This is a genomic window from Rhizobium sp. P40RR-XXII (assembly GCF_012641405.1).
Lineage (GTDB): Bacteria > Pseudomonadota > Alphaproteobacteria > Rhizobiales > Rhizobiaceae > Rhizobium.
Genome location: NZ_JABAII010000001.1, coordinates 112,647 through 169,809 on the forward strand (window position 1 = coordinate 112,647; position 57,163 = coordinate 169,809).

Annotated in this window: 53 protein-coding genes and 1 pseudogene (2 of these 54 only partly in view); 32 read left to right on the forward strand and 22 right to left on the reverse strand. The window is 60.7% G+C overall.

What is annotated here, in order from left to right; translation table 11 throughout:
* The 4 genes from HGP16_RS00565 to xylA all read left to right on the forward strand — a co-directional run.
* Positions 1-251: the 3' end of a DHA2 family efflux MFS transporter permease subunit gene (locus HGP16_RS00565; protein WP_168838091.1), read on the forward strand. 1,351 nt of this gene lie to the left of the window's left edge; 251 of the gene's 1,602 nt are visible here — the last part of the coding sequence; its start codon lies beyond the left edge, outside the window; its stop codon occupies positions 249-251.
* A 151-nt stretch (positions 252-402) separates the two neighbouring features.
* The gene (locus HGP16_RS00570) at positions 403-1,428 is read left to right on the forward strand and encodes a LacI family DNA-binding transcriptional regulator (RefSeq protein WP_168838092.1); all 1,026 of its coding nucleotides are present in this window, start codon (positions 403-405) and stop codon (positions 1,426-1,428) included.
* A 37-nt stretch (positions 1,429-1,465) separates the two neighbouring features.
* Positions 1,466-2,923 carry a xylulokinase gene (gene xylB / locus HGP16_RS00575; RefSeq protein ID WP_168838093.1) on the forward strand — a complete coding sequence of 486 codons (1,458 nt, stop codon included), beginning with the start codon at positions 1,466-1,468 and terminating at the stop codon, positions 2,921-2,923.
* Positions 2,924-3,161: 238 nt separating this feature from the next.
* A complete protein-coding gene (gene xylA / locus HGP16_RS00580) occupies positions 3,162-4,472 on the forward strand; it encodes a xylose isomerase (protein WP_168838094.1) in 1,311 nt (436 codons plus the stop codon).
* Between the two features lie 39 nt (positions 4,473-4,511).
* On the opposite strand, the gene HGP16_RS00585 is transcribed toward xylA, so the two are convergent.
* Positions 4,512-4,868: a VOC family protein gene (locus tag HGP16_RS00585; RefSeq protein ID WP_168838095.1), complete on the reverse strand. Its 357-nt coding sequence runs from the start codon at positions 4,866-4,868 to the stop codon at positions 4,512-4,514.
* Positions 4,869-4,880: 12 nt separating this feature from the next.
* Entirely contained in the window at positions 4,881-5,906 is a 1,026-nt protein-coding gene (locus HGP16_RS00590; protein ID WP_168838096.1) for a LacI family DNA-binding transcriptional regulator, read from the reverse strand.
* Between the two features lie 166 nt (positions 5,907-6,072).
* On the opposite strand from HGP16_RS00590, the gene HGP16_RS00595 reads away from it, so the two are divergent.
* The 5 genes from HGP16_RS00595 (at position 6,073) to HGP16_RS00615 (ending at position 12,404) form a co-directional block, all read left to right on the forward strand.
* On the forward strand, positions 6,073-7,596 hold the full coding sequence (locus tag HGP16_RS00595; RefSeq protein ID WP_168838097.1) for a sugar ABC transporter ATP-binding protein: 1,524 nt from the start codon (positions 6,073-6,075) through the stop codon (positions 7,594-7,596).
* 60 nt (positions 7,597-7,656) lie between these two features.
* Positions 7,657-8,667, forward strand: a complete 1,011-nt coding sequence (locus tag HGP16_RS00600; RefSeq protein WP_168838098.1) for an ABC transporter permease — start codon at positions 7,657-7,659, stop codon at positions 8,665-8,667.
* Positions 8,668-8,736: 69 nt separating this feature from the next.
* Positions 8,737-9,684 carry a substrate-binding domain-containing protein gene (locus HGP16_RS00605; protein WP_168838099.1) on the forward strand — a complete coding sequence of 316 codons (948 nt, stop codon included), beginning with the start codon at positions 8,737-8,739 and terminating at the stop codon, positions 9,682-9,684.
* Positions 9,685-9,943: 259 nt separating this feature from the next.
* Entirely contained in the window at positions 9,944-10,996 is a 1,053-nt protein-coding gene (locus HGP16_RS00610; RefSeq protein ID WP_112343252.1) for a sugar phosphate isomerase/epimerase family protein, read from the forward strand.
* A 220-nt stretch (positions 10,997-11,216) separates the two neighbouring features.
* Complete coding sequence (locus HGP16_RS00615) at positions 11,217-12,404, forward strand: Gfo/Idh/MocA family protein (RefSeq protein ID WP_168838100.1); 1,188 nt, start codon at positions 11,217-11,219, stop codon at positions 12,402-12,404.
* A gap of 60 nt (positions 12,405-12,464) precedes the next feature.
* Here the strand turns inward: HGP16_RS00615 and HGP16_RS00620 are convergent, their stop codons facing one another.
* Entirely contained in the window at positions 12,465-12,869 is a 405-nt protein-coding gene (locus HGP16_RS00620; protein WP_168838101.1) for a DoxX family protein, read from the reverse strand.
* Positions 12,870-13,118: 249 nt separating this feature from the next.
* Between HGP16_RS00620 and HGP16_RS00625 the strand changes: the two genes are divergently transcribed.
* The 3 genes and pseudogenes from HGP16_RS00625 to HGP16_RS00635 all read left to right on the forward strand — a co-directional run bounded on the left by HGP16_RS00625 (position 13,119) and on the right by HGP16_RS00635 (position 17,432).
* On the forward strand, positions 13,119-14,492 hold the full coding sequence (locus tag HGP16_RS00625; RefSeq protein ID WP_168838102.1) for a GH1 family beta-glucosidase: 1,374 nt from the start codon (positions 13,119-13,121) through the stop codon (positions 14,490-14,492).
* A 69-nt stretch (positions 14,493-14,561) separates the two neighbouring features.
* Positions 14,562-15,109: pseudogene (locus HGP16_RS00630) on the forward strand (NADPH-dependent FMN reductase).
* Positions 15,110-15,218: 109 nt separating this feature from the next.
* On the forward strand, positions 15,219-17,432 hold the full coding sequence (locus HGP16_RS00635) for a putative bifunctional diguanylate cyclase/phosphodiesterase (RefSeq protein WP_168838103.1): 2,214 nt from the start codon (positions 15,219-15,221) through the stop codon (positions 17,430-17,432).
* Positions 17,433-17,437: 5 nt separating this feature from the next.
* Here the strand turns inward: HGP16_RS00635 and HGP16_RS00640 are convergent, their stop codons facing one another.
* The 3 genes from HGP16_RS00640 to HGP16_RS00650 all read right to left on the reverse strand — a co-directional run bounded on the left by HGP16_RS00640 (position 17,438) and on the right by HGP16_RS00650 (position 19,907).
* The gene (locus tag HGP16_RS00640) at positions 17,438-18,370 is read right to left on the reverse strand and encodes a rhodanese-related sulfurtransferase (RefSeq protein WP_409526802.1); all 933 of its coding nucleotides are present in this window, start codon (positions 18,368-18,370) and stop codon (positions 17,438-17,440) included.
* Positions 18,371-18,532: 162 nt separating this feature from the next.
* Positions 18,533-19,444, reverse strand: a complete 912-nt coding sequence (locus HGP16_RS00645) for a CHAD domain-containing protein (protein ID WP_168838105.1) — start codon at positions 19,442-19,444, stop codon at positions 18,533-18,535.
* Entirely contained in the window at positions 19,422-19,907 is a 486-nt protein-coding gene (locus tag HGP16_RS00650) for a CYTH domain-containing protein (RefSeq protein WP_168838106.1), read from the reverse strand. Before HGP16_RS00650 ends, HGP16_RS00645 begins: the two co-directional genes overlap by 23 nt.
* Before the next feature lie 158 nt (positions 19,908-20,065).
* Here HGP16_RS00650 and HGP16_RS00655 point away from each other — a divergent pair, with 158 nt between their 5' ends.
* From HGP16_RS00655 to HGP16_RS00665, 3 genes are all read left to right on the forward strand, one after another.
* Positions 20,066-20,704, forward strand: a complete 639-nt coding sequence (locus HGP16_RS00655) for a 2-dehydro-3-deoxy-phosphogluconate aldolase (protein WP_168838107.1) — start codon at positions 20,066-20,068, stop codon at positions 20,702-20,704.
* A gap of 129 nt (positions 20,705-20,833) precedes the next feature.
* On the forward strand, positions 20,834-21,547 hold the full coding sequence (locus HGP16_RS00660) for a tellurite resistance TerB family protein (protein ID WP_168838108.1): 714 nt from the start codon (positions 20,834-20,836) through the stop codon (positions 21,545-21,547).
* Between the two features lie 81 nt (positions 21,548-21,628).
* Entirely contained in the window at positions 21,629-21,844 is a 216-nt protein-coding gene (locus tag HGP16_RS00665) for a hypothetical protein (protein ID WP_205926345.1), read from the forward strand.
* Between the two features lie 42 nt (positions 21,845-21,886).
* Here HGP16_RS00665 and HGP16_RS00670 read toward each other — a convergent pair whose 3' ends face one another.
* The 3 genes from HGP16_RS00670 to HGP16_RS00680 form a co-directional block, all read right to left on the reverse strand.
* On the reverse strand, positions 21,887-22,993 hold the full coding sequence (locus HGP16_RS00670) for a nickel/cobalt transporter (RefSeq protein ID WP_168838110.1): 1,107 nt from the start codon (positions 22,991-22,993) through the stop codon (positions 21,887-21,889).
* Complete coding sequence (locus HGP16_RS00675) at positions 22,987-23,646, reverse strand: DUF1007 family protein (protein WP_168838111.1); 660 nt, start codon at positions 23,644-23,646, stop codon at positions 22,987-22,989. The genes HGP16_RS00670 and HGP16_RS00675 overlap by 7 nt, the downstream gene beginning before the upstream one ends.
* 91 nt (positions 23,647-23,737) lie before the next feature.
* Positions 23,738-24,631 carry a LysR family transcriptional regulator gene (locus tag HGP16_RS00680; RefSeq protein WP_168838112.1) on the reverse strand — a complete coding sequence of 298 codons (894 nt, stop codon included), beginning with the start codon at positions 24,629-24,631 and terminating at the stop codon, positions 23,738-23,740.
* A gap of 529 nt (positions 24,632-25,160) precedes the next feature.
* On the opposite strand from HGP16_RS00680, the gene odc2 reads away from it, so the two are divergent.
* Positions 25,161-26,294, forward strand: a complete 1,134-nt coding sequence (gene odc2 / locus HGP16_RS00685; RefSeq protein ID WP_168838113.1) for an ornithine/lysine decarboxylase — start codon at positions 25,161-25,163, stop codon at positions 26,292-26,294.
* A 112-nt stretch (positions 26,295-26,406) separates the two neighbouring features.
* A complete protein-coding gene (locus HGP16_RS00690; RefSeq protein ID WP_168838114.1) occupies positions 26,407-26,997 on the forward strand; it encodes a GNAT family N-acetyltransferase in 591 nt (196 codons plus the stop codon).
* Between the two features lie 57 nt (positions 26,998-27,054).
* On the opposite strand, the gene HGP16_RS00695 is transcribed toward HGP16_RS00690, so the two are convergent.
* The 8 genes from HGP16_RS00695 to HGP16_RS00730 all read right to left on the reverse strand — a co-directional run bounded on the left by HGP16_RS00695 (position 27,055) and on the right by HGP16_RS00730 (position 35,023).
* A complete protein-coding gene (locus HGP16_RS00695; protein ID WP_168838115.1) occupies positions 27,055-28,413 on the reverse strand; it encodes a cytochrome-c peroxidase in 1,359 nt (452 codons plus the stop codon).
* 19 nt (positions 28,414-28,432) lie between these two features.
* A complete protein-coding gene (locus HGP16_RS00700) occupies positions 28,433-30,061 on the reverse strand; it encodes a phospholipase C (protein WP_168838116.1) in 1,629 nt (542 codons plus the stop codon).
* A gap of 321 nt (positions 30,062-30,382) precedes the next feature.
* Positions 30,383-31,198: a serine O-acetyltransferase gene (cysE, locus tag HGP16_RS00705; RefSeq protein ID WP_168838117.1), complete on the reverse strand. Its 816-nt coding sequence runs from the start codon at positions 31,196-31,198 to the stop codon at positions 30,383-30,385.
* Between the two features lie 119 nt (positions 31,199-31,317).
* On the reverse strand, positions 31,318-32,307 hold the full coding sequence (locus HGP16_RS00710) for a WD40 repeat domain-containing protein (RefSeq protein ID WP_168838118.1): 990 nt from the start codon (positions 32,305-32,307) through the stop codon (positions 31,318-31,320).
* Positions 32,307-33,404 (reverse strand): CobW family GTP-binding protein, encoded by a 1,098-nt coding sequence (locus HGP16_RS00715; RefSeq protein WP_168838119.1) that lies wholly within the window; start codon positions 33,402-33,404, stop codon positions 32,307-32,309. The genes HGP16_RS00710 and HGP16_RS00715 overlap by 1 nt, the downstream gene beginning before the upstream one ends.
* 103 nt (positions 33,405-33,507) lie before the next feature.
* On the reverse strand, positions 33,508-33,903 hold the full coding sequence (locus HGP16_RS00720; RefSeq protein WP_168838120.1) for a type II toxin-antitoxin system VapC family toxin: 396 nt from the start codon (positions 33,901-33,903) through the stop codon (positions 33,508-33,510).
* Positions 33,900-34,160: a type II toxin-antitoxin system Phd/YefM family antitoxin gene (locus tag HGP16_RS00725; protein WP_168838121.1), complete on the reverse strand. Its 261-nt coding sequence runs from the start codon at positions 34,158-34,160 to the stop codon at positions 33,900-33,902. Before HGP16_RS00725 ends, HGP16_RS00720 begins: the two co-directional genes overlap by 4 nt.
* A gap of 71 nt (positions 34,161-34,231) precedes the next feature.
* Positions 34,232-35,023: a creatininase family protein gene (locus HGP16_RS00730; protein ID WP_168838122.1), complete on the reverse strand. Its 792-nt coding sequence runs from the start codon at positions 35,021-35,023 to the stop codon at positions 34,232-34,234.
* Between the two features lie 86 nt (positions 35,024-35,109).
* On the opposite strand from HGP16_RS00730, the gene HGP16_RS00735 reads away from it, so the two are divergent.
* From HGP16_RS00735 to HGP16_RS00745, 3 genes are all read left to right on the forward strand, one after another.
* A complete protein-coding gene (locus HGP16_RS00735) occupies positions 35,110-35,625 on the forward strand; it encodes a MarR family winged helix-turn-helix transcriptional regulator (RefSeq protein WP_168838123.1) in 516 nt (171 codons plus the stop codon).
* A gap of 119 nt (positions 35,626-35,744) precedes the next feature.
* Complete coding sequence (locus tag HGP16_RS00740; RefSeq protein ID WP_168838124.1) at positions 35,745-36,764, forward strand: LacI family DNA-binding transcriptional regulator; 1,020 nt, start codon at positions 35,745-35,747, stop codon at positions 36,762-36,764.
* Positions 36,765-36,805: 41 nt separating this feature from the next.
* On the forward strand, positions 36,806-37,789 hold the full coding sequence (locus HGP16_RS00745; RefSeq protein ID WP_168838125.1) for a 2-hydroxyacid dehydrogenase: 984 nt from the start codon (positions 36,806-36,808) through the stop codon (positions 37,787-37,789).
* Here HGP16_RS00745 and HGP16_RS00750 read toward each other — a convergent pair whose 3' ends face one another.
* Positions 37,790-38,578 (reverse strand): gamma-glutamyl-gamma-aminobutyrate hydrolase family protein, encoded by a 789-nt coding sequence (locus HGP16_RS00750; protein ID WP_168838126.1) that lies wholly within the window; start codon positions 38,576-38,578, stop codon positions 37,790-37,792.
* Positions 38,579-38,876: 298 nt separating this feature from the next.
* On the opposite strand from HGP16_RS00750, the gene HGP16_RS00755 reads away from it, so the two are divergent.
* From HGP16_RS00755 to HGP16_RS00785, 7 genes are all read left to right on the forward strand, one after another.
* Positions 38,877-39,983 (forward strand): TRAP transporter substrate-binding protein, encoded by a 1,107-nt coding sequence (locus tag HGP16_RS00755; RefSeq protein ID WP_168838127.1) that lies wholly within the window; start codon positions 38,877-38,879, stop codon positions 39,981-39,983.
* A gap of 230 nt (positions 39,984-40,213) precedes the next feature.
* Complete coding sequence (locus HGP16_RS00760) at positions 40,214-42,517, forward strand: putative bifunctional diguanylate cyclase/phosphodiesterase (RefSeq protein WP_168838128.1); 2,304 nt, start codon at positions 40,214-40,216, stop codon at positions 42,515-42,517.
* A gap of 357 nt (positions 42,518-42,874) precedes the next feature.
* Positions 42,875-43,630 (forward strand): N-acyl amino acid synthase FeeM domain-containing protein, encoded by a 756-nt coding sequence (locus HGP16_RS00765; protein ID WP_168838129.1) that lies wholly within the window; start codon positions 42,875-42,877, stop codon positions 43,628-43,630.
* Between the two features lie 275 nt (positions 43,631-43,905).
* Positions 43,906-44,130, forward strand: coding sequence for an aa3-type cytochrome c oxidase subunit IV (locus HGP16_RS00770; protein ID WP_149634285.1), 225 nt, complete (start codon positions 43,906-43,908; stop codon positions 44,128-44,130).
* A 110-nt stretch (positions 44,131-44,240) separates the two neighbouring features.
* Entirely contained in the window at positions 44,241-45,404 is a 1,164-nt protein-coding gene (locus HGP16_RS00775) for a Re/Si-specific NAD(P)(+) transhydrogenase subunit alpha (protein ID WP_168838130.1), read from the forward strand.
* 1 nt (position 45,405) lies between these two features.
* Positions 45,406-45,804 carry an NAD(P) transhydrogenase subunit alpha gene (locus HGP16_RS00780; protein ID WP_168838131.1) on the forward strand — a complete coding sequence of 133 codons (399 nt, stop codon included), beginning with the start codon at positions 45,406-45,408 and terminating at the stop codon, positions 45,802-45,804.
* A 10-nt stretch (positions 45,805-45,814) separates the two neighbouring features.
* Entirely contained in the window at positions 45,815-47,209 is a 1,395-nt protein-coding gene (locus HGP16_RS00785) for an NAD(P)(+) transhydrogenase (Re/Si-specific) subunit beta (protein WP_168838580.1), read from the forward strand.
* Positions 47,210-47,351: 142 nt separating this feature from the next.
* On the opposite strand, the gene HGP16_RS00790 is transcribed toward HGP16_RS00785, so the two are convergent.
* The 4 genes from HGP16_RS00790 to rpsU all read right to left on the reverse strand — a co-directional run bounded on the left by HGP16_RS00790 (position 47,352) and on the right by rpsU (position 51,677).
* Entirely contained in the window at positions 47,352-49,007 is a 1,656-nt protein-coding gene (locus tag HGP16_RS00790) for a sensor histidine kinase (RefSeq protein ID WP_168838132.1), read from the reverse strand.
* A 253-nt stretch (positions 49,008-49,260) separates the two neighbouring features.
* Complete coding sequence (locus HGP16_RS00795) at positions 49,261-50,331, reverse strand: FAD-binding oxidoreductase (RefSeq protein WP_168838133.1); 1,071 nt, start codon at positions 50,329-50,331, stop codon at positions 49,261-49,263.
* 116 nt (positions 50,332-50,447) lie between these two features.
* Entirely contained in the window at positions 50,448-51,323 is an 876-nt protein-coding gene (locus HGP16_RS00800; protein WP_168838134.1) for a tetratricopeptide repeat protein, read from the reverse strand.
* Positions 51,324-51,464: 141 nt separating this feature from the next.
* Positions 51,465-51,677, reverse strand: a complete 213-nt coding sequence (rpsU, locus tag HGP16_RS00805) for a 30S ribosomal protein S21 (protein WP_004117638.1) — start codon at positions 51,675-51,677, stop codon at positions 51,465-51,467.
* A gap of 351 nt (positions 51,678-52,028) precedes the next feature.
* Between rpsU and HGP16_RS00810 the strand changes: the two genes are divergently transcribed.
* The 5 genes from HGP16_RS00810 to HGP16_RS00830 form a co-directional block, all read left to right on the forward strand.
* Positions 52,029-52,307, forward strand: a complete 279-nt coding sequence (locus HGP16_RS00810; RefSeq protein ID WP_168838135.1) for a hypothetical protein — start codon at positions 52,029-52,031, stop codon at positions 52,305-52,307.
* A gap of 162 nt (positions 52,308-52,469) precedes the next feature.
* The gene (locus tag HGP16_RS00815; RefSeq protein WP_168838136.1) at positions 52,470-53,723 is read left to right on the forward strand and encodes a sarcosine oxidase subunit beta family protein; all 1,254 of its coding nucleotides are present in this window, start codon (positions 52,470-52,472) and stop codon (positions 53,721-53,723) included.
* Complete coding sequence (locus tag HGP16_RS00820; RefSeq protein ID WP_246703258.1) at positions 53,723-54,142, forward strand: hypothetical protein; 420 nt, start codon at positions 53,723-53,725, stop codon at positions 54,140-54,142. The genes HGP16_RS00815 and HGP16_RS00820 overlap by 1 nt, the downstream gene beginning before the upstream one ends.
* 15 nt (positions 54,143-54,157) lie before the next feature.
* The gene (locus tag HGP16_RS00825; protein ID WP_168838137.1) at positions 54,158-54,523 is read left to right on the forward strand and encodes a sarcosine oxidase subunit delta; all 366 of its coding nucleotides are present in this window, start codon (positions 54,158-54,160) and stop codon (positions 54,521-54,523) included.
* Positions 54,520-57,163: the 5' portion of a sarcosine oxidase subunit alpha gene (locus HGP16_RS00830; protein WP_168838138.1), read on the forward strand. The gene runs 353 nt beyond the window's last position; only the first 2,644 of its 2,997 coding nucleotides appear in the window; it begins with the start codon at positions 54,520-54,522; its stop codon lies beyond the right edge, outside the window. Before HGP16_RS00825 ends, HGP16_RS00830 begins: the two co-directional genes overlap by 4 nt.

Consider the following 57,163-nt stretch of genomic DNA (forward strand, 5'->3'; position numbering starts at 1 on the left):
ACCATATTCATTGGGGCAGCCACGCCGCCGTCACCCAATTGAACAACATGGCCGCCAATTTCAACGCATCCGGCCTCGACGGCGAGCAGGCCGCATTGAAGCAGATGGTGAACATGGCGACGCGGCAGGCGATCGTGATGTCCTTCGGGGATATTTTCCTGATGCTGACCATACTGTTCCTGGCGATGATCCTCGGCGTTCTCATGTTGAGCAAACCGAGTCCGACAGGTGGCGGTGGCGGCGGTCATTGATCCAGCCCTTAAAGAATGCTCCCAAGGCACATGGCCCCTCCTCGTGAGGGGCCTTTTTTATGTATGGCCATCAGCGGAAAATCGAGCGGCCGAAAATTTTTGATTTACGTACATCAGAAATGGCGGTAAAGGATTCCGGTAGGAGGAGCCGATGAGACCGACCGTGCATGATATCGCCGCCGCCGCGGGCGTCAGCCTGGCCACCGTGGACCGCGTCTTGAACCAGCGGCCGGGCGTGCGGCTGGTGACGCGGGAGAAGGTGGAGACCGCTATTCGAGAGATCGGCTATATCCGCGACGTCGCGGCCGCCAATCTGGCCAAGGGCCGCATCTATCCTCTCGTTTTTATCGTGCCGACAGGCGACAACTCCTTTATGCACGGGCTGCGTTCAGAGGTGCATCATGCGACCATACGGGCGAGCATAGAGCGCACGGATATCCGCATCGCCGAGGTGCCGCCTTTCGATGTGCCGGCGCTGGTGGCGGCGCTTGACGCTTTTCAGGGACAGGATATCGCCGGTGTCGCCTTGGTGGCGACCGATGCGCCCGAGGTGCGGGCTGCGGTCGGCCGGCTGGTCGCGGAGCGCATCCCCGTCGTTACGCTTGTTTCCGATTTGACCGATTCCGCCCGGCATCACTATGCCGGCATAGACAACATCGCCGCCGGCCGCACAGCCGCCCGGCTGCTCGGGCGATTCCTTGGCGATCGCAAGGGTGAAATTACCGTTCTCGCCGGTTCCATGCTGGTGCGCGACCATCGCGAGCGTCTGCAGGGTTTCTCGGCTGTCATGGCCGAGGAGTTTCCCAAGCTGCGGCTGCTGCCCGTATTGGAAGGGCGTGACGATCCGGAACTCGCCGGATCGCTCGTTTCCAGGGCATTGTCCGAAAGCAGGGACATTGTCGGCATCTACAATCTCGGTGCCGGCAACAGGGGCCTGATTGCGGCCCTGAAAGCCGTCAGGCCCGAGCGCGAACTGACCGTCGTCGTGCATGAGCTGACGCAGCACACGCGCGCAGCGCTGGTGGACGGCACGATCGATGCCGTTCTCAACCAGGATGCCGGCCATGAGGTGCGCAGCGCCATCCGCGTCATGAAGGCGACCGCCGACGGCCAGGCCGTCATCGCCGATCAGGAGCGCATCCGCCTCGATATTTTCTTGAAGGACAATCTGCCCTGAGCATTCGAACGCGGCAGAGCATAGGGAGTTACATCTGATGTATTTGGGTCTCGATCTCGGAACGTCCGGCGTCAAAGCGATGCTGATCGACGGCAATCAGAAGATCATCGGCTCGGCCAATGGCGGGCTTGACGTCTCACGCCCGCATCCCGGCTGGTCGGAGCAGGATCCGGCCCACTGGATTCGGGCGACGGAGGAAGCCGTTGCCGGCCTGAAGGCGGCGCATCCGAAAGAGCTGGCGGCCGTGCGCGGCATCGGCCTTTCCGGCCAGATGCACGGCGCGACGCTGCTCGATGCCGACGACAAGGTGCTGCGCCCCTGCATTCTCTGGAACGATACCCGCAGCTATCATGAGGCTGCCGCGCTCGATGCTGACCCGCGTTTCCGGGCATTGACCGGCAATATCGTCTTTCCGGGCTTTACCGCCCCGAAGCTTGCCTGGGTTGCCAAGCATGAGCCGGAGATTTTCGCGAGGGTTCGTTGGGTGCTGCTGCCGAAGGACTATCTGCGTCTTTGGCTGACCGGCGAGCACATGTCGGAAATGTCTGACTCTGCCGGCACGTCCTGGCTCGATACCGGCAAGCGCAAATGGTCTTCCGAGCTTTTGGCGGCGACCAATCTCGACGAGAAGCAGATGCCGACGCTGGTCGAAGGCACCGACGTTGCCGGCAAGCTGCGCGGCGAGCTGGCCTCGAAATGGGGCATTGCCGGCGATGCCGTCGTCGCCGGCGGGGCAGGGGACAATGCGGCCTCAGCCTGCGGCATGGGCACGGTGAGCCATGGCGCCGCCTTCGTTTCGCTCGGGACCTCGGGCGTTCTCTTTGCCGCCAACGGCTCCTATCTGCCGAAGCCGGAAAGCGCCGTGCATGCCTTCTGTCACGCGCTGCCCAACACCTGGCACCAGATGGGCGTCATCCTCTCGGCAACCGATGCGCTCAACTGGCATTCGCATGTGACGGGCAAGTCCGCCGCCGACCTCACCAACGAGCTTGGCGAGACACTGAAGGCACCGACCAGCGTCACTTTCCTTCCCTATCTCTCGGGCGAACGCACGCCGCATAACGACGCGACGATCCGCGGTGCCTTCATCGGCCTCGGCCATGAAAGCGGCCGCGCCGCGCTGACGCAAGCCGTGCTCGAAGGCGTGTCCTTCGCCATTCGCGACAATCTGGAAGCGCTGCGCTCGGCCGGCACCGACATCGCACGCGTGACCGCCATCGGCGGCGGCTCGCGCTCCCGCTACTGGCTGGCCTCGATTGCCACCGCGCTCGGCGTGCCTGTCGACCTGCCGGCCGACGGCGATTTCGGCGCGGCCTTCGGTGCCGCGCGTCTGGGCCTGATCGCTGCCACAGGTGCTGATCCGGTCGCTGTCTGCACACCGCCGCAGACGGCGGGTACGATCGATCCCGTGGTGTCGCTGACGGATGCCTATGCGGATGCCTACAAGCGCTACCGGGCGGTTTATCCGGCGATCAAGCCGCTGTCGGCGCATTGAAGTACTGTGCGTCAGGCCCCTCATCCGCCCTTCTGAGCTTGTCGAAGGGCGGGCCCCTTCTCCCCGTTTTTTAACGGGGAGAAGGGGAAAGCGGCAGCCACTGCCCACCCCTAACGATTTGCTCGGCGAGGATACAGAGGTCGTCCCCTCTCCCCGCAAGCGGGGAGAGGGCTAGGGTGAGGGGCAACGCGACACGGCATGAATAACAATACCGAATACCAACCCAAGGAGATGAGATATGAGCACCGGATTTTTTGGTGATATCAGCAAGGTAAAATACGAAGGTCCCGACAGCACCAACCCGCTGGCCTTCCGTTATTACAACAAGGACGAAGTTGTTGCCGGCAAGCGCATGGAAGAGCATCTGCGTTTCGCCGTTGCCTACTGGCACACCTTCACCTGGCCGGGCGGCGATCCCTTCGGCGGCCAGACTTTCCTGCGTCCCTGGTTCCATGAAACCATGGAAGCCGCCAAGCTGAAGGCGGACGTCGCCTTCGAATTCTTTACCCTGCTCGGCGCTCCCTACTACTGCTTCCACGATGCCGACGTGCGCCCGGAAGGCAAGAATTTCGCCGAAAACACCAAGAACCTCAACGAGATCGTCGACTACTTCGCCCAGAAGCAGGCCGAGACGGGCGTGAAGCTGCTTTGGGGCACGGCGAACCTCTTCTCCAACCGCCGCTTCATGTCGGGCGCTGCGACCAATCCAGATCCTGATGTCTTCGCCTTCTCGGCTGCGACCGTGAAGACCTGCATGGACGCCACGCACAAGCTCGGCGGTGAAAACTACGTGCTCTGGGGCGGCCGCGAAGGCTACGAGACGCTGCTCAACACCGACCTGAAGCGTGAGCTGGACCAGATGGGGCGCTTCCTCAACCTCGTCGTCGAGTACAAGCACAAGATCGGCTACAAGGGCACGATCCTGATCGAGCCGAAGCCGCAGGAGCCGACCAAGCACCAGTATGACTACGACGTCGCCACGGTCTACGGCTTCCTCAAGAAATACGGCCTGGAAAACGAAGTGAAGCTCAATATCGAGCAAGGCCATGCGATCCTCGCCGGCCATTCCTTCGAGCACGAGCTGGCGCTTGCCAACGCGCTCGGCGTCTTCGGTTCGATCGACATGAACCGCAACGACTACCAGTCCGGCTGGGATACCGACCAGTTCCCGAACAATGTTCCGGAAATGACGCTGGCCTATTACCAGGTTTTGGCAGGTGGCGGCTTCAAGACGGGTGGCACGAACTTCGACGCCAAGCTGCGCCGTCAGTCGCTCGACCCGGCAGACCTGTTGATTGGCCACATCGGCGGCATGGATTGCTGCGCCCGTGGCCTCAAGGCTGCCGCCAAGATGATCGAGGACAAGGCGCTCTCCAAGCCGCTCGCCGATCGCTATGCCGGCTGGGACTCTGCCGAGGGCCAGAAGCTGCTGCGCGGCGAATATTCGCTCGACCAGATCGCCCAGTGGGTCGAGACCAAGGACGTCAATCCGCAGCCGAAATCAGGCAAGCAGGAACTCCTGGAAAACATCGTCAATCGTTACGTTTGATCGATATGTTCGGGAGGCGGTGGTTCATCGCCTCCCGAGCTACCGCCGGAAGGCGCGGCTGGAAATGGAGATGGAGTTTCCCGAGGGGTCCTTGACATTGGCGTAGAGATAGCCGTCGGCCTGACGCAGCGGACCGAACTCAAGTCCCTGTTCGGCGCATTTCGCGCGGAAAGCTTCGACGTGTTCAACGTCGAAAACCAGTTTCACCAGCACCTGACCCATTTTCTGGGCCTTTCCTGCCGGATGGATCATCAGATTGGCGCCGCCATCGGGTGCCTGCAGTTCGATAATCCGGTCGCCGTCCTCTCGGTGCGGCTTGAATCCGAAATGTTTCTCGTAAAAGCTGACCGTCGCTTCCACGTCGCGGACATAGAGGACGAGACGACCAAGCGGCATGGCCACGTGCTCCTATCGCCGGCTGCGCGCCGGCGCCGCAACCGAGTTTCGCACCACGAGGTCCGGCCGCAGCAGGATTTCCGTTTCGGCAGGCTCGCCATCTGACAGCAGTTCGAGCAGCAGTGCCATGGCATGCTTGCCGATCAAAGTTCGCGGCTGCCGGATCGTCGTCAGCGACGGTGTCATGAAGACGGCCTGCGGCACATCGTCGAAGCCGGTCACGGAAAAATCCTCGGGAATGTCGTAGCCGCGCGCCTTCAGGCCGATCATCACGCCGATCGCGGTCTGATCGTTGACGCACATGAAGGCTGTCGGCAGGGTGTCACGCATGAAGAGCTGCTCGATGGCGAGCCGTCCGCTCTCGATGGTGCCGTCGCCTTCGAGCACGATGCGCAGATCGTGTCCGATGCCGGCGGCGTCCAGCCCGGCTTCATATCCCATTCGCCGGCGGCTGTAGGCGAGGCGGGTACGGGAATCTCCGACGAAGGCGATCTTGCGATGACCCTCGGCAATCAAGAGATCAATGGCCTTGCGCGCGCCAGCGACATCGTCGACGCCGACATAGGGAATGCCGCCGTTGAAGACCGGCTCGAAGACGCCGACGCTCGGCGGCAGCCGGGCCGTCATCGTCTGGTGGCCGAAGGGCAGGATGCCGGTGAAGAGGATCAATCCCGCCGCCTGGTTGGAATTCAGGAACTTCAGATATTCGAGCCCGCGCTGCGCATCGTTCTGCGTGTGGCCGATGAGGATCCCATAGCCGTGCGAGCGCGCCTCATTCTCCAGGCCGATAAGGATATTGGAGAAATTGGGGTCGCCGATATCGGGCGCCACCACGAGAATCATGTTCGATCGGCCGAGCCGGAGGCTGCGCGCCATGGCATTGGTGGTATAACCGGTGATGGCAATCGCCTGATTGACTTTCAGCCGCGTCGAATTGGCGACTTTCTCCGGCATATGGATGGCCCGCGAAACCGTTGCTATCGAAACATTGGCAATTCGGGCGACGTCTTCGATAGTTGCGGGCGTGGAATTCGACACTGCGCTCTGCCTTGGGTCTCGTCTGGGGCTGGAGACTACACAGACTTCGGTGGAGGTCAAAGGTGACCGCGAAAAATTATGCGATATCCCATGATGTAAACCTTTACACAGATTATGTAAAGGTTTACACAGCATAGAAAGCGGGTGGGACCGCAGGGAGGATTCAATGAGTTCGGAAGCCGTCGACGGTACGGTCGTGCTGTCTGCGAGGGGGATATCGAAATCCTTCAGTGGCGTGCAGGTGCTGTTCAGCGTCAACTTCGATCTGAAGGCCGGCGAGATCCATGCGCTCATGGGCGAAAACGGCGCCGGCAAGTCGACGCTCGTCAAGGTTCTGTCCGGTTTCGAGCAGCCGACGTCGGGCGAAATCCTGCTCGATGGCAAGCCGGTGAAGCTGCCGCCGAACGGTGCCGCCGAGGCGCTCGGCATCGTCATCATCCACCAGGAATTCAATCTCGCGGAACATCTGACCGTCACTGAGAGCCTGTTTCTCGGTCGCGAAGTCACGCGGTTGGGTGTGCTCGACCGCAAGCATATGCGTGCCGAGACGCGGCGTGTGCTCGATCTCCTCGGCTCGCATGTCGACGAGAACGCCATAATCAGCTCGCTCTCAATCGCCGACAAGCAGATGGTGGAGATCGCCAAGGCGATCAGCCGCGATGCGCGCATCGTCTTCATGGACGAGCCGACCGCTGTTCTTTCGCGCGAGGAGACCACTTTCCTGTTCAAGCAGGTGCGTAAGCTGCGGGATCAGGGAACGAGTTTCGTCTTCGTCTCCCACAAGCTCGATGAGGTCATGGAGTTGACGGATCGGGTCACTGTGCTGCGCGACGGCCAATGGGTGAAGACATCGCCGACCTCGCTGCTCGACGGCGAATCGATCGCCCAGCTGATGGTCGGGCGCGAACTCTCCAGCCTCTATCCCGCCAAGAACGAGCCGGATGTCGACGAGAAGGTAGTGCTCAGCGTCAGCTCGCTTTCGACGGGCTACGTGCATGATGCGAGCTTCGAGCTGCGCAAGGGCGAGATTCTCGGTTTTTCCGGCATGATCGGCTCGGGCCGCACCGAACTGATGGAAGCGATCGTCGGCCTGCGCTCGCGCGCCTCCGGCGATGTCGTCGCAAACGGCCAAGCGGTGCCGGCGCATGACGTGCATGCCGCCATCGACGCCGGGCTTGCCTATATGACCAAGGACCGCAAGTCGAAGGGCCTGCTTCTGAATTCGGGCATGGTCGTCAATTTGACCCTCCAGTCGCTCGACCGGCACGGCAAGTTCGGTTATCTGAGCGCCTCCAGCGAGGCGGATGCGCTGGCGCGGGCGCGTCGGCTCTTCGACATCCGGGTTCGGGACGGGAATATCGTTGCCGGCCGCATGTCCGGCGGCAACCAGCAGAAGCTGCTGCTGGCAAAGGTCATGGAGACCGAGCCGCAGATCATCATCATCGACGAGCCGACCCGCGGCATCGATGTCGGCACGAAGCAGCAGATCTATCATTTCATTTCAGCGCTGGCGCGTGATGGTCATTCGATCATCGTGATCTCCTCGGAAATGCCCGAGGTGATCGGGCTGTGCACGCGGATCGCGGTCATGCGCGAGGGGCGGATCGTCGGTGTGCTCGAAGGGGAAGAGATCTCCGAGCAGGAAATCATGCGTTATGCGGCGGGCCTGAAGAGAAAGACCGCTGCCTGAACGGGCGGCACAGGACAGGGCGAATTCCCAGCAGTCATGGGACGGAGGTTGGTTTTGGTTATGAGCGTAGGCGAAGACAGCAGCGGGAAAACCGGTCGGCGGGGCCGTTCCTGGCGGGATGTCGATCTCAGGGCCGTTGCACCGTTTGCAGCGCTGGTGCTGCTTCTGATCGTGGGCGCATTGGTCAATCCGAACTTCATCGGCATCACCAATCTCACCAATGTCGCGACGAGATGCGCCTATATTGCGATCATTGCAGTCGGTGCCACTTTCGTCATCTCGGCGGGTGATCTCGATTTGTCCGTCGGCGCGATGGTTGCCTTCGTCGCAAGCCTAATGATCCTCCTGATGAATTCGGGTGTTATCGCCGATCCCGCGCTGATGCTGGCGGCCGCCGTGCTGTTCTCGATCGTCGCGGGTACCTTGTGCGGCCTGGCTAATGGCCTGATCACGACCATGGGCAAAATCGAACCGTTCATTGCGACCCTCGGCACGATGGGCGTCTACCGCGGCTTGACGACCTGGCTGTCGCAGGGCGGCGCAATCACCTTGCGGCCGGCGAATCTGCAGGCACTCTACAAGCCCGCCTATTATGGCTCTGTACTCGGCGTGCCGGTACCGATCGTGATTATCCTTGTCGTCACCGGCATTGCGGCCTTCATTCTTTACCGTACCCGCTATGGGCGGCACGTCATCGCCGTCGGCTCCAATCGCGACGTCGCGCGCTACTCCGGCGTGGCGGTCAATCGCGTCCGCACCATCGCCTTTGTCATTCAGGGCCTGTGCGTTGCGATCGCCGTGCTTCTCTATGTGCCGCGGCTGGGTTCGACCTCGGCAACGACGGGCAGCTTGTGGGAGCTGCAGGCAATCACCGCCGTCGTCGTTGGCGGCACGGCGCTGAAGGGCGGAGCGGGCAGGGTATGGGGCACGATCTGCGGCGCCTTCATCCTTGAGCTGGTCGGCAACATCATGCTGCTTTCCAATTTTATCAGCGAGTATCTGCTGAGTGCCATCCAGGGCGCGATCATCATCATCGCCATGCTGGTTCAGCGCTCGCTTGCTCGCAAATAGCGAATAACCGGGTCAGAGGGCGCCCGGTCCTTAATGGCAAGGCCCTGTCTCTATCTGGGAGGAAGAAACATGCGAAAAAGACTATTGGGCATGGCTGTCGTGATGGCGGCTCTGGCCGGCACGGTCCATGCCGCGGACAAGAAGGTGACGATCGGCGTTTCCATTCCGGCCGCCGACCACGGCTGGACCTCGGGCGTGGTGTTCCACGCCGAGCGCGTTGCCAAGCTCTTGATGGCGGAGCATCCGGGGCTCAACGTGATCGTCAAGACTTCGCCTGACGCTGCGAGCCAGGCCAATGCGGTGCAGGACCTCGAGACACAGGGCATCGATGCTCTTGTGATCCTGCCTTCGGATCCGGATCCGCTCGTCAACGCCATCAAGGAAGTCAAGGACAAGGGCAAGTTCGTGGCGCTCGTCGATCGTGCGCCGAGCAACAACGACAATTCCGTCCGTGACCTCTATGTCGCCGGCAACAATCCGGCGCTTGGCCAGACCGCAGGCGAATATATCAAGGCCAATACGCCGGATGCCCAGGTTGTCATCATCCGCGGTCTGCCGATCCCGATCGACCAGCAGCGCCAGGATGGCTTCGACAAGGGCATCGCGGGCTCGAACGTCAAGGTTCTCGACCGCCAATACGGCAACTGGAACCGTGACGACGCCTTCAAGGTCATGCAGGATTACCTGACCAAGTTTCCGAAGATCGATGTCGTCTGGTGCCAGGATGACGACATGGCCGTCGGCGTTCTGCAGGCGATCGACCAGGCCAAGCGCACCGACATCAAATATGTCGTCGCCGGCGCCGGTTCGAAGGACATGATCAAGAAGGTCATGGACGGCGACAAGCTGATCCCCGTCGACGTGCTATATCCGCCGGCAATGGTCGGAACCGCCATGGAGCTGACCGCCGCCAATTTCTACGATCAGGTTCCAGTTCGTGGCAATTACATCCTGGATGCGACGCTCGTGACCAAGGACAACGCCAAGGACTTCTACTTCCCTGATTCACCGTTCTGATCGGTTGATCCGGACAGATGCGCCCGCCGGTTCCGGCGGGCGTTTTTTATGCAGCCGCCACCTCGCTTCGCATTGCCTAGCGATTTTTTGCTGCACGTACCTCTTGCCGTCAGCGGCCGGCCGTGATTAGGTCACGGGGCATTCGACTTTCAGCCCGACGACCCTATAGTTTTTTGAGGTTACGGCATCCAGCCGCCTCGAATGCTGGTTTGAAAGGCATCGGAAACGTTTACAGAACGCGATTAGGGAGGAATTACTGATGAAGACGATCAAGGGGCCAGGCTTGTTTCTTGGCCAGTTCGCCGGTGACGCGGCACCGTTCAACTCCTGGGATTCGATCACGAAATGGGCTGCCGATGCCGGCTATATCGGCGTGCAGGTTCCGACCTGGGCAAGCCAGCTCATCGACCTGAAGAAGGCGGCCTCCTCGAAGGATTATTGCGACGAATTCGCCGGTGTCGCCCGCGCCAACGGTGTCGAGGTCACCGAGCTTTCCACCCATCTTCAGGGCCAGCTCGTCGCCGTGCATCCCGCCTATGACGAAGCCTTCGACGGCTTTGCGGCGCCGGAAGTGCGCGGCAATCCGAAGGCGCGCCAAGAATGGGCCGTCGAGCAAGTGAAGATGGCGCTGACGGCGTCCAAGCATCTCGGCATCAAGGCGCATGCGACCTTTTCCGGCGCGCTCGCCTGGCCCTTTATCTATCCCTGGCCGCAGCGCCCGGCCGGCCTCGTCGAAACCGCCTTCGAAGAGCTTGCCCGCCGCTGGACGCCGATCCTCAACCATGCCGACGAAAACGGCGTCGACGTCTGCTATGAAATTCATCCCGGCGAAGACCTGCATGACGGCATCACCTTCGAGATGTTCCTGGAGCGCGTGAAGAACCATCCGCGCGCCAACATGCTCTACGATCCCTCGCACTACGTCCTGCAGTGCCTCGACTATCTCGAGAACATCGACATCTACAAGGACCGCATCAAGATGTTCCACGTCAAGGATGCGGAGTTCAATCCGACCGGACGTCAGGGTGTCTATGGCGGCTACCAGGGCTGGGTCGAGCGTGCCGGCCGCTTCCGTTCGCTCGGCGACGGCCAGGTCGATTTCGGCGCCGTCTTCTCGAAGATGACCGCCAACAATTTCGACGGCTGGGCCGTGGTCGAATGGGAATGCGCGCTGAAGCACCCCGAAGACGGCGCCCGCGAAGGCTCCGAGTTCGTCAAGGCTCACATCATTCGCGTCACGGAAAAGGCCTTCGACGACTTCGCCGGCAGCGGCACGGACCAGGCGGCGAACCGGCGCATGCTGGGGCTTTGATCAAGCCCCTTCGCCCCGCAGATGCGGGGAGAAGGTGGACTCAAACGATTGAGCGGAGCGAAATCGTTTGAGGACGGATGAGGGGCCTTCTCGCTATTTTCACCAATTCGGAGCTTGCAGAAGGCTCGGCCCCTCACCCTAGCCCTCTCCCCGCAGGCGGGAGAGAGGACGATTGCGGCAGGCAATCGCGTTCAAACAATTCCATTCTCAGGAGGACAAAATGGCAATCGAAGGATCATCGGAACAGACGCGGGAGCCGCGCATTCGGCTTGGCATGGTGGGCGGCGGTGCCGGCGCCTTCATCGGGGCGGTGCATCGCATCGCTGCACGCATTGACGACCAGTTCGATCTTGTCGCCGGCGCGCTCTCGTCTTCGCCGGAAAAGGCCGTGGCTTCCGGCCGCGATCTCGGTCTCGATCCCTCGCGCACCTATTCCAGCTATCGCGACATGGCGATCCGCGAAGCCAAGCTGAAGAACGGCATTGAAGCCGTTTCGATCGTCACGCCGAACCATGTCCACTATGACGCGGCCAAGGAATTCCTGCGTCGCGGCATCCATGTCATCTGCGACAAGCCGCTGACCTCCAATCTCGCCGACGCCAAGAAGCTGAAGAAAGTGGCCGACGAGAGCGGCGCGCTCTTCATCCTCACGCATAACTACACCGGCTATCCGATGATCCGCCAGGCGCGAGAGATGATCGAAAATGGCGAACTCGGCGATATCCGCATCGTGCAGACGGAATATCCGCAGGACTGGCTGACGGAGAATATCGAGCAGTCCGGCCAGAAGCAGGCCGCATGGCGCACCGATCCCTCGCAGTCCGGCGCCGGCGGCTCCACCGGCGATATCGGCACGCATGCCTATAACCTCGCTTCCTTTGTGACGGGCTTGGAACTCGATAGCCTTGCCGCCGATCTCGACAGCTTCGTTGAGGGACGTCGCCTCGACGATAACGGTCATGTGCTGCTGCGCTTCAAGGCGAAGGGCAAGGAAAGGCCGGCCAAGGGCATGCTCTGGTGCAGCCAAGTGGCGCCCGGCCATGAGAATGGCCTGAAGCTCCGCGTCTATGGCACCAAGGGCGGCATCGAGTGGACGCAGGCCGATCCGAACTATCTGTGGTACACGCCGTTCGGCGATCAGAAGCGGCTGATTACCCGCAACGGTGCCGGCTCGGGGGCTGCCGCGGCGCGTATTTCGCGCATCCCATCCGGTCATCCGGAAGGCTACCTGGAAGCATTCGCCACGATCTATACCGAGGCTGCGCGCGCCATCAATGCCCGCAAGAAGGGCGTGGCGATCGATCCCGCCGTGGTCTATCCGACCGTCGATGATGGCGTGAAGGGCGTGGCTTTCGTCGAGGCCTGCGTCGCTTCCTCGAAGCGCAATGGCGCCTGGGTCAAACTATAAGGCTGGTCTCATTTCGTTCGAGGCGGCGAGCGCCGCCTCGAACCTTTAAACCACTGCTAATCAGGCAGCGGCATCCTGCTTGCGCTTCGTCAGCGCATCGACGCTCAGGGGTCCACCACCGGCACCGACGAGAAACAGGAAGATGAAGCAGAAGAGGATGGCGGAGACGCCGCCGTTCTGCGCGGGATAAAAGCTCTGCGGCGCATGGCGCAGGAAATAGGCGAACGCCATCAGGCCTGACAGGACGAAGGAGGCGAGCCGCGTCTGGAAGCCGATCAAAACGAGGAAGCCGAGGGTCAACTCAAGCAGGCCGGCGATCCACGGGAGCGATCCGACATCAGGCACCTTCTCGGCCGCCGGGAAATGCAGCACTTTCTGCGTTCCGTAGCTGAACAGCACAAGCGAGGCGACGATGCGCAGGAGGCTCAGCAGATAGGGGTGGAGGATGTGGAGCGCAGGGAGCATTTCTATCCTTTCGTTGTCAAGTTTGAATGCCACCATCAATTGATCCGCATCGAAAACACAAGTCACGACTGTTGACATTGATGTTATCGCGCCGCGGGGAAGCCGCCCGACAAAGCCGTTAACAAAGCCGTTAGCCGGCTGCGGTTCCAGGCATCTGCAACGTTGCAGCTTCTCAAATCGGCACTGTACTTTGCCAACCGCGTTGGCTAAACCGCAGCCAACGAAGCCACAACAGACGGGATTTTCATCATGATCGATCCGAAGCTTCTTGCCGATCGCTTCCCCGGCGATTTCACGTTCGGTGTTGCCACCGCCGCCTTCCAGATCGAAGGCGCCACCAAGGCCGATGGCCGCAAACCGTCCATATGGGATGCCTTCGCCAACATGCCCGGCCGGGTCTATCAGCGCGATAATGGCGATGTCGCCTGCGATCACTATAATCGGCTGGAGCAGGACCTCGATCTCATCAAGGAGATGGGCGTCGAGGCCTATCGCTTCTCGATCGCCTGGCCGCGCATCATTCCCGAAGGCACCGGCCCCGTGAACGAAGCCGGCCTCGATTTCTACGACCGCCTGGTCGATGGCTGCAAGGCGCGAGCGATCAAGACCTTCGCCACCCTCTATCACTGGGATCTGCCGCTGGCGCTCGCCGGCGACGGCGGCTGGACGGCGCGATCGACGGCACATGCCTTCCAGCGCTATACCAAGACTGTCATGAGCCGCCTCGGTGACCGTCTGGATTCCGTTGCCACTTTCAACGAGCCCTGGTGCATCGTCTGGCTGAGCCATCTCTATGGCGTCCATGCGCCCGGCGAGCGCAACATGCAGGCGGCGCTTTATGCCATGCACTATATGAACCTCGCCCATGGTCTCGGCGTCGAGGCGATCCGCTCCGTCGCGCCGAAGGTGCCTGTCGGCATCGTGCTCAACGCTGCCTCGATCCTGCCGGGCTCGGAACGCCCGGAAGATCTGGCCGCCGTCGAGCGCGCCCATCAGTTCCATAACGGCGCTTTCTTCGATCCGATCTTCAAGGGCGAATATCCGAAGGAATTCGTCGAAGCTCTGGGCGATCGCATGCCTGTCATCGAGGACGGGGATCTGAAGACCATCAATCAGAAGCTCGATTGGTGGGGCCTGAACTACTATATGCCGAGCCGCGTCCTTGATGACGCGTCGAAAAGCGGCGATTTCCCATGGACGAAGGACGCTCCGCCGGCAAGCGACGTGAAGACCGATATCGGCTGGGAAATCTATGCACCGGGCCTGAAGCACGTCGTCGAGGATCTCAACAAGCGCTACGAGCTGCCGGAATGCTACATCACCGAGAACGGCGCCTGCTACAATATGGGTGTCGTCAATGGCGAGGTCGATGACCAGCCGCGTCTTGATTACTACGTCGATCATCTCGACGTCGTCGCCGATCTCATCAAGGACGGCTACCCGATGCGCGGCTATTTCGCCTGGAGCCTGATGGACAATTTCGAATGGGCGGAAGGCTATCGCATGCGCTTCGGCCTCGTGCATGTCGATTACGAAACGCAGGTGCGTACGATCAAGAAGAGCGGCAAGTGGTACAAGGAACTTGCCGCGCAATTTCCGAAGGGTAATCACAAGGCGGATTGATCGATCTGCGTCTTTGCGGCGGGATTTCAGGTTGTCGCCAGAATCGGTGGGGCCTGATAGACATCAAGCATGATCCAGCGAGCGATTTCCCTTTACGCGCTTTGCGGCAGCCAGCGGCAGGCCTCGGCCAGTCGCAGGCTGCTGGAGGGGTTGCAGCTTGCCTGCCCTGACGGCGTCACCATTACCATCAGCGATCTGATCGGCGCTTTGCCGATCTTCAATCCCGACAATGAGGGCGAGAGGACGCCGCCCGTGGTCGAGAAATTTGCGGACGAAATCCGCAAAGCCGACGGGTTGATCGTGTCCTGCCTGAATACGCCCACGGCATACCCGGCGGCTTCAAGAATGCGCTGGACTGGCTGGTGTCACGGGACGAAGTGCCGTTCAAGCCGCTGATGTTTGCCCATGCCTCGCATCGCGGCGATCTCGTCTTGGCACAGCTGATTGAGGTCCTGCAGACCATGTCGCTGGACATCGTAGCGGATGCCTTCCTGCGCCTGCCGATTGCGGGCAAGAGTGACGATGTGCAGGCGGCCATGCTGCTGGAGGCGCGTGAAAATGGTCTCCTGTCCGCGAGTCTCGGCCGTTTCGCGCAAACGATTGCCGCCAGGGCGTGAATTTTTGCGGCTTCGGCAAATATGCAACCCTTTCCTGTAGGAATCTGCGGTACGCCTTAACCGTTTGTTGAAGACCTGACGGCAGACTTCCGTGCCAAGGAGAAAAGGCGTGGGAGCAGCTTTCAATTCATTGCGGCAAGCGACGAAAATCGGTCGTCATTCCATTGTGACGGCCGTTTTGATTTCCTTTGCTCTCGTCGTTGCCGTTGTGACCCTGATGGTATTGTCCGCGATCGGTCGCGTCGCCGATTACTCCAACAAGCTGGATGACGAGCGCTCCTGGGAGACGACCGTCGGCGCCCTGAAAACCTTCCAGGGGCAGCTGGAAGCGACGCTGCATGACCATTCCGCACGCAACGACGCGGCGCGAAGCGTCTATGGGACGGATAATCAGGGCTGGATTGCGGGCAATTATGGCGACATCTCTTCCGATGGCGCGCTGTTCGATACGGCCGTCATCGTCGACGACCGCAACAAGCCGATCATCGCCTATCACGACGGCACGCCGTTGACGGAGAATATCGAAGACGTCCTCGGTACCGCCATATGGGCGCTGGTCGATCAGGCGCGCACAATGCGCGTGACCGGGGTGCCGGAAGCCTCGGGCTACATCATGACCAGGGATGGCATCGCCGCCGCCGGCGCTGCGACGATCCGCGAAAGATCCGGCCGCATTCCTGCGCCGGAAGGCCAGCGGCGTTATCTGATCCTCGTGCGCTATCTCGACGCCGCCCGGATCAAGATGCTTTCCAACACCTATGTTATCAGCGGCCTGACGCTGATGCCGCCGGAAACCGTGGCTCGCTACGCCGTCTCCATCGTCGATCCGCTGGGCAAGTCGCTGGGGCGGCTGGTCTGGAGCTCGCGCGAACCGGGCGACATGAGCTACCAAAAGGTCCGCCCGCTGGTTCTCGGTGCGCTCGGCCTTGTCGGCCTGTTCTTCGTCGTGCTGCTGATCCTGGGATCATTGGCCGGGCGCCGGTTGCGGTCCGAGGAGGTTCAGGCGCGTCAGGTTTCGCTGCGCGACAGGTTGAGCGGTCTCCTCAATCGGGAGGGGCTGCGGCTGGATGTGGACCGGCTGGTGGAACGGGCGCGGGGCGACGGAACCAACGTCCTGCTTCTCTATCTCGATCTCGATGGCTTCAAGGAAATCAACGATTCCTATGGGCATGGCACGGGCGATCAGCTCATTCGCGCCGTGGCGGCGGGCCTCAGCGTACTCGTTCCGCCACAGGCAGCGCTGGCCAGGGTTGGGGGAGACGAATTCGCCATCGTTTTTCCGACCAGGGAACTCAACGATGCACCTGCATTGCAGCTGGCGGAACAGATTTTGGATTTTCTCTCCGAGCCGTTGGAAATCGGTCGGCGAGTGGTCGTCGTCGGCACGAGCATCGGCATCGCCAGTTCGCCGGAAGGCCGTATCGACAGAGAGGAACTGGTGCGCCGGGCCGATCTTGCCATGTACAAGGCCAAGGAGGCGGGCCGTGCCCGCATGACCTGCTACGACACTGCCATGGATGCCGATCGCGAGGAGCGCAACGCACTGGAGCTCGACCTGCGCCGCGCCATCGAGATGGAAGAGCTGACACTCGCCTATCAGCCTCTGGTCGATGCGTCGAGCTGCGAAATGATCGGCGTCGAGGCGCTCGTGCGCTGGAACCGTCCCGGTCATGGTCCGATTTCACCCGAGGCCTTCATTCCCATCGCGGAAACCAGCGGGTTGATCGAGGCATTGGGCTTGCTCGTCCTGCGCAAGGCCTGTGAAGCCGCGCGGCAATGGCCGGATCTTCGCATCGCCGTCAACGTGTCGCCGGGTCAGTTCCGCAATCCCGCCTTCGCCGACTACGTCCGCAGTGTGCTGAACAGGACGGAGATAGAGGCTGAGCGCGTAACGCTGGAAATCACCGAAGGCTATATCATCCAGAATCCGGAGCGTACCCGTCAGTCGATCGAGCGGCTGAAGAGGCTCGGGGTCAAGGTGGCACTGGACGATTTCGGCTCCGGTTTTTCTTCTATCGGCTATTTGCGCCAGTTCGGCTTCGATCGCATCAAGATCGATCGTTCGCTGACCATGAACGTGCTGGAAGACGACCGCGCCCGCGAAATGCTGCAGGCGACGGTGGCATTGGCCCGTTCGCTCGATATTCCCGTCACGGCCGAAGGCATCGAAAGCGAGGCACAGGGAAGGGCGCTGGAGGGCTTCGGCTGCGACGAGCTGCAGGGTTATTTCTATGGCAAACCCATGCCGGAAGCCGAGATCAGCAAGCGGCTCGCCATTCAGGTGGCTGCGGCGCTGAATGAAGAGCAAGGCGCCGCCGCCTGATATTTTTAGCCGATATGCTCGTGGCCGCGCTTGCGCGCGAGCGTGATCTGCCGCTGTCTCTCACGGTAACGTTCGCGATCCTCTTCGCCGCGCTCGTGATAGCAATGGCTGCAGGAGACACCGGCCTCGTAGAAGGGTGAGGTCACTTCCTCGGCCGTAATGGGATTGCGGCAGGCATGGCAAAGCTTGTGATTGCCCTCCTTCAACCCATGCTCGACGGAAACGCGCTCGTCGAAGACGAAGCAGGCGCCTTCCCAGAGGCTTTCTTCCGCCGGCACTTCCTCCAGATATTTCAGGATGCCGCCCTTGAGATGGTAGACCTCGTCGAAGCCCTGCTGCTTCATGAAGGCGGTCGCCTTTTCGCAGCGGATGCCGCCGGTGCAATACATGGCGATCTTCGGCTTGTTGTGCAGGCCGGTATTCTCACGCACCCATTCGGGAAACTCGCGGAAGGTCTTCGTCTTCGGATCGACCGCACCCTTGAAAAGGCCGATGGCGGTCTCATAATCGTTGCGGGTGTCGATGACGATCGTATCCGGATCGGAGATCAGCGCGTTCCAGTCCTTCGGCGCGACATAGGTGCCGACGACCCTAGTGGGGTCGATATCCTCGACGCCCATGGTAACGATCTCTTTCTTCAGCTTCACCTTCATGCGCACGAAAGGCATTTTCGTGGCACGGCTTTCCTTGTGCTCCAGGCCGGCAAATTCCGGCTGGGCGCGCAGGAAGGCAAGCACCGCCCCGATGCCGGCGTTCGTGCCCGCGATGGTGCCGTTGATCCCTTCATGGGCAAGCAGCAGCGTGCCCTTGACGCCATTTTCCTCGCAGAGCGCAAGCAAAGGCTCGCGCAGGCTTTCGAAGCGCGGAAAGGAAACGAAATGATAGAGCGCGGCAACGAGGAATGCGCCGGTCGCGTCGCGCCGTGGATCTGAAAGCATGTTGGTCATGGCGGGGAAATACAATTTTGTGGGCTTTCAGGCAATCGGGATTTACACCGCAACCCCGAGCGGCCGGCGCATCGGCCGGGCAAGATGGCTATAAATGTCGGGCCGACAGGCTGAAAAGCCGATTGAAGCGCCTGCGCGCGGCCTGTGGCTGCCTCAATCCGCGGCTTCCAGCCAGAGGCGCTTCATGGTCCGTGCCTCGCGCTCCGGCTTGTCGGCAAAGACCCAGCGTGCCCGGTTCAATGCTTCCTCGCGGGCCGTCTGCTGCCGGGAAATGATCGCCTCCAGCAGACGGGCGTGATCGTCGCTCCCGTTGAAGAGATGCGGCTCGCGATCCGCGACGTCAGCCAATATCGACATGTCGAGATAGCGGCCGAGCACATCGACCAATAGCTTGGCCTCAAGCTGCTTGGCATGCATGGCGGCCGGCCAGACGTCGCGCAGCAGCATGTGATGCATCCAGTAGTCCTGGCTGCGCTTGCGCAGATCGTGAAAGCACTCGGCATGAGCCGCCTCGCCGCAGCATTCGGCCAGCGCCTGCATTGCCTTGCGGACGTTCTTGCGCCAGCTCTTTTGGAAAAGACGGGCCGTATCGCGTCGCCCTCCCTCGAATGATGCGTCCTTCAACGCCTCGATCGCTTCACCGCAGGTGACGATTGCCGCCCGCGCCTTGTCTTCCAGATCAGTTTCCTCTTTGGACAAGCGGTCGCGCCGGATTGTCAGTACATCGCAGACGCGAGCCAATGCATGCCGCTCATCCTCGGAGGTCGCAGTTTCCTGCAGGTAGCGGCTGACCTCAATCAGCGCTGTGGCGTCTCGCACACCCGAAAGTGTAAGCGCCACGGCGCGGAGCTTATCATTCTCCCGCTGCTGAAATTCCCGGGCAAGCGGGGCGATCAACCGATAAAGGCCGCGCACGCGCTTGATGTTCTTGCGCGCAGCGTGGATGGCTTCGTGCAAGCCTTGTGGCCTGTCCGTCAGAACGGCCATCGCTCTGCCGAGTTGATGCGCGGCGGCTTTATGCACCTCGTCATCAAGAGCCCGGTCAGGCCGTACGCGATAGCTCATCGTACTCCTGTTCGAACTGCGTCGCGAGAGCCTGATTGGAATAGCGGTATTCGCCGGTCACTTCGCGGCCGATCCAGTCCGGCAGTTCCGGATCATCGCTTTCGTCTTCCATCTCCACTTCGGCGATCACAAGACCGCGATGGGCGCCGCGAAAGACATCCACTTCCCAGACAAATCCCTTGAAGGGCACCTTGTGGCGGGTCTTCTCAATGACGAGGCCGATCGCCGTTCCCAGCAGCTCCTCGGCCTCGGCAACCGGGATCTCGTATTCGAACTCATCCCTCGTCATCGCCTTGCCGATCTTGATCGTCAAGGTCGCCGTGGTCTCGTTCGTCAGCCTTATCCGCACGGAGCGGTCGTTCATGGAGGCGATATATCCCTGTCGCAGGATCAGCTTCTCCGAAGCGAAATCACGCCAATGATCGCCGCGCACCAGAAACTTTCGCTCGATCTCTTTTGCCATGCGTTTAACATGCTCCACCGGCACAGACCGCGGCAGACTATAGTATGTCGTGACGAATTCCTACCCGTCCTGTCCAAAGCGTGCTTTTGTCTCGACAAGCATTCTCGGGGAGGTTATTCGAGAGCCGGTTTCAATCGTTTTAAAGGAGCGCACCGACCATGGGCGAGAAAACCGAAAAGCTTCTTTCCATTCTGAAACTGCAGCCCGTCGTTCCGGTGCTGATCGTCGATGATGCGAAATCGGCCGTTCCGCTCGCACGGGCGCTCGTTGCCGGCGGTCTGAAGGCCATCGAGATCACGCTGCGCACGGCCGGCGCGCTCGATGCCATCAGGGCGGTCGCCGAGGAGGTGGAAGGGGCCGAAGTCGGCGCCGGTACGATCCTCAATGTCAGCCAGTGGGATGCGGCCGTCGAAGCCGGTTCCAAGTTCATCGTCAGCCCCGGCACGACGCAGGAACTGCTTGATGTTGCGCGCTCCTCGCATGTGCCGCTGCTGCCGGGTGCCGCAACCGCAAGCGAAGTCATGGCGCTACGGGAAGAGGGCTATACGGTGCTCAAGTTCTTCCCGGCCGAACAGGCCGGCGGCGCCTCCTATCTCAAGGCGCTGTCCTCGCCACTCGCCGGTACGATCTTCTGCCCGACCGGCGGTATCTCGCTGAAGAATGCGCATGATTATCTTTCGCTGCCGAACGTCATCTGCGTCGGCGGCTCCTGGGTTGCGCCGAAGGAGCTGGTTGCATCAGGCGACTGGGCCGGCATCACCAAGCTTGCCGCAGAGGCCGCAGCCCTCAAGGGCTGAGAAGCTCGCTCCTATTTGATTTCAAGGCGCGCAGGATTTTCTGCGCGCCTTTTTGTATGATGCGGATTGGTATTTGCGGTTGCGCTTCCTATCTCCCCTTCACCATCACAAGGACGGAGGACCATCCATATGATCGACGCCCGCAAGCTTCTTGACCAGTTCCTGGGATCACAGGTTCCGGGAATGCAAGGAACGGTGAAAGACAGGGCAACGCAGGCCATCAATCTCGCCAGGGATAATCCGATGGCGACAAGCGCCATCGCCGGCGTGCTGCTCGGGACGAAGACCGGGCGTCAGGTTGCCGGCAATGCGCTGGCGCTCGGCGGCCTCGCAGCAATCGCCGGACTTGGCTATCAAGCCTACAAGAATTATCGCGATGGCAATCAGCCGCAGCCGGCACCGCAATCGACGCAGCAGGCCGAGCCGCAGTTCCTGCCGCCGCCATCCGATTCCGGCTTCAGCACCGCGCCGGCCGTCGCCAGCAATGATTTTACGCTTTCGCTCGTGCGGGCCATGATCGCGGCCGCCCGAGCCGATGGGCACATCGATGATGCTGAGCGTCAACGCATTCTCGGCAAGGTACAGGAAGCCGGTGTCGGGTCGGAGGCGGAGAGCTTTTTCCAGCGCGAGCTTACCAATTCCGTCGATCTCGATGCCATCGTCGCTTCGGCTCAGACCGAGGAGCAGCGCGTGCAGGTCTATACGGCCTCACGGCTGGCGATTGAGCCGGATTCCCGGGCCGAGCGCGGCTATCTCGATCTGCTGGCCGGCAGGCTCGGTTTGGCCGACGCCCTGGTCGATCATATCGAGGCGACGGTTGCGGGCGCCAAAGTCCAGCTCTGACGGATAGGGTCGGTTGCCTTTCGGCGGCGGCTGGCCTAAGCCTTCGCCGAAACATTTCATGGCATGCTGGGGATCGGCGATTTGACGGACAAAAAAAGCGAAACCCGCTCGGCGGCGATCGCCGCCGGCATTATTTTGGTGGTTGCAACGGTCGCACTTTACCTGATGCCGAACGTCATCGTCTGGCTCGGAACCATCTCGCCGTGGCTCGGCACCGGCTTCGGCGTTTTGGTCATCCTGGCCTTCTTCCTGGTGTTCTGGCTGAGAGCCCGCTATCAGAGACGCAAAGGGTCGTAAATCCTGATGCGGGGCTACCCCTGAAGTCTTCCGGAAATTGCTTCAGTTCTGAAGCGAAGCACCCAACAGGATGACTCCGGTGCCGATGACCAGCAGCGCGCCGAGAATCTCGATGCCGTTGCCGACCCAGGCCGAAAGCCTCGAGCCGCTGCCAGTGAAGCGGACGGCGGTGCTTTTCGCGAAGACGGCGATGATGGCAAGCAGCGAGACGGTCAGCGCCGTGCCGATGGACATGGCCAGCACGGACAGAAGCCCGCCGAGATAGAGCCCGTTCAACATCGAAAAGGTCATGACCAGCAGTGCGCCGGAACATGGGCGCAGCCCGACGGCAATGATGGCCGACCAGGCTTCGCGGACACTGAATTTCTCGTTCGACAACATCTTCGGATCGGGAAGATGGGCGTGGCCGCATGCTTCGCAATAGGCGCCATCGCCGGTCGCATGGGCGGGATCATAGCATTGATAGCCGCTGGCCGCCGGCATCGTCGCGCGGGCAAAACCTCTTGCCGAATCCGTGCCCGTCGCCGCCCCTTCGAACAGCGAGAGGCCGATTGGGCCGGCCGATGTCGCCAGCAACATCTCTTGACGCTGCGCCTGGCTCTGCAGCATCGCCCGCAGCTTGCGGAACAGCAGCCAGCTGCCGAACAGGATGACCATGACGAAGCTGGTAATTTCCATGGCGTTTGTCGCCATCGTCATGGTGATGCCGGAGCCGCGCAGCACGAAATAGGCGGCGCCCACGACAAGGACGGCGACAAGGCCCTGGATGAGGGCGGAGACGAACGAGATGCCGATGCCGCGTTTCAGCTCGATCTCGTTGGCAACCATGTAGGAGGAGATGACAGCCTTGCCGTGGCCTGGGCCGGCGGCGTGAAAAATGCCATAGGCGAAGGAAAGCCCGATCAGCGTCCAGAGCTGCCAGGGATCCTCACGCATGGCTTCGATGGACTTGGTGAGCGCCCGATAGAAAGCCTGCTGCTCGTAGTTCACGTAGAGAAAGATCGGCGCAAGCGGGCCGCCGATCGGCTGGAAGCTCGGTTCCGCCGTGCCGATACCGAGCGGCGAGCCTGCGGCATGCGCCAGGCCGGCGGCCGCCAAAAGGGCGAGCGCTGCGGTCGGCGCGAGCTTCCTTAGTCTCGAAATCAGCATTCGACGTCTATCCGCGTTGCGAAGAGTTTCGACATGGTCGTTCCCGTCGGATCGTTGAAGAAGGCATCCGTCAATGTCGATCTGTTCTCGGCGATAACCTCGTCCGGATTGGGGCGGACGACCTTCTGCCTACAGCTTTTGAAGGCATCGCCCTCCGTCACCAGCTCATTGTCGCCCGGGAAATCGATGGAAGTGTAGAGCGTCGGGTCGTAAATGCCGAAGCTCAGCTTGTTGCCCTTGGCGAGCGGCATTGGCTCCGACGGCTTGACGGCGAAGAACATCAGGAGCTGGCCGTCGCGGTAATCGACATTGATGACATCAGGCTTGTTCACCTTGATCGTTTTGCCGTTCAGCGTCAGGTTCGTGTAGTAGTCGTAGTCGGCAAGCGACTCGCGCACTGTCTTGCCGACCTCCTTCAGCTCGTCCGGGTCGAGCTTCAGATTGGTGTTCTTGTCGAAATCCATCAGTACGGAAGAGGAGAATACCTCGTCGAAGCGCCAGACGTTGCGCAGCTCCTGCACATTGCCGTCCGGGCCTGCCAGCACTTCCAGGCGGGCTTCCACGAAAATATGCGGATGCGCGGATGCCGCGGCGGGCGCAAGGAGCAGGCCGCCGGTCAGGGCAAGAGCATAGGCGGTCGTGGATTTTTTCATGCGTCCGATAGGTTTCGTGAGCATCGATTCACTTCGTTTTCTGGTCAGGAAATGAGACGGAATTGGGACCGGCTCGCCAGCCTTGCGTCGTTCAGCCGTGCTTGCGGAACCAGTTGTGCAGGTAGTCCACAAAGATGCGCACCTTGGCCGGGAGATAGCGCCGGTGCGGATAGACCGCATAGATGCCGCGATCGGTGGGAAGGTAGTCGTTGAACAAGGTCAGCAATTGCCCGCTTTCGATCGCCTTGCGGCCGATGAAATCCGGGACGACGGCAACGCCGAGATCGGAAAGCGCGGCGCGCAGCGTCGCATGCGGGCTGTTGACTTCGAGCGTGCCGTTGATGGCGACGTTGAAGGTGGTGCTGTCGGCATCGACGAAGCGAATATTGCCTTGCGAGCGGGTGTTGGTATCGATGATGAAAGGCACGCGCGCAAGATCGCTCGGGCGCTCCAGCGTCGGATAGCGGTCGAGGAACGCCTGGGTTGCGCAGAGATGGATTCGGAAGTCCGAGATCTTGCGGGCAATCATGCCGGAATCCTCGAGCTTGGTGATGCGCACCGCGACATCGAAGCCTTCCTCGATCAGATCCACGAAACGGTCGTCGGCGGAGATTTCCAGCGCGAGATCGGGGTTCTCCTTGGCGAAGTCGATCAGCGATTGCCCGACATCGGCGTCGACGAAGGTGCGCGGCACTGAAACGCGCAGCCGACCTTTAAGCTGCTGGTTGTTCTCGCGCACAAGGTCGGCAAGATTGTCGATCTCCTTCAATATGTCGGAGGCGGTACGATAATAGGTATGGCCCGCTTCCGTCATGGAGAACTGGCGGGTCGTGCGGTTGAGCAGGAGCGCGCCGAGCTCGTCCTCCAGCTCGCGGACATATTTCGACAGCAGCGCCTTGGAACGCCCGGTCTTGCGCGCGGCGGCCGAAAATCCCTCGGCTTCCACCACGTCGATGAAGGCGCGAATCCGGGTCAAAGTATCCATGATGTAGCCCCCGTTAACTGTTTCCGGATGTTGAACAAAACGCGTCGATTTGTTCAATTATTTTTTTGGACCGCGGCGAAAAAATTTCTTGATTATGACCGCGAATGCACCTATTTCGGGGTCAGCCCAAAGTCGCACGTGCCCGTGGGTGTCCGCCGATCCTCGATGTGGTGAGAAAATCGGTAAGGTACCTGGAATTAACCCCTCCAGTCGCTATTCCGGCCAACCGGAAAATGCGAGGACATCTGAAGCAACGACGGTGCGGGCCTTTTTGTTCTCTCCCGGCTTTCCATCAGCCGGGGTTACTGAAGAGGCACACCTTCATTGCCGGAAGTGCGGTTGGGATCATCCCTCCAATCCATGGCAGACAAAGCGAATTAGCGCCGCTTGCGGCACTCGTTCATTATCCGCGCTTCGCGCATTTGCACGGTACCGGGGTCTCCACCGGCTGGTTCCTGAGCGAATGAGCGTCGCCCTTTGTCCTCTGGGTCTTTCTCCCGGAGCCTTTGGAATTGAAAAGGGAATTGACATGACCACGCAACGTATTCGCGACTTTCTCGCTACCCGACGTCCGGACGGTCCCTGCCTGGTGGTTGATCTCGATGTCGTCCGCGACAATTTTCACGCCTTCCGTCATGCCATGCCGGACAGCGCCATCTACTATGCCGTCAAGGCCAACCCGGCTCCGGAAGTGCTGCGCCTGCTCGCAAGCCTCGGTTCCAACTTCGATTGCGCTGGTGTCGCTGAAATCGAAATGGCGCTTGATGCCGGTGCGACCGCTGAGCGCATTTCCTATGGCAACACAATCAAGAAGGAGCGCGATATCGCCCGTGCGCATGCACTCGGTATCAACCTCTTCGCCGTCGACAGCCACGAGGAAGTCGAGAAGATTTCCCGTGCCGCCCCCGGCGCCCGCGTGTTCTGCCGCGTCCTGACGGATGGCGAGGGGGCTGAATGGCCGCTGTCGCGCAAGTTCGGCTGCGTCCCGCAGATGGCCGTCGACGTTCTCGTCTACGCCCATCAGCTGGGTCTGGAATCTTATGGCGTGTCTTTCCACGTCGGCTCGCAGATGACCAAGGTCGATGCCTGGGATGCTGCTCTGGCCGATGCCAAGCGCGTCTTCGTTTCGCTCGCCAAGCAGGGCATCCACCTGCAGATGGTCAACATGGGCGGCGGTTTCCCGACCAAGTACCTGCGCGACGTTCCCTCGGCCGAAGCCTATGGCAAGGCGATCTTTGCGTCCCTGCGCGCCCATTTCGGCAACCAGATCCCGCACACGATCATCGAGCCGGGCCGCGGCATGGTCGGCAATGCCGGCGTGATCAAGGCTGAAGTCGTCCTGATTTCGAAGAAGTCGGACAATGACGCCGCTCGGTGGGTTTTCCTCGACATCGGCAAGTTCGGTGGTCTCGCCGAAACCATGGATGAGGCGATCCGCTACCCGATCCGCACGGTGCGCGACGGCGACGAAATGGAGCCCTGCGTCATTGCCGGCCCGACCTGCGATTCGGCCGACGTGCTCTATGAGAAGAACCTCTATCCGCTGCCGGTGTCGCTCACCATCGGCGACGAGGTCCTGATCGAAGGCACCGGCGCCTACACCACGACCTACTCGGCTGTGGCGTTCAACGGCTTCGATCCGCTCAAGGCCTACATTATCTAAGGTCCCTAAGGGTCTAAAGTTCGATAAAGCCGCCCCCGTAGCCAGCCGGGGCGGCACCCTCACAATAGTCTGTCACCGCCGCTGATAACGGTATTGGGCACGGGAGGCCAAAATGGCCGCTGTTCTTGATTCTGTCCGCGCATTCTTTGCGCCCACAACTTTCACCCTCGACCTGGAAAATGCAGGCGATGTCGTCGCGCGCGAAAACCTGCTGGATCGCGCCATGGGTCCCGGCCGCCGCAAGAAGTCGTCGGAAAAGCTGCGCCAGGGCCGCGTGCCGGCCGAAGGCCTGGCACTGGTCGCGCGCGATCGTGCCGGTCATGTCGTCGGCACGGTCCGTTTGTGGAACGTCGAAGCCGGCGTCGATCGCGAGACTCGTCCCGTCGATGCGCTGCTGCTCGGCCCGCTGGCCGTCGATCCTGCCTATGAAGGCAAGGGCATGGGCTCGGCACTGATGCGCGCAGCCATCATGGAAGCCAAGAAGCGCGGTCACGGCGCGATCCTGCTCGTCGGCGATGCGCCCTACTACGAGCGCTTCGGCTTCTTTGCCGCAAAGACCCGCCATCTCGTCATGCCCGGCCCGTTCCAGCGCGAGCGCTTCCTTGCTCTCGAGCTCAAGGACGGCTGGCTGGACAGTACAGCAGGCATGGTTGTCGCCAGCGGCCGCAAGCTTGCACAGCCGCCGATATCAAAGGCTGCGTAAAACGCCCGAACAGCTTTGAGGTTTCATACGCCTTCGCCCATCCGGGCGGAGGCGCTTCTAATTGGCGGCCTTCACGCTGTCCTTTGCCGGGTCGTAGCCATCCGTCAGCGTCTTCAGAAAGGCGACGACATCGGCGATCTCCCTGTCGTTCAGGGCAGGAGCTTCGCCGAGCTTGCGGTTCATCGGCGCGTCGATAACGTCGATGTTGGCTTGGTACTGCACCGGCAGATCATCGTATTTCAGCGCCTTGCCGCTCGCATCCTTCGGATAGATCTCCTCGGGATTGGTGTCGCGCTCGACGTAGAAACGGGTCACATCCTCAAGGGTCCGGTAGACGCCATTGTGGAAGAAGACATGGCGGGTGGCGACGTTGCGAAGTGTCGGCGTCTTGAACAGCCCGCAATTCTGCTGCTGGGCGGAATAGGTATCGTTGCGTAGCGGGCCGCAGATGCCGGTGTCGTAATAGTGCGCATCGGCATTGGCCGGAATGGCTGGATTGCGCGGCGCGCCCAGGGCCTCGAACTCGAAATCGGTGAAATTCGGCATCTGCCCGTCACCGGTCATCTTGTCGAGATGGCAGGAGGCGCAATTGCCCTTGTTCGCATCGTCGAACAGCTTCAATCCCCGGGCTTCTGCATCCGTCAGCACTGCCTTGCCCCGCAGATAGTCGTCGTACTTGCTCGTATAGGGATGGAAGGAGAGTTCCTCGATCTGGTAGCGGGCAAGTGCAAAGCCAATTTCCGAAATCGTCATGTCCTGATCGTTGGCGACGTTGTCGCCGAAGAGCGCTGAAATATCCTTGCCATACCCCTTCTTCAGCTTGGCATAGACAGTTGCCGCATCGGCATTCGCCATTTCGAAGGGCGAGATCATCGGCTGCAAGGCCTGCTCTTCCAGCGAATCGACGCGCCCATCCCAGAACATGCCGCCCTGCGGCACGAGGTTCGCGACGGCCGCATCGGCCTTGGCGACGGCCTGGGCTGTCAGCGAGCCAGCGACCGCGGCAGGAGCATTGGCCAGAGCCACGCCCGATGCTTCCGTCATCGGTGAGGCTTCCGCAGCCTCGTCCGCAGCGCTTTCCTCCCCGATCGAGAAGGAAGGCGTCGACATCTTGTAGGCGAGGCTGGGCACTGCGCGGATACCAGGCTGATCGAGATGCGGGCCGCCGAACTGGACGGCGCGGTCGTTGGCGGGCGCGTAGTGGTTGGCGGGATCGTGGCAGGTCGCGCAGGACATCTGGCCGCCGCCCGAGAGCGACGGATCGAAGAACAGCCTCTTGCCGAGCTGCGCTACCGCGCTCAGCGGCGCCCGGTCGTCATAGCCGGCCGGTTCGCTTGCCATGCCGACGGCCGCACCCGCGAGCGAAAGGCCCGCGAGTGCGAGGAGCGGCAGGAGACGACGGTTGATCGAGGGCATTTCCGTCACCCTTATGGTTTTACGATGCCTGATTGCCGGTCTTCGGATCGAGGATCAGCTTCGGCGCATCACCCTTGGACCAATCGAACATGCTGTTCAGCGAGCCCGAGAGCACATCGAAGGAGCCGCCGCCGAGACGGGCACCGGCCATCCAGTTATCCTCGATGAAGCGCATGACGGAGGTCTGGTCGGTCAGCGTGTGGTCGACGAAGTTGACCTTGGCGTAGGGCGAGACGACGATCAGCGGCTGGCGTGTGCCATAACCGCAGCGTCCCTGGGCCGGCTGGCCGTTGACGCCGGGCAGCGGCGTGCCGGTGGAACAGCCGTCACCGCTCAGCACGTCGTAACCCTTGACCGGGAGTTTCGACGGATTGACGACCGCATGGGCATGGTCATACCAGCCATCGGAATCGTCGTAGAGGAGGATGATGGCGGTGTCCTTCCAATCCGGGGAATTCTGCACGGTGTTGACCACCTGAGTGACGAATTCCTGCTCGTCAAGCGGATCGGAATAGCCGGCGTGACCGTCCTGATAGGCGGGCGCCTTCAGGAAGCTGATCGTGGGCATGTTGCCGTTCTTCAGGGCCGCATAGAAGTCGGTCATGTCGTACTGGTGATTGGCCGCATCCGTCGTGCCGATCGTTGCCACGGAGGATGGGCGCGCATGCGTCGGGTTGGCCGTCGAGGCATAGTATTGGAATGGCTGGTGATGCGGGATGTAGTCACCGTAATTGACCTTGGTGACGGCCGAAGTCGTCGCGCGCTTGCAGCCCGTCGTGCCGTCGGGGTTGGTCAGCGTCAGATCGAAGCCGCCTTCGAAGAAGCCCCAGCTGATCTTGTGCTCGTTCAGCATGTCGCCGATGTTCTTGCCGTACATCAGCGCCGTCTGGCCGACCGAGCAGACGTCGCCCGTCGGATCGAAATCACTGATCGCGGTCCAGCCGCCATTGCCGTCAGGCACGATGCGGCCCTTGGAATAGGTGCCGTCGCTTTCCAGCGTGTAGCCCGGCGGCAGGATGGCGCCATTGGTCTGGCCGGAAATCAGGTTCAGCGCGCCTGGGGTCGAGGGACCGAAATTGGTGGAGAAGGAATTGTCGTTCAGCGCATAGTGCTGGGCGTAATTCCAAAGCGCGGTGACGGTGTTGCCGTCATAATAGCCCATGACCTGACCCTTGGTGCCGAATGCACCGGCGGCACCCTTGGTGCCACGGCCGGTATTGGCCGGGAAAAGGTCCATGGCGAAGTTGTCATAGGCCGCCTGTTCGGCGGTATAGCCGTGGTTCTGCGACTGGGTTGCGGCCTGCGTGCGGTCGAGCCGGAAGGGCGCGGCGGCATCGGCGCCGTTCGCCGCGTTGGTCTTGTTCGGATTGGTGTCGAGAAGACCGGCATTTGCCAGCGTGTTGATATCGGTCGGCGTGTTGTCGGCCGCCTTGAATTCCGGCTCTCCGGCGACGTTTGCGGCCTTGGGATAGGTCGCGAAATAATGGTCGAAGGAGACGTTTTCCTGGAAGATAACAACAAGATGCTTGATCGGCGTTGCGGTATTCGGCGCCGGCGCCACGTCGGCGGCGCCGGCGGGGGAACAGAGCAAAGCAAAAGTGAGCGCGCTGCCGCTTGCGAGGGCGGCGCGACGTGAAAGGCTGGTCATCGTCATATCCTCTTCGAGTGGGGGGCATTGCTCCGGCGCATGTTGCGCCACGCCGGGCATAGAGAACCCTTTCGAGCTATCAACGGAGTATGACAGTCCCATGAAGGGTGAGGGGAGGCGATTCTGCTTTTGCTATCGCATTTCTGGCAAGCAATTGATTCTGCTGTGTTGGGCAGAAAGCATGCGGGAGGTATCCGCCTTGTGTGTTTGCGATGCTACCTTATGTCACGGACGAGGTTTTCCCACCCGCCCTCGTGGTTCGAGACGGCCCTTTGGGCTTCCTCACCATGAGGGTCGGCCACGGGATAGCCGCGAATGAAATTAGATGTTCTGATCCATCGTCTCGGCCGGTATCTCATCGGCGCGATGGATGCGGATGACTGTTGCCGGTACGCCGGCGACGGTGCAATGCGCGGGAACGGGCTTCACCACGACACTGCCGGCCGCAACCTTGCTGAAGGCGCCGACTTCGATGTTGCCGAGGATCTTGGCGCCGGCGCCGATCATCACGCCGTGGCGGATCTTCGGGTGACGGTCGCCGCTCTCCTTGCCGGTGCCGCCAAGCGTGACGTTCTGCAGGATGGACACCTCGTCCTCGATCACGGCGGTTTCGCCGATGACGATGCCGGAGCCGTGATCGAGCATGATCGACGTACCGATCTTCGCGGCGGGATGAATATCCGGGCCGAAGACGAGCGAGACGAGATTGGAAAGCCAGCTGGCAATTTCCGGGCGGCCTTCGGTCCAGAGCGCATGGGCGATGCGATGCGCCTGCAGGGCGTGGAAACCCTTCAGGTTCAGAAGCGCATGCAGATAGGTGGTGCAGGCGGGGTCGCGCGTTCGCACCGCGACGAGGTCGGCTTCCGTCGCCTGCAGGATTGCGGGATGCCGCGCCAGCACGTCGGACAGCAGGGAAAGCAGGTCACCATGCTCGATCCTGACGACGCAGAGCCGCGCGGCCAGCACACTGGCAAGGCTTTCCGCATCGGAGCGGCTGGCGAGCAATTGCGCCTGCAGCAGCGGGGCGAGCGTCGGCTCGCGCGCCGCAAGCTCGGCGGCTTCGCAACGGATCACGTCCCAGACGTTCTCGACGGAGGCAGGGTTATTTCCGGCGGTAGCCGTTCCTGACTGGGGCATGATCCTGACTTTCTGTTTAGAGTGGTTGGGCGCTTCACCGTATTGCTCAACCACTCTAGGTGTTTGCTTTTGCGCAATTCCGGACGGAAAACCGCTACGCGCTTTTCCTGGAATTGCTCTTAGGCGGAAATGTCGACGACGCCGCAATCGCCGGCTTCGGAGGCGAAGGCGAGCAGCTTGCCGGATTTGCTCCAGCTCATCGACGTGATCGCACCCTTGCCGGGCCGGCGCAGAAGCGCCTCCTTGGCGTCGCCGATGCGCACCGCAAGGATCATACCATCGATGAAGCCGATGGCGAGGATATCTTCCGCAGGATGGAATTTCACCGAAGTCGCCATGATGTTAGCACGGGTGCCGAGCTCGAGCGGCGCCTTACCCATCGGGCCGTCCTTGCCCTGGAAGGGCCAGACGATGGCCGCCGGCGCGCCCGACGAGGCGAGCCATTTGCCCTTTGCCGACCACGACAGGGACTTCACCTTGGCGGGATAGCCGGTCATGCGCATGTGCCGGGCCTCGGCACCCGGCTTGGCGTCGAGCTTCCAGCCGTGCAGGGCATTTTCCTGCATGGTTGTCACGATGAACTGGCCATCCGGTGAAAACGTGACGCTGGTATGGGCGCCCTTCCATTCCAGATTGACCGGCGGGGCGCTCATTCCGACCCAGTGCAGCGATACGCCGTTATACCGGGCGACAGCGATCCGCATGCCCTTGTGAGCAAAGGCGATGCCTTCGACGGTGCGTTCCTCCGGAAATTCCTTCGTCGTGCCGTCGGCGAGGCGCACGAAAGTGCTCTTGCCATAGGAATAGGCGACCGCGCCTTGCGGGCCGGCGGCAACCTGGCCGATCCATTTGCGCGGTGCTTCGGCAAGGGTCGTCACGCTGCCGTCCGCGGCAATCCGGAGAACCTTGCCGTCCTCGCCGCCCGAAATCAGGCTCTCGCTGTTCGGATCGCGGATGCAGGTGAGCATGCCCTGATGGGCTTCCGTCACCTTGTCTCCACCTTCGAGGCGATGGATCGCGCCGGCGGCGCTGGCGAAGAAAGGGGTATCACCTAAAAATTCGACGGCCAGAACATGGCCGTCGATATCAAGCGGAGCAACAGTCGGCATCAGGCGGATGCCTCGCACGCCTTGAAGCTTGCTTCCAGCTTTTCGCGGTCGAGCTCGCGGCCGATGAAGACGAGCCGGCTCTCATGCTTTTCGCCATCCTTCCACGGACGCTGATGATCGCCTTCGATGATCATGTGCACGCCCTGGACGACATAGCGTTCCGGATCGTCCTTGAAGGCGACGATGCCCTTGAGGCGCAGGATATTCGGTCCCTGCGTCTGGGTGATCTTCTGGATCCATGGGAAGAAACGCTCGGCATTCATCTCGCCGCCACGCAGCGAAACCGACTGAACGGTCACGTCATGGATCGGCGAAGGAGCGTGGTGGTGATGATGATCGTGATCATGGTGGTGATGATCATGATCGTGGTCATGATGGTGGTGATCGTGGTCATGATCATGATCGCAATCCGGGCCGCAGACATGATCCTCATGGCCATGCTCGAGGAAATGCGGATCGTTTTCGAGCGCGCGTTCCAGGTTGAAGGCGCCCTGGTTCAGCACGCGGGCGAGATCGACGCCGGAGCGGGTAGTCTTGTAGACGCGGGCGTCCGGATTGATGGCGCGGACGATATCCTCGATCTGGGCCAGCTCGTCGTGTGACACGAGATCGGACTTGTTGATGACGACGACGTCGGCAAAGGCGATCTGGTCTTCGGCCTCGCGGCTGTCCTTCAGGCGCAGCGGCAGGTGCTTGGCGTCGACCAGTGCGACGACGGCATCAAGTTCGGTCTTGGCGCGGACATCGTCGTCCATGAAGAAGGTTTGGGCAACGGGAACCGGGTCGGCAAGGCCTGTCGTTTCGACGATGATGCCGTCAAAGCGGCCGGGGCGGCGCATCAGGCCCTCGACGACGCGGATGAGGTCGCCGCGAACGGTGCAGCAGACGCAGCCATTGTTCATTTCGTAGATTTCTTCGTCCGATTCGACGATGAGATCGTTGTCGATGCCGATCTCGCCGAATTCGTTGACGATGACGGCGTATTTCTTGCCGTGGTTTTCAGAAAGGATGCGATTGAGCAGCGTCGTCTTGCCGGCGCCGAGATAGCCGGTGAGAACGGTGACGGGAACGGGCTTTTGCGTGGCTGTTTCGGTCATGGGAGCCTCGAAATATGGAAGGTTGCCCCGAGGAGCAGATATTGGTCGGGTTCCATATAAGGAGTTGGGGACGTCAGTTCAAAGGCTTTTATATGTTATAAGATCACATTAGGTTTGGGATGGCTGGCTGAATATCGGTTTGCGAGAAATCATTGCCGACAAAGAGAAGAGGGCATCCAAATTCCTTGGCGGTCGCATAGGCAAAGCAATCGCCGTAATTTAGGGCGGCCGGGTGAATTCCCTTACCCCAGCGTAAATACGCATCAGCCGCAAGCTGCGAGCGTTCCGACGTGACTTCGATCACTTCGATCGCAGGCGAAGTCAGAAGTTCTCGCATTTGTTTGTCGAAGCCCCGCCGTGTCGCAACGATGAGTGCTTCAAGCATTGTTCCCGCTGAAATAAGAACGCGATTTTCACTCTGAAACACGATTTCGCATGCGGAAGCATGCAGCTCATTTGCAAGCATCGCAACAAGAGCCGAAGTATCGACGACAATCACTTGGGCAAGCCATGCTCATCATATAAGAAGTCTTGGCTCCTGGCGGCATCGGGGCCTGGAGGTAAGTTTTTCCTCCTGACCTCATCTTGCAGCTTTTTGATGAGATTTCCCTTTTCTGCTGATGTCATGGGCTTTTTCATCGGCTGTATGCGCGCAGCCGGCATACCATCCTGTGTCAGCACAACTTCCTCGCCTTGCTTTGCAAGTCGCACCAATTCTTTGAGTTGGCCCTCAGCATCATCGAGGGAAATACGCATATCTGCCTCCCGGCGGATAAAGAGAATTGTTGATAATATGATGGATTGTGCCGCTTGATACAAGCGATCAGCTATCTGAGCGCCTTCACATCAAACTCATCGACATCCTGCAAGAGTTCCAACAATCCTTGCACCGCATGCGCAATCAGCCGCTCGCCCTTTTCAGCCGTCGCCATGCCTGCATTGCCTGCAACGCCCTGCGTGCTCAGATCGGACATCTTCCAGCCGAAGGCGTGGGGGCCGTAGGCGCGCAGATGCTTGAAGCCCTTGATGAACTCCGACTGGCGCGACGGGAAGTTTTCCGCCTTCGACATATCAACCTTCTCCGGATGGAGGGCGAGCATGACCGATGTCTCGATATCGCCACCGTGAATGTCGATGGCCTTGTCGTCGGGCGCAATCAGCCCATCCGGAACGCCGAAGCGGGTCCAGCTGGTGGCGACCGCCAGCATGTCGAAGCGCACGCGCGCCTCCGTCGCGACGATAGTCAGCAGTGGAGAATTGCCGCCATGAGCGTTCAGCATGACGAATTTGCGGATGCCGAGCCCGCTTAGCCGCTCGGCGATACCGAGCCAGCGCCGGATAGCCTCGTCGAAGGTCAGCGTCTTCGTACCGGCGACATCCATATGCTCGATCGAGTAGCCGACGGCCTCGACGGAAAGGAAGGTAACCGGCAGTTTGGCCGGCAAAGCAACCTTGAGACGTGAAACGATTCCCTCGGCAATGAGCGTATCGGTTTCGAACGGCAGATGCGGCCCGTGTTGCTCATAGGCGCCAAGTGGCAGCACGGCGATCCATTTTGATCGCTCCTGCGGTGTCAATGTTTCATCATTGTCATCGAAACATGGCAAAGGATACGCCATCTGAGGATGTGCCTCTTGTTTATGTCAATAACCTGCGCAATGTCATAGCGTGATGACTTAGCGGCGAAAAGGTCAATGGAATCACGATGGGCAAGAAGAACAAGGTCGGGAAGAAAAGTAAGTCAGGTAAAAAGAAGGATCACCGGGACTACACGCTTGCCGATTTGTCGCCGGCATTGACGCAGGCGGCGCGGTCCATGCGCACGGTGATGACGCGCAGCCTGACGGCGAGCGGTCTCTATGCCGGGCAGGACGGCGTCATTCTGGCACTGGCGGCAAATGACGGGCTTCCGGCCGGCTCGCTGGCGCAGAAGCTCGGCGTCAAGGCGCCGACCATGACGAGGACGATCGGCCGGATGGAGGCGCAAGGCTTCGTCGAACGGCGGCCGGATGCCGAGGATGCCCGGCTGACGAAGGTCTATCTTACCGAGACGGGCCGCAATAGCGTCAGCGAGATCGAAAGTTCCGCCGCTACCTGCGACGAGCTGGCCACCCGCGGCTTTTCCGAAAAGGAAATCCGTTCGCTCGTACGCCTCCTCAAGACGATCGAGAGCAATCTTCAGGCCGGCGACGACGACGAAGAAGACGACGAGGAATTCTGAGAATTCCCGCGAATTCGTGTTGCGCGATGTGATTAAAGCTTTTAATTAAAGAATTTAAATTCCGGAATCGTAAAACGACGGAATATATTGACGGCTGCGTTTCACGGGGGAGGGAGTGCGTGGCGCAAAAGATAAAGCTTTCTACGATTGCGGAAACACTCGGTATTTCAACGGCAACTGTATCCCTGGCCTTACGCGACAGCCCATTGGTCGCGGTCAATACCCGCGAGAAGATCAAGGACCAGGCGCGCGCGCTAGGCTATATCTACAATCGCCGCGCGGCGAGCCTCAGGACATCACGGTCGGGCATCATCGGCGTCGTCGTGCACGACATCATGAACCCTTTCTACGGAGAAATCCTGAAGGCGATCGAAAGCGAGCTCGACCGCAGCCGCCACACCTTCATTCTCTCCAATCACTATGATTCGGTCGAGAAACAGCGGACCTTCATCGAGACGCTGCTGCAGCTCGGCGGCGACGGCGTCATCATGTCGCCGGCGATCGGGACTCCGCCGGAGGATTTCGAGCTGGCCGAGGCAAACGGCATGCCGGCCATCCTTGTGGCACGACAGATCGAGGCACTGGATCTGCCGACCTTTCGCGGCGACGACAGCTACGGCATCTCGCTTGCGACCAACCACCTGATCAGCCTTGGCCACCGCTCCATCGCGATGATCGGCGGCACCGACCAGACGTCGACGGGGCGCGACCGTTACCAGGGCTATGTCAATGCGTTGCGCAAGGCTGCCATCGAGGTCGATCCCAATCTGCGTATTCCCGGCGCGCGCTCCAAGCAGGGCGGCTTCGAGGCTGCCGTGCATTTCCTGTCGCTACCGCAGAAGCCGACGGCGGCCGTCTGCTGGAACGATCTGGTCGCCATCGGCCTCATGAACGGCATTTCACGCGCCGGCCTCGTGCCGGGGCGGGACATTTCGGTTACCGGCTATGACGATCTGGAAGAAGCGGCGATTGCGACGCCGGCGCTGACGACCGTCTGGAACGGTCAGGCGGAAGTCGGAAGGCTTGCAGCGCGGGCGCTTTTGGATAGGTTGGCAGGAAGCCATGAGCCGGATGGTATTCATCTTATCAAGCCGGAAATGCGCATCCGCCAATCCACGGCGCCTTACAAAGCTCGCTAGCAGCGGTTCGGCGCCGAACCGTCTCTCAAGAGGAAAGATCCATGTCCGACAGTCGCATCGCCGTCCTCGTTCCGGGGAAGATACACCCGCGTGTTCTCGAAAGGCTCGGAAAACAGTTCGATATCGTTTCCGTCGAACGCGATGGCGGCCCGAAGGTCGATGTGGAAATCGCGGCCTGCATCCGCGGCGTTGCTGTCTCAGGCGGGTTCGATGCTGCCTGGATCGATGCCTTTCCGAATGTCGAGGTCATCGCCAATTTCGGCGTCGGCTATGACGGGATCGACGTCACGCATGCCGCCTCGAAGGGGATCGTCGTCACCAACACGCCTGACGTCCTGAACGACGAGGTCGCCGATACCGCGATCGCCCTGCTCTTGAATACGCTGCGGCAGTTTCCGAAGGCGGAGACTTGGCTGCGCGAGGGGCGCTGGACGAAAGAAGGAGCCTTTCCGCTCTCGCCTTTTTCCATAAAAGGGCGCCGCGTCGGCATTTACGGGCTCGGTCGCATCGGTCTGGAGATCGCAAGAAGGCTGGAGCCGTTCAAGGTGAAGATCGGCTATCACACCCGCTCGCCGCGCGACTCTTTGCCTTACGACTACTATCCGACCCTGAAGGAGATGGCGCAGTCGGTGGATACGCTGATCTCCATCGTGCCGAAGACGCCGGAAACGCACAAGGTGATCAATGCCGAGATCCTATCGGCGCTTGGGCCGCAGGGCGTGTTCATCAATGTCGGCCGCGGCTGGTCCGTCGATGACGACGCGCTGATAGCAGCCCTTGGCAATGGAACGCTAGGCGCCGCCGGCCTCGACGTCTTTTATGACGAACCCAATGTACCGGCCGGTTATCTTTCGCTGCCGAATGTGTCGCTGCTGCCGCATGTGGCATCCGCTTCCGTGCCGACGCGCAATGCCATGGCCGATCTCGTCTCCGACAATATCATCGAATGGTTCGCAAAGGGCAGGCCGGTCACACCGGTGCCGGAAACGCCGGTGTCGGAAACGAGGGTCAGGCCGCGCGGCTGATCACAAGGCTTTCTGCTCAAAGGGAGCGGCCTTGAGCCGCTCCTTGCCCGCCGCATAGTCGCGTACGGCATCGCCGAAGGCCATGAAAAGCTTGCGCGACGACGAATCCGTTTCCGCCCAATACTCCGGATGCCATTGCACGCCGACCGCAAAGGCCTTCGCATCGATGACGGAGACGGCTTCGATCGTGCCATCCTCGGCCAGCGCCTCGACCTGCAGCCTCGGCGCGGTATCGGCGATCGCCTGGCGATGCAGTGAGTTGACGCGCACCTCGCCCGGCCCGACGACACGGGCGATGCAGGAGCCTTCCTTGACGAAAACGCTCTGGCGGATCGCATACATCGTGTCGCGATCGACATCCTGCGGCTTACGATGGTCCCAGATGCCGGACTGGTCCTGGATTTCGCTCGCGAGCGTGCCGCCGAGCGCGACGTTCAGTTCCTGAATGCCGCGGCAGATGGCGAGCATCGGAATGGCGCGCTCGATGGCGCGGCGGATGAGCGGCAGCGACGTCGCGTCGCGCGCCGGGTCGAAGGGGCCATCGCCATCTTGCGCTTCTTTTCCGTAGAGTGATGGATGCACGTTGGTGGCCGAACCGGAGACGAGCAGGCCGTCGACCCGGTCCAGAAGGGCATCCGCGTCATTGCCGTCTTCGAGCGCTGGTACGATCAGCGCCATCAATCCGGCGGCCTTCACGGCGGCGCGGACATATTGCAGTTGCACCGCGTGCCAGCGCGTGCCGTCGAACTCGCGGATATCGGCGGGAATGGCGATGATCGGTCTGGACATTCAGAGCTCCGAAGGATGCGAAATAATTGGGCGGCTGCAAGACCTCTGGATAATCATGATGTCAATCCAGAGGCTATTGTCCACGCCATGAATTTACGCGAAGACGGCGCAAGCGGCAACGCGCGGCAGCTTCCATAAGGCTTTGTTTCCTTTCGTCATGCGGTTGTACAGGAATCGCCATAATGCGGTGCGAGAGAGCGAACTTGAAAGACTGTGTGCGGCATGGTTAGTTCCATCGCTTGCGCCGTGACGGGGAACGCGCCGTTTCCCAGCAATGCCGTCCGTATGGGAGAATTCGATGGATCGCCGTTCCTTCATCAGGCGGGTAGGGGCCGTTGGCGCAGGCGCTGCAGCCTCCACGCTCGTAAGCCCGGCCCTGGCCCAGGAATATCCGAAGATCACCTGGAAAATGACGTCGTCGTTTCCGAAGAGCCTGGATACGATCTATGGCGGTGCGGAAGACATTGCCGCGCATGTTTCCGATGCGACGAACGGCAATTTCGTCATCCAGACTTACGAAGCCGGCGAAATCGTGCCTGGCGCCCAGGCCGCCGATGCGGTGAGCGCCGGTTCCGTCGATGCGGCGCACACCTGCTCCTACTATTTCTGGAACAAGGACCCGACCTACGCCATCGGCACGGCGCTGCCGTTCGGCCTCAATGCACGGCTGACCAATGCCTGGTTCTACCAGGGCAACGGCAACAAGCTGATGAACGAGTTCTACGCCACACAGGGCATATTGGGCCTGCCAGCGGGCAATACCGGCGCGCAGATGGGCGGCTGGTTTCGTAAGGAAATCAATACGCTCGACGATCTCAAGGGCTTGAAGATGCGCATTGCCGGCCTGGCCGGCAAGGTGATCGAAAAGATCGGCGTGGTGCCGCAGCAGGATATCGCTGTCAACGGGGTCTACGACGCGCTGAGCAAGGGCGTAATCGATGCGGCCGAATGGGTTGGCCCTTATGACGACCTGAAGCTAGGGCTGCAGCAGATCGCCAAATACTACTACTATCCCGGATGGTGGGAAGGCGGTGCCGTGGTGCATGCATTCTTCAATCTGGAGAAATGGAACGCCTTGCCGAAAAATTACCAGGCGATCCTTACGGATGCCTGTGCCTTCGCCAATACCAATATGCTGGCGAAATACGATGTCAAGAACCCGCAGGCGCTGAAGGATATCGTGCAGCAGGGGGTGACGCTGCGTCCGTTCAGCCAGGAGATCATGGAGGCCTGCTTCCAGGCAGCCGGCGCGCTCTATGCGGATCTCTCCAAATCCAATGATTATTTCAAGCGCATCTACGAGGATCAGGTTTCCTATAAAAAGGATGCGTATCTTTGGATGCAGCTTTCGGAGTATACTTTCGATACTTTTATGATGATCCAGCAGCGGGCGGGCAAGTTGTGATCGTATTCCATAAGTCTTTAGTGATGTCTTGTTTTATTTATTAGTGACTTAAATATTATATTCGAGGTAGAGTGAGCCGGGAGTAATTGCACCAATACGATGCGGAGCGCAGCCTAACTTCGATGTAAGTTACCGGCATGATTGATAAATCTGTTTAGATGGGTGCCATTGGGCAATCAAATTTTAAAACGTTTCCACTTAGGGTGTCCGCCGCATCAGGGGAAGTCTGAATGAAGCCTCCAAGCCCGGACACCGTGCCGACGGATGTTTATCTGTCGTTCGTCAGTTCGCTTTTCGGAAACCGTAAAACGCTGTTTACGGGCGTGTTCGTTCATATCCTCACTTATGTCATCGTTTACCTAAGCACGCGCGCAAATATCTATCTCACGCTTTGCCTGGCCTTCGGTGCCGTGTTTGCCTTGCGGATGTATTCGTTCCGGCAATTCGACGCGGCGGACAAGCATAGTTTCACGCGGGCCGATATCGCCAAATGGGAAACGCGCTATGTGATCGGCGCCGCCGCAACGGCAGCCATCCTTGGCATCGGCAGCGGCTATGCCATCCTGATCGTGCAGGATCCGCTGGCGGAATTCATCTGCATCGCCGTGACGATGGCGTCGATGGTGTCGATCGTCGGCCGCAACTACGGTTCCCAGAAGGCGATCGACCTGCAGACGCTGGCCTGCTGTCTGCCGATCATCATCGCCTGCCTGATGTCGCAGCAGCTCTACAAGGCGATCGTCTCCATCATGCTTGTCCCCTTCGGGCTGACGACGCGGGCGATGGCGAACGGCGTGCGCGAATTTCTCTACAAGAACGTCATCGCCTCGCGCGAGATATCCCTGATCGCCGACCGGTTCGATACCGCGCTCAACAACATGACGCACGGGCTCTTCATGCTGGACGCCCAGAACCGTATCCTCGTCGTCAACCGCAAGGCTTGCGAACTCCTGAATTTCGCGCATCCGGAGCAGCTCAAGGACTGCGAATTCGACGTCGTTCTGCGTTATGGCGCGCGCCACGCCTTCATCGACGGATCCTTGCCGGGGCTCATCCACCGGCAAATGGCGCAGCTCGTCAGCGGTACGCTTTCCCGCACGCTTATTCAGTTCAACGAGGATCTGTTTCTGGAATTCTCGGCCAGCCGTCGCGCCGACGGCATCGTCATTCTGATCTTCGAAGACGTCACCGTGCGCATCCGGGCGGAGCGCAAGATCCTGCATATGGTCCGCTATGATCCTCTAACGGGGCTGCCGAACCGCGAATATTTCATCGAGCTGGTCAAGGAAAAGCTTGCGGCGCGCATGCGGGACGGCCGGATCGGAATCCTGGTTCTCGATGTCGACGACTTCAAACATGTCAACGATACGAAGGGACATCTGGCCGGCGACCGGCTTCTGGTTGCCATAGCCGAGCGCCTGAAGGAGCTCGCGGGCACGGCGGCGCTTGCGGCACGGCTGGTGGGCGATCAATTCGTCCTGTTCTTTCCAAACGAGGACAACGCTCCGGAGATCGATGGCCACATTCGTGCGCTGCACGCGGCGATGACAGGCCTTTACAATGTCGACGGCAACAGCTTCCGCATTTCTTTCAGCGGCGGATATGTGACCATGCCGAGCCGGGAGTTCCGCTCGGAGGAATGGCAGGTCAAGGTCGATCTGGCTTTGTTCGACGCCAAGTCGCGCCTGAAGGGCGGATGCAGCGCCTTCGAAGAGGAGATGGATGCGCGCTACGTCGAGCGCCAGAAGCTGAAGGAAGACCTGCGCGAAGCCATCGAGGCGGGCAGGCTTCAGGCCGTCTATCAGCCGATGTTTACGCCGGACGGTTCCCGCATCGTTTGCTGCGAGGCGCTGGCGCGCTGGGTTCATCCGGAAAAGGGCTCGATCCCGCCCAACATCTTCGTGCAGATTGCCGAGGAAATGGGTATCGTTGCCGGCATCACCCGCTTCATGGTCAACCAGGCCTGCCGGGATTGCGTTTCCTGGCCGGCGCCGCTCGCGGTCTCGGTCAACCTGTCGGCGCAGGATCTGCGCAACGACGATATTGTCACTATCGTCATGGAGGCGCTCGATGCGTCAGGATTGGCGCCGTCGCGGCTGCATCTCGAGGTGACGGAAAGCTGCCTGATGGATGAGGTGGCAACCGTTCGCTCCATCCTTGCCGATCTGCGTGCCAAAGGCATCACGATCGCGATCGATGATTTCGGAACGGGCTTTTCCAGCCTCAGCTACCTCGATTCCCTGCCGGTGGATGTCGTCAAGATCGACCGGTCCTTCGTCCGCGACATCACGACGGACAGCCGCCGTTTCAAGCTGTTGTGCGGCATCGTCGATCTTTCCCGCGCGCTCAGCCTCCACATCGTGATCGAGGGCGTCGAGACGCTGGAACAGCTGGCGCTCGTTGTCGAGAAGAACCTGGCCGATATCATCCAGGGTTATGTATTCTCCGCGCCCGTGACACGGGAACAGGTGGTTGAGATGGTGGATAGCCTCAATCACAGGCTGCCCGGTCTGCGCGAGGGTCATATCGCTTGATGCGAGAAGCGGCCGCATATCATTGCGCTGACGCTAAAATAATCAGGAAACGGACGATCGTATCGCGCCACCATAGTGATCCGGCCCAATCGATCATTTCATTCCAGGCTGCACGCCGGAACTGTAAGTCGAAGTTTCGCGTTCGTTGTGTTCGTGTGAGATCGGGCGGATAGAGCTGCTTATTTCCCACGCCAAACAACGAAAAACTTGGTTGCCTCGCGCCGCTGAACCTATACCGGTATTCGTTAAAAAAATTAACCTTAATGGAACGAATAGTTAATAAAAATTAAATCAAATATTGATCAAGCCATGAGTTAATACCAATAATGTTCCGTTAACCATCATGGAACATTAATCATGACTCATATGAGTGCTTGGAAAGACAGCTTTGCCGGCAAGCTGATGGAGGTGCTCGATCACGTGGAATACCGCCGGATCGAAAGCAGCGAAGACATGGAGGGTGTCGCGCGGCTACGCTACAAGGCCTACAAGGCGCGCGACGTCTTGCCTGTGGCCGCCAAGAACTTGATCGACGACATCGACTTCGACGATCATGCCTATATTTTCGGGGTCTATTATGACGAGGAGCTGGTGAGCACGGTGCGGATACACCATGTCACGCCGGATCATCGCGTATGTCAGTCGACCGGTATTTTCCCCGAGGAAATTCACGCTTTTCTCGATGCCGGCATGACGTTGATCGACCCCGCACGCTTTGCCGTCGATCCCGATTTCGAAATGGAACTGCCTGCTCTGCCCTATCTGACGTTGCGGCCCGCGATCGTCGGCGCCGTCTATTTCAACACGGATCGTGTGATACAGCACATCCGCCCGGCGCATGCGGCCTTCTACAAGCGCGTCTTCTACGCCGATACGATCGTGCCGCCGCGGATGACCAAGACCTACGGTTTCGAGCTGACGCTGCTGGCCTCGCGCTCGAGGGAAATTCGGGGCAAGCTGATGCAACGATATCCGTTCTTCGATTCAGAGCCCTATGAAAGGCGTATGATGTTTTCCCGCAACGAGGATAACGGTTCGCCTCCTTTGACCATCCTGCCGACCGCGCGGCTGGCAATTGGCGGTCGCCGCGAAATTAGCGGGCAATTCGGCTAGCGCCGGCTGATTTTAGGTTGAATGAACCTAAAATCTGAACTCGCGCCAGCATCAAACAGGCGGAGCATGATGCCGTCCGAAACGGCTTTTCGGCATCATGCCTTGGACTGCGCGCCTGTGCGACCTTCTCGTGCATTGCATTTTTCCTCGCTTTGTGTAACCCCTCGATAGAGGAAATTCGGCTATGGCATCTGCGATGCCGCAGCCTTTGAGGATTAGCTCCAGCCGCCGGCCTGCAGGGCCGGTCGGGGAGAGAATTGAGGGGAGACTTCTGAATGGCCGAACATCATACCGGACCCGTCGAGACTGGCGCCGCCATGGACTACAAGGAACATCAGAAAACCTATAACGGGTTCCTGTTTGTGGCCAGGCTGGGATCGGCGATCGTCGCTGCTTTGCTGATTGCGATGGCGGCGGGTTTTTTCGGTCATGCCGGCTTGCTGGGCGGCTTCATCATTTTCGTCGTCCTCTCGTTCCTTGGCTTCCTATTGTCACGTTGACCGACGCGGGGCCGTCCGGCCCCAGCCTTTGCTGAAAATTATGACCTGATTTCGCAGGTGTTTGCCCAGCTGTATCCAGCAGGGCCGCCGTTTGATGTGGGGTGGTGCTGTTGAGCAATTTGGTTTTCGTGGCCAAGGAAAGCGTGACGGAAGAGACGCGTGTTGCCGCCTCCGTGGAGACGGTGAAGAAGATGAGGGGGCTCGGCTTCGATGTCGTGATCGAAGCCGGTGCGGGGGCTTCATCGCGTATTCCAGACGCGGAATACGAAGCCGCCGGCACGCGGATCGGCTCCATTAGGGATGCGAAGGCGGCGGATGTCATCCTCAAAGTCAGGCGCCCGACGACCAAGGAAATCGCCGGCTACAAGAGCGGCGCGATCGTTATTGCCATCATGGATCCCTATGGCAACGAGGCCGCACTTGCCGAGATGGCGCGAGCGGGGCTTACGAGCTTCGCCATGGAGTTGATGCCGCGCATCACCAGGGCACAGTCGATGGACGTGCTGTCGTCGCAAGCCAATCTCGCCGGTTATCAAGCCGTCATCGAGGCCGCGGCCGTCTACGATCGGGCGCTTCCGATGATGATGACGGCGGCGGGCACGGTGCCGGCGGCAAAGGTGTTCGTCATGGGTGCCGGCGTTGCCGGCCTGCAGGCGATCGCCACGGCGCGGCGTTTGGGCGCGCTGGTATCGGCGACCGACGTGCGACCGGCGGCGAAGGAACAGGTGGCCTCGCTCGGTGCGAAATTCATCGCCGTCGAGGACGAAGAGTTCAAGGCGACGGAGACCGCCGGCGGCTATGCCAAGGAAATGTCCAGGGAATATCAGGTCAAACAGGCCGTTCTCGTCGCCGATCATATCGCCAAGCAGGATATCATCATCACGACGGCGCTGATCCCCGGCCGGCCGGCGCCGCGGCTGGTCAGCCGCGACATGCTGAAGGCCATGCGCCCGGGTGCCGTTGCCGTTGACCTCGCGGTCGAGCGCGGCGGCAATATCGAGGGTGCCGAATACGGCAAGGTCGCGGAAGTCGAAGGCGTTCGCGTGATCGGCTATCCGAACATGGCCGGCCGGATCGCGGCCAGCGCCTCAGCCCTCTACGCCAAGAACCTCGTCACCTTCCTGGAAACGATGGTCGACAAGGATAGCAAGAGCCTCGGCCTCAACCGCGTCGACGAACTGATCAAGGCGACGATGCTGACCGATGACGGCGAAGTCGTGCACCCGAGTTTCGTCGATCCAGACCAGCCGACGGTCAGCAAGGGAGATCTCTGATATGGCCAGCCAAGCAATGGACCAGGCACTCCAGCAACTGAACGATGCCGTTGCCGCCGTCACGGCTGCCGCCGCACAGGCACCGGAGACCGTCAGCGCCGCAGCGGGCGGAGCGATCGATCCCTTCGTCTTCCAGCTTGCCATCTTCGTGCTGGCGATCTTCGTCGGCTATTACGTCGTCTGGTCGGTAACGCCGGCCCTGCACACGCCGCTGATGGCGGTGACGAACGCCATCTCTTCGGTCATCGTCGTCGGCGCGTTGTTGGCCGTCGGCATCTCGGCGAGCGGTCTCGCGACGGGCTTCGGCTTCGTGGCGCTGGTGCTGGTCTCGGTCAATATCGTCGGCGGTTTCCTTGTCACCCAGCGCATGCTGGCGATGTACAAGAAGAAGGACAAGTGAGAGCGGCATGCTGAGCAATATGGCGGCTTTCCTCTATCTCGTCTCCGGCGTGCTGTTCATCCTGGCATTGCGCGGCCTGTCGCATCCGGCGACCAGCCGGCGCGGCAATCTCTACGGCATGGTCGGCATGGGCATTGCCATCGTCACGACGCTTGTGCTGGCGACGCCGTCCTTCGGCGGCTTCGTGCTGATTATTCTCGGCCTTGCCATCGGCGGTGGGGCAGGCGCCTATATCGCCCGCGTCATTCCGATGACGTCGATGCCGCAGCTGGTGGCCGGTTTCCACTCGCTGGTCGGCCTGGCGGCCGTCCTCGTGGCCGCTTCAGCGCTCTATACGCCATCCTCATTCGGCATTGGCGAAATCGGCCATATCCACACGGAAGCCCGCATCGAAATGGCGATCGGCGTCGCTATCGGCGCCTTGACCTTCACCGGCTCGATCATCGCCTTCCTGAAGCTTGACGGGCGCATGTCCGGCAAGCCGATCCTGCTGCCGAACCGCCACATCATCAATACAGCCCTGCTTGTCCTGATCGTGTTCTTCATCATCAGCCTGGCGGCAAGCGAGAGCCATTTCGCCTTTTGGGCCGTCGTCCTGCTGTCGCTGGCACTCGGCGTGCTGCTGATCGTGCCGATCGGCGGCGCCGACATGCCGGTCGTCGTGTCGATGCTGAATTCCTATTCCGGCTGGGCAGCAGCCGGCATCGGCTTCACACTCGGCAATCTCGCGCTCATCGTCACCGGCGCGCTTGTCGGATCCTCGGGCGCGATCCTGTCCTACATCATGTGCAAGGGCATGAACCGCTCCTTCATCTCGGTCATTCTCGGCGGCTTCGGCGGCGAGACGGCATCGGGCGGGGCCGATAATTCCGACAAGACCGTGAAGCTCGGTTCGGCCGAGGATGCCGCCTATCTGATGGCGAACGCCTCCAAGGTCATCATCGTTCCGGGTTACGGCATGGCAGTCGCCCAGGCGCAGCACGCGCTGCGCGAAATGGCCGACAGGCTGAAGGCGCATGGCGTCGAGGTGAAATATGCCATCCATCCGGTTGCCGGCCGCATGCCCGGCCATATGAACGTGCTGCTGGCGGAGGCCACCGTCCCCTATGACGAGGTCTTCGAGCTCGAGGATATCAATTCGGAATTCGCCCAGGCCGATGTCGCCTATGTCATCGGTGCGAACGACGTCACCAATCCGGCTGCGCGCGACGACAAGACCTCACCGATCTACGGCATGCCGATCCTCGACGTCGACAAGGCCAAGACCTGCCTTTTCGTCAAGCGTTCGCTCGGCTCCGGCTATGCCGGCATCGACAACACGCTGTTCTACAAGGACGGCACGATGATGCTGCTTGGCGACGCCAAGAAAGTGACCGACGAGATCGTCAAGGCGATGAACGAGTAGGTTTTGGAAAACGGTATGTGAAAGATTCTTCGAATCACGCAGCGTTCCATCTTCTTTCACGTGCCCCAGACAGAAGGCCGTTGCGCGCTTTTCGTGAGATGTCCCAAGCGCAAGAAGCGAAACCGGAAGATCGCGATGTGCTTCAGCTCCGCTCGCGCTCCATCGTGCTGCGCAGGGCAGTCAATTTCCAGACGAGGCCGGTTAAGCGGAAATCGACCTCGACACTGCCGCCGAAGGATGCCGCGGCATGCGTTTTCGTCACGGTGGTGCCGAAGCCGGTTTCTTTTGGCGGCTTGACCGGGGGGCCATCGCTTTCCGTCCACACGAAGTGGATCATCGGCCCGCTTTCGCCGGCCTCCGTCGTCCATTCGATGGTGATCCTGCCTTCGGGAGCCGAAAGCGCGCCATATTTCACGGAATTGGTCGCGAGCTCATGTAGAACCAGGCCGAGATTCTGCACCGCTTCCGGCTTCAGCAGGAAATCGTTGCCGAGGACATCGAGCTGCTGCGGTCCCTGCAGGAAGGTCGCAAGGTGGATGTCGATCACGCGGCGCAGCGAAACGCCGGACCATTGTTCGCTGGTCAGGACTTCGATCGAACGTGCCAACCCTTCCAGCCGATCGGCGACGGCGCGCTGGAAGCTGTCGACGCTGTCCGTCTGCCGCGCAAGCTGCCGGGTCATCGCCTGGGCGAGCGCCAGCAGATTCTTGGTGCGGTGGACGAGTTCGTGCATGACGAAATGCAGCCGGTCTTCCGTCACGCTGCGGTCGAAGGATGCGTTGGAAAGCGCCACGGCCACCTGGTTCGCCTCGATAACACTGGTATCGATCGGCGAGACAATCTCGCCCCGCCCCATGCGATCGGCCATGTCGGCAATGCTTTGAATGGTGATGCGCACCTGCCGCGCCAGGGCATAGACGGCAATCAGCGCGATCAGCAGCAGCGTCACGCCGCCATAGATCAGAAAGCGCCAGGTGCTCATCAGTGATTCCTGCGCCGACGCGATCGGCCCCCAGACGACGGCCTTCCAGGACCAGCCTGAGATTTGCGCATAGCCGAGCACCGCGTTCGGCAGGATCTTTTCGTCCTGATAAACGCCGCTGGATGTGATCAGCTTCGGCAGGATGTCCTTTTTGAACGCGTCGCCTGGCGCGAGGGTCGTGGGGCCGCCGGCTGCAACGACATGGCCGGATTTGTCCAAAACGGCGGCCGACCAGCCGGGCGGTAAGGCCTCCGTGGTCACGAGCTTGGCGAGTTCGTCCGCATCCTGGGTTACCGCCAAGGCAGCACCGGCGGGGGAATGCTCGAGCGGCAGGGTGACGTTATAGACCCAGCGGCGGGCATTCGTACCGATGAAGACATCGGACGCCTCGATTCGCCCGGAGGTCAGCGCTGATTGCAGCGCGGCCATGTTGCCGGTCTTGCCGAGCGGCTTGCCGAGCGGCCAGCGGGTGTTCAACCTTAGCTGGCCATCCTTTTCCATGAGCAGGACAAAGAGGGAATCAGTGCGCAGGACCGTTTCCGTCCGTGCGAAGAAAGTGGCGATATCGTTGCGCTCGAGTTCAGGCGACGAGGAGAGCAGCCGCAACGTCGTCGCCATATCCTGCAGCTGGCGGTCGATGACGCGCGCCAAAGCCTGGGCGTCCTGAACCGTATCGCCTTTCAGCGCATCGCGTTCATTGTTTTCCAGCTGGACGAGAAGGAGAGCGACGAAGGCCAGAATAGGCAAGGCAATCGCCAAGGCTATGGCGATCAGATAGGCCCCAATCGACGCTTTCGGGAAATGCGGTTTCCTCATGGGGCGATCAACCGATCGTGCCTCCATGACGATCCAAAGCGCTGGCAAACGCGAATAGAATGGTTTTGGTCATCATGCCAAGCGCCCCGTGCCCAGTCTCGAGCTACATGCTCTCGAAGTCTCCATGTTAGGGCTGGGGAAATTGCCTTGCAACATCTGAAAAGTCATTGTTTCGAAATCATAAGCGATCTCGGGTATTTACGACTATGGTAATGCATCCCCTGAGTTGCGCCGCACCGGCTTTTTGCTAGGGTCAGGCAAAGCGTGAAAGGCGGAAGGGGACAAGCTGATCATCGTCTTTGCCATCGACGATCGCCTCGGCGGCAAGCAGGCCGACCAGCGGCGCCAGCGTGACGCCCGAATGCAACACCGCGAGATAGAGGCCCGGCGCGCCATCGACGCCGCCCAGAATGGGCAGGCCATCCTTCGGCGTTGGACGATAGCCGACGGTGTGGAAATCGAGCTCTAGCGCCTCGGCTCCTTTCAAGGTTGCCTTGACCTTGGCGAAAAGTTCGCGGGCGGCCGCTTGCGGATTATCGCCAGGATCGGTGCCGCCGAAGTCGCCGCCGGCGATGATTCGTCCTTCCGCCGTCTGGCGCAGATGCAATTCCGGCATCATCACCAGACCGTTCAGCAGCTTTTGGGCAGGGCGGGAATGAACGATGAGTCCCGGTGGCGTTTCCAGTGGCACGTGGATATCGGCCGATGCCGCAAGTGCTGCCGTGCCTGCGCCGGCGGCAAGAACGATATGATCGGCACGCATTGCCCCTTCGCTCGTTTCGACGCCGATGACCCGCCCGCCTTCCTTCAGCAGGCGTCTGGCTTCGACGCCGGACAGCAGGATCGCGCCATGGCGCGCGGCTTCTTTCAGCAGCAGTTCGGCTGCGGCAACGGGCTCGACGGCGCCTTCCTCGGCGACGTGCAGCGCATAGTCCGGCGGATTGGCGAGGTTCGGCTCGATCATCGCGCTGGTGGCTCGATTGACCGGCTGTATGCCATAGCCCCAACCGTGATGCTGGGCCGCATAAGCATCCAGTTCCGCCTCCGGGAGATCCCAGCGCAGGCCGCCGCGCCAGGATAGCGGCAGGCCGGGAAGCTCGGCCGCAAGCCTCGACCATTCGCGCATCGAGCGGTGGCGGAAATGGAAGTAGAATTCCGTATTGCCCCAGCTCGCATTGATCCAGGCGAAGGAATTCGGTGTCGCCACTCCGCCGGTCTGCTCCGCGGCCACGGTGACGGCCGCACCCTTGCGCTGGAGATGCCAGGCGATGGAAGCGCCGATGATGCCGGCGCCGATGACGATGATTTTCTGCGGGGAGGGCATGTCGCTGTCTCGTTCGGATAGGAATGCTTCGAGACTAAGCGTTCAGTGCTGCAAAGAAAAGCCGCCGGGCGAAGGAGCGCCGGCGGCCGGATGTCTTATCGCGGTGGGATGTCGTATCAGGCGCCGGCGCCGACACGCGCCAGGCCGTCCCTGGCCGGCTGGTAGTTCGAATCGAGGTTGACCGCATGCTGATAGGAGCGGCGTGCTTTCACCTTGTCGCCGCGGCGCTCATAGACGAAGGCCTGGTTCGCCCAGGATTCGGCAACCTTGTTATTGAGATCGATGGCATGGTTGAAATCGGCGAAAGCGTTGTCGTCGTCGTTCTGCGCGAGATAGGAGATACCGCGGCTGTTGTATGGCTCCGGCGAGTTCGGCGACAGCGAGATCGCCTTCGAGAAGTCGTCGATCGCCTTGTCCTGCTGATTGCGCTTCTGATAGATCACGCCGCGGCCATTATAAGCGCGTCCATCAGTCGTGCCGAGGCTGATCGCCTTGGAATAGTCATTGAAGGCCTCGTTGTCGCGGCCGGCCTGGCGGTAGAGATTGCCTCGGCCGATATAGGCGACATCGTAGTTCGAGTTGATCTGCAGCGCGGCACTATAATCTGCAATCGCTTCCGGCAGCTTGCCCATGTTGCGGTAGATGAGCGCGCGGTTGGCGTATGCCTGGTAGAACTTCGGATTGAGCTGGATCGCCTGGTTGAAATCGGCAAGCGCGCGGCTGAAATCGCCGCCGCGGCCATAGGCCGTGCCGCGAACATTGTAGCCTTCCGGATCCTGCGGATTGGAATTGATGACCGAAGTCAGCGAAGCGATATTTTCCGAGGAGCCTTGCGCCTTGTCGATCTGGATCACGTTATCGGTGGAGGCGGTCTGGCAGCCGGAAAGGCTGATCGCGGCGAGCATCGCCAAAGCAGGCAGCACCGCAACGCGCTTCGAAACGGGTAAGGAAAGGTTCGAAGTGCGGAACTTTACGAAAGTCGTCATTGCCATTATCGGGTTCGCTTTCCCCATGCGTCATATCAGGCTATTCTGATTTAATCCGATTTGCTCGGAGAAGAAATCAAAAAAAAGGCGGCGGCGAACGACTCGCCCCCGCCACACATGCATCTGAAAACGTCGAAAAAACGGCGATTACTTGGCAACAAGGCCTTCGCGCTGAGCGCGCTTGCGAGCAAGCTTGCGAACGCGACGAACAGCTTCGGCCTTTTCGCGAGCACGCTTCTGCGACGGCTTTTCATAATAGTCGCGCATCTTCATTTCGCGGAAAATACCTTCGCGCTGCATCTTCTTCTTGAGAGCGCGGAGAGCCTGGTCAACATTGTTATCGCGGACAAGTACCTGCACGAGAATCACGTTCCTTTGGTTTGGTTGATGCCAGCGGCGACGGCAGCGCCAGGAGGCAAAAATATAACGTTCGCGAAGCCGCAGCCTTGCGATTGGTTAGGCGAGATAACAGATCGGTTTGTCAAAGTCTAGCCAGATCGTGAGTTTGCAGAGGAAAAAGCGGTTTGTCGAGTACCGAATTCAGCCGGCAATGCCTGCGGCGCTTCATCGAAGCTGTTTGAATACGGGGCTGGCGGCCCCGGTGCATTTGCGACATTGACATGTTCTATGAGTATTTCGGATCACACTCATTCGTACGCCGCGGCAATTGCACCATTCGCGCAATTGTCCGAGGCAAAAAGGAATCGTCTTATGAAGTCACTCGACTTGGTTGCCGTTGGAAGGTTGCTCGCAGCGCCCATGCTTGCCCTCGTTGTTCTCGCCGCAGCGCTTGCGCCTGCCGCGGCAGGCGAAGTGCGGCTCGGAAAGAACGTCCGCATCGGCGGTCACGACTTTTCCAATCAGACCTTCGACAGCAAGCATCGCGCGAAGATCTATCTTTACAATGGGAAGCCGCGCAAAGAGGGATGTGTCTGGCGTAAGGACGGTCACGGCGGGCGAATGAAAGTCTGCCATCTGCAGCGCAAATAGAGCTGCTAAAAGGTCATAAGCAGCTCATCCGGGAGCGCGGCAATTTTAACCGTGTCGAAAGACGGTCCTGAATGCGTCGCAAAAGAGCCGTTGTGTCGGTTTTTGATTTGCGATTTGTATGACCCATAAAAAGGGCGTCTTGCCTGAAGGAGTTGAGGGCGAATGCGTAAATACTCGGTTTTTGCCGTGGCAAGGGAAGCGATGCGGGCTCACAAGGGCTGGGAGGCTCAATGGACCTCGCCGGAGCCGCGCAAGGAGTATGACGTCATCATCGTCGGCGCCGGCGGTCATGGCCTGGGCGCCGCCTACTATCTCGCCAAGGAGCACGGCATCACCAATGTCGCGGTGATCGAGAAGGGCTGGCTCGGCGGCGGCAATACCGGCCGCAACACGACCATCATCCGCTCGAACTATCTCTATGAAGAGAGCATGCACATCTACGAGCATTCGATGAAGCTCTGGGAGGGGCTGTCACAGGATCTCAATTACAATGTCATGTATTCGCCGCGCGGCGTGATGATGCTGTCGCACAATGTGCACGACCAGCAGTCCTTCAAGCGGCATATTCATGCCAATCGCCTCTATGGCATCGATAATGAATGGCTGACGCCGGAGCAGGCCAAGGCTTACTGTCCGCCGCTCGATATTTCGAAGATGGCGCGTTATCCGATCAATGGCGCCGCCCTGCAGCGTCGCGGCGGCACGGCGCGCCACGATGCGGTTGCCTGGGGCTTTGCCCGCGCTGCTTCCGATCGCGGCGTGCATATCATCCAGAATTGCGAAGTGACCGGCATTCGCCGTGGGCCGGATGGCCGCGTGACCGGCGTCGACACCTCCAAGGGCTTCATCGGCGCCAAGAAGGTCGGCGTTTCCGCGGCCGGTCACACCACTGTCGTCATGCAGATGGCGGGCGTGCGCGTGCCGCTGCAATCGAGCCCGCTGCAGGCGCTCGTCTCCGAGCCGCTGAAGCCGATCTTCCCCTGCGTCGTCATGTCGAACACGGTGCACGCCTATATCTCGCAGTCCGACAAGGGCGAGCTCGTGATCGGCGCGGGCACGGACCAGTATAATTCCTACAGCCAGACCGGCGGGTTGCAGATCATCACCCATACGCTGGATGCGATCTGCGAGCTCTTCCCGATGTTCCGTCGCGTGAAGATGATGCGCTCCTGGGGCGGTATCGTCGACAATACGCCGGATCGTTCGGCGATCCAGTCGAAGACGCCAGTGCCAGGGCTCTACGTCAACTGCGGCTGGGGTACGGGCGGTTTCAAGGCGACGCCGGGTTCGGCCAATCTCTTTGCCCATCTCATCGCCCGCGATGAGCCGCACAAGTTCAATGCCGGTCTGACGCTGGATCGCTTCCGCACCGGCCGCCTGATCGACGAGGCGGCAGCGGCCGCCGTGGCGCACTGATGCCGGCGGCGGTCGGGATCGTTCTTGCGGCGGGGCTTTCCTTGCTGGCCGGAACGATCGCGGCCGAAGCCAGCGATCTTATTCCGGGGGCCGAGGATTTTCGCATGCAGGTGATCCACAAGGCGAAGGATGAGGCCGAATGGCCCTTCGTGGCCGAAAGCGGGGTGCTTGCCTGCGCCAAGGTGCTGAACAAGCCCGCCGTTTATTTCGTGCCGGAGCAGAAACCCGAGGCGACGCGCGCTTTCGTGCTCGATACGGATCTGCTGGGCATGAGCCTGGTCAATATGGGGATGACGGACGTGCTGAAACCCTATGGATCGCTAGAGGCGCTTTTGAAGCGCATAACACCTTTCGTCACCATGGGACGGCGGCTTTGCGCCCAGCCTCCCGGCACAAGCCTTACGGGCTCCGAGCTTTAACACAGGTAGAAACCGATGCTGCTGATTTACTGCCCCTATTGCGAGGAAGAGCGTTCGGAACTCGAATTCCGCAACGCCGGCGACGCCCATATCGTACGGCCGGCCAATATCGCCGGAATTTCGAACGAGGAGTTCGAGGAATATTTCTTCCTGCGCGACAATCCGAAGGGCCTGATATTCGAGCGCTGGCGGCATATCCATGGCTGCGGCCGCTTCTTCAACGCGGCGCGCGACACGGTGAGCGATCATTTCTACCGTACCTACAAGGCCGGCGAGCCAAAGCCGGATCCCGCGACGCTCCTGCCAGGCGCGTCCGAGCCGGCTGCGCAGCATAAAAACGAACAAGAACAGACGGCACAAACAGAGGGATTTGTTGAATGAGCGGCGCCAATCGTATCGCGGGCAAGGGACGTCTGACGCCGGCCAGAACCGCTCGCTTCACTTTTGACGGCAAGAGCTACACTGCGCTCGAAGGCGATACCGTCGCCTCGGCGCTGCTTGCCAACGGCGTCCATCTCGTCGGCCGGTCCTTCAAGTATCACCGCCCGCGCGGCATTCTTTCCGCCGGAGCCGAGGAGCCGAACGCGCTGCTCGATATTTCCCGCGATGCGGCGCGGCGGCAGCCGAACGTGCGCGCCAGCGTGCAGGAAGTCTTCGACGGCATGAAGGCGCAGTCGCAGAACCGCTGGCCGTCGCTCGCCTTCGATGTCGGCGGCGTCAACAATTTGATGTCGCCGTTCTTTGCCGCCGGCTTCTACTACAAGACCTTCATGTGGCCGAAGTCGGCCTGGAAGCATCTCTACGAGCCCTTCATCCGCCGCGCCGCCGGCCTCGGCGTTGCGCCGACGGAAGAAGATCCGGATCATTATGCCAGCCGCTATGCGCATTGCGACGTGCTTGTCGTCGGTGCCGGCGCTGCCGGTCTTTCCGCGGCGCTGGCCGCCGCCGAAACCGGCGCTAAAGTTATCCTCTGCGACGAGCAGCCGGAAGCCGGCGGTGCGCTGCGCTTCGACACCGGCATCAAGATCGACGGCGTCGAGGGCTATGACTGGGCGCAGGCTATCGTCGCCAAGCTCCAGGTGATGCCGAACGTCCAGGTGCTGACCCGCACGACGGCCTTCGGCTACTACAATCACAATTTCTTCGGGCTTGCCGAACGGGTGACCGATCATCTGGCGCGACCGGGCCGCGACCTGCCGCGCGAGCGCCTGTGGCAGGTCCGCGCCAAGCGGGCCATCCTGGCGACTGGCGCCATCGAACGTCACATGGTGTTTCCGAACAACGACCGTCCGGGCATTATGCTCGCCTCGGCGGCGCGCGCCTATCTCAACCACTATGGCGTCGCCGTTGGTGCGAAAATCGGCGTCTACACTGCGCACGATTCGGCCTATGAAGCCGCCTTCGACCTCAAGCGCGCCGGCGTTTCCGTTGCCGCCATCGTCGACAGCCGCGCGCGGCCGGGCGAGGCGGTTCTGGCTGAGGCGAAGCGGCTGGGCATAGAAGTGATGACGGATTACGCCGTCGTCGACACCGCCGGCAAGCTTCGCGTCTCCTCCATGACCGTCGCGCGCAACGGCAGCTCCGCCAAGCGCAAGATCGCGATCGACGCCCTGCTGGTTTCCGCCGGCTGGACGCCCTCCGTTCATCTCTTCTCGCAGTCGCGCGGCAAGCTGAAATTCGATACCGAGAAGCAGCGCTTCCTGCCGGGCACCTATGTTCAGGATTGTCTCTCGGTTGGCGCCTGCAACGGTACGGATGGTCTGCAGGCCGCGATCGAGGAATCGTTGGCCGCCGGCGAGCTGATGGCGCGCGCTACCGGCGCCACCAATGGCGGCGAAAAGATCCAGCTTCATGCCGAGCAGGCCTTCGAATGGACCGGCGGCATGATCGGTGCCGCCGAAGGTGCCGGGCCGGACACGAATGCCAAGGCTTTCGTCGATTTCCAGCATGATGTCTGCGCCAAGGATATCCGCCTTGCCGTGCGCGAGGGCATGCACTCCATCGAGCACATCAAGCGCTTCACCACCAACGGGATGGCGTCCGACCAGGGCAAGCTTTCCAACATGCACGGGCTGGCGATCGCCGCCGAAATGCTCGGCAAGGATATTCCGCAGGTCGGTCTTACCACCTTCCGCGCGCCCTATACGCCTGTCACCTACGGCACGCTGATCAGCCATTCGCGTGGACCTCTTTTTGATCCCGCCCGCAAGACGCCGATGCATGCCTGGGAAGAGGCACATGGCGCCATCTTCGAAGATGTCGGCAACTGGAAGCGTGCCTGGTTCTATCCGCGCGCCGGCGAGACCATGCACCAGGCCGTCAATCGCGAATGCCGTACGGCGCGTGACGTGGCCGGCGTGTTCGATGCCTCGACGCTCGGCAAGATCGAAGTGGTCGGGCCGGATGCGGCGGAATTCCTGAATCTCCTCTACACCAATGCCTGGGATACGCTGAAGCCCGGCCGCTGCCGCTACGGCATCATGACGCGCGAAGACGGCTTCGTCTATGACGACGGTGTCGTCGGGCGCTTGGCCGAAGATCGTTTCCATGTGACGACGACAACAGGCGGTGCGCCGCGCGTGCTGCATCACATGGAAGACTATCTGCAGACAGAGTTCCCGCATCTGAAGGTGTGGCTGACGTCGACGACGGAGCAATGGGCCGTCATTGCCGTGCAGGGTCCGAAGGCGCGCGAGATCATCGAGCCGCTCGTCGAGGGGCAGGATCTGTCCAACGAGGCCTTCCCACATATGAGTGTGGCCGAGTGCAAAGTCTGCGGCGTGCCGGCGCGGCTGTTCCGCGTCTCCTTCACCGGTGAGGCCGGCTACGAAATCAACGTGCCAGCCGATTATGGTCAGTCCGTTCTGGAAGCCGTCTGGGCGCGCGCCGAGCCGCTGGGTGCCTGCGCTTACGGCACCGAGACCATGCACGTGCTGCGCGCCGAGAAGGGCTACATCATCGTCGGGCAGGATACCGACGGGACTGTTACGCCAGACGATGCCGGGCTCTCCTGGGCGGTTT

Coding starts and splice junctions, on each gene's coding strand:
- HGP16_RS00675 (WP_168838111.1), bottom strand. CDS start 23,646: ATGAAAAAATCCACGACCGCCTATGCTCTTGCCCTGACCGGCGGCCTG.
- HGP16_RS00650 (WP_168838106.1), bottom strand. CDS start 19,907: ATGGCAAAAGAGATCGAGCGAAAGTTTCTGGTGCGCGGCGATCATTGG.
- HGP16_RS00730 (WP_168838122.1), bottom strand. CDS start 35,023: ATGGCGTATCCTTTGCCATGTTTCGATGACAATGATGAAACATTGACA.
- HGP16_RS00765 (WP_168838129.1), top strand. CDS start 42,875: ATGACTCATATGAGTGCTTGGAAAGACAGCTTTGCCGGCAAGCTGATG.
- xylB (WP_168838093.1), top strand. CDS start 1,466: ATGTATTTGGGTCTCGATCTCGGAACGTCCGGCGTCAAAGCGATGCTG.
- HGP16_RS00780 (WP_168838131.1), top strand. CDS start 45,406: ATGGCCAGCCAAGCAATGGACCAGGCACTCCAGCAACTGAACGATGCC.
- HGP16_RS00800 (WP_168838134.1), bottom strand. CDS start 51,323: ATGGCAATGACGACTTTCGTAAAGTTCCGCACTTCGAACCTTTCCTTA.
- HGP16_RS00790 (WP_168838132.1), bottom strand. CDS start 49,007: ATGAGGAAACCGCATTTCCCGAAAGCGTCGATTGGGGCCTATCTGATC.
- HGP16_RS00700 (WP_168838116.1), bottom strand. CDS start 30,061: ATGACCAGCCTTTCACGTCGCGCCGCCCTCGCAAGCGGCAGCGCGCTC.
- HGP16_RS00820 (WP_246703258.1), top strand. CDS start 53,723: ATGCCGGCGGCGGTCGGGATCGTTCTTGCGGCGGGGCTTTCCTTGCTG.
- HGP16_RS00745 (WP_168838125.1), top strand. CDS start 36,806: ATGTCCGACAGTCGCATCGCCGTCCTCGTTCCGGGGAAGATACACCCG.
- HGP16_RS00615 (WP_168838100.1), top strand. CDS start 11,217: ATGGCAATCGAAGGATCATCGGAACAGACGCGGGAGCCGCGCATTCGG.
- HGP16_RS00760 (WP_168838128.1), top strand. CDS start 40,214: ATGAAGCCTCCAAGCCCGGACACCGTGCCGACGGATGTTTATCTGTCG.
- HGP16_RS00815 (WP_168838136.1), top strand. CDS start 52,470: ATGCGTAAATACTCGGTTTTTGCCGTGGCAAGGGAAGCGATGCGGGCT.
- HGP16_RS00725 (WP_168838121.1), bottom strand. CDS start 34,160: ATGCGTATTTCCCTCGATGATGCTGAGGGCCAACTCAAAGAATTGGTG.
- HGP16_RS00610 (WP_112343252.1), top strand. CDS start 9,944: ATGAAGACGATCAAGGGGCCAGGCTTGTTTCTTGGCCAGTTCGCCGGT.
- HGP16_RS00795 (WP_168838133.1), bottom strand. CDS start 50,331: ATGCCCTCCCCGCAGAAAATCATCGTCATCGGCGCCGGCATCATCGGC.
- HGP16_RS00585 (WP_168838095.1), bottom strand. CDS start 4,868: ATGCCGCTTGGTCGTCTCGTCCTCTATGTCCGCGACGTGGAAGCGACG.
- HGP16_RS00825 (WP_168838137.1), top strand. CDS start 54,158: ATGCTGCTGATTTACTGCCCCTATTGCGAGGAAGAGCGTTCGGAACTC.
- HGP16_RS00735 (WP_168838123.1), top strand. CDS start 35,110: ATGGGCAAGAAGAACAAGGTCGGGAAGAAAAGTAAGTCAGGTAAAAAG.
- HGP16_RS00715 (WP_168838119.1), bottom strand. CDS start 33,404: ATGACCGAAACAGCCACGCAAAAGCCCGTTCCCGTCACCGTTCTCACC.
- HGP16_RS00640 (WP_409526802.1), bottom strand. CDS start 18,370: ATGCTTTCAGATCCACGGCGCGACGCGACCGGCGCATTCCTCGTTGCC.
- odc2 (WP_168838113.1), top strand. CDS start 25,161: ATGACCACGCAACGTATTCGCGACTTTCTCGCTACCCGACGTCCGGAC.
- HGP16_RS00750 (WP_168838126.1), bottom strand. CDS start 38,578: ATGTCCAGACCGATCATCGCCATTCCCGCCGATATCCGCGAGTTCGAC.
- HGP16_RS00625 (WP_168838102.1), top strand. CDS start 13,119: ATGATCGATCCGAAGCTTCTTGCCGATCGCTTCCCCGGCGATTTCACG.
- HGP16_RS00570 (WP_168838092.1), top strand. CDS start 403: ATGAGACCGACCGTGCATGATATCGCCGCCGCCGCGGGCGTCAGCCTG.
- HGP16_RS00645 (WP_168838105.1), bottom strand. CDS start 19,444: ATGAGCTATCGCGTACGGCCTGACCGGGCTCTTGATGACGAGGTGCAT.
- HGP16_RS00755 (WP_168838127.1), top strand. CDS start 38,877: ATGGATCGCCGTTCCTTCATCAGGCGGGTAGGGGCCGTTGGCGCAGGC.
- HGP16_RS00690 (WP_168838114.1), top strand. CDS start 26,407: ATGGCCGCTGTTCTTGATTCTGTCCGCGCATTCTTTGCGCCCACAACT.
- HGP16_RS00710 (WP_168838118.1), bottom strand. CDS start 32,307: ATGCCGACTGTTGCTCCGCTTGATATCGACGGCCATGTTCTGGCCGTC.
- HGP16_RS00680 (WP_168838112.1), bottom strand. CDS start 24,631: ATGGATACTTTGACCCGGATTCGCGCCTTCATCGACGTGGTGGAAGCC.
- HGP16_RS00670 (WP_168838110.1), bottom strand. CDS start 22,993: ATGCTGATTTCGAGACTAAGGAAGCTCGCGCCGACCGCAGCGCTCGCC.
- HGP16_RS00605 (WP_168838099.1), top strand. CDS start 8,737: ATGCGAAAAAGACTATTGGGCATGGCTGTCGTGATGGCGGCTCTGGCC.
- HGP16_RS00655 (WP_168838107.1), top strand. CDS start 20,066: ATGGGCGAGAAAACCGAAAAGCTTCTTTCCATTCTGAAACTGCAGCCC.
- HGP16_RS00600 (WP_168838098.1), top strand. CDS start 7,657: ATGAGCGTAGGCGAAGACAGCAGCGGGAAAACCGGTCGGCGGGGCCGT.
- cysE (WP_168838117.1), bottom strand. CDS start 31,198: ATGCCCCAGTCAGGAACGGCTACCGCCGGAAATAACCCTGCCTCCGTC.
- HGP16_RS00770 (WP_149634285.1), top strand. CDS start 43,906: ATGGCCGAACATCATACCGGACCCGTCGAGACTGGCGCCGCCATGGAC.
- HGP16_RS00810 (WP_168838135.1), top strand. CDS start 52,029: ATGAAGTCACTCGACTTGGTTGCCGTTGGAAGGTTGCTCGCAGCGCCC.
- HGP16_RS00620 (WP_168838101.1), bottom strand. CDS start 12,869: ATGCTCCCTGCGCTCCACATCCTCCACCCCTATCTGCTGAGCCTCCTG.
- HGP16_RS00660 (WP_168838108.1), top strand. CDS start 20,834: ATGATCGACGCCCGCAAGCTTCTTGACCAGTTCCTGGGATCACAGGTT.
- HGP16_RS00695 (WP_168838115.1), bottom strand. CDS start 28,413: ATGCCCTCGATCAACCGTCGTCTCCTGCCGCTCCTCGCACTCGCGGGC.
- xylA (WP_168838094.1), top strand. CDS start 3,162: ATGAGCACCGGATTTTTTGGTGATATCAGCAAGGTAAAATACGAAGGT.
- HGP16_RS00595 (WP_168838097.1), top strand. CDS start 6,073: ATGAGTTCGGAAGCCGTCGACGGTACGGTCGTGCTGTCTGCGAGGGGG.